Below are 45,202 nucleotides of genomic sequence, written 5' to 3' on the forward strand. Positions count from 1 at the left end.
CGCGGCACCCGCCCCCCGGGTCTCGTACCCGGCGCGGGCGGGGGGGGCCGGCGGCGGCGCCGGTAAGGGGGGCCGGTCCGCGCTGCCGCGGGCGGCCGCCCCCCGGGGGGGGCGCCCCCCCGGCTCACCGGTCGCGCGCGGTGCGCGACCGGACACAGCACGACGCCGGCTGCTGGTTTTGGCGCCCGGGATCAGCGCTCGTCGTCTGCGGCCGTGGCGACGGTCGTGGTCAGACGGCCACTCTCGTCCTGTATCTCCACGGCGATCTTCTTGAGCTCGGGCTCGAACTTCCGGCCGTGGTGGGCACAGAAGAGCAGCTCTCCGCCGCTGGCGAGTACGACGCGCAGGTAGGCCTGGGCGCCGCAGCGGTCGCAGCGGTCAGCCGCGGTGAGCGGGCTCGCAGGGGTCAGAACAGTAGTCACGTCGCCTCTTCTCTAGCTCGACGAGCTGTCGTACCAGGGTCAACATCCAACCAGGCCGAAAACGTTCCCGCTCGTGGCTTTTCTTCTCTGAGGATTCTGCTGTGTTGATGAGGACGTGCCCCGGGCGTCGGTGGTTCATGCGTGCCGAAATCCCGGGATCCGCCCGCCGCTCGAACGCCCGATCGGGATCGGGTGCGGCGTCCGCGTAGCATAATCCTCTGCCGGGTTGGAGCATAAGCCCCGCCCCGGGCCCCGGTAGCCTGCATAACGGCAGTTCCGGAGCCTGCGCCGGGCCCCACGATCCGCCAGGACCGGTGGTACCGGGAGGAGATGGCGCCCCCGGGGCCCGCGTCCGGGTGCGGTGCTTGTTCGCGCAGCGCGTACAAGCTGCGCGGGGCCGGCCCGCCGTGCTGCGCACCCGGTGCAGGGGATCGGGCACGCAGGGCGACGGGTGTCGGTGCGGCGTGCTGCACTGGCGTTTGGTCCGGATGCGTCCGGATGTGACCGATGAGACAGAACTTCACCGAGGAGAGTGCCGCGTGAGTGCCGAAACGACCGTGCCGTCCGCGCTGCTGGCCGGCGACGACGGTTCCAACTACACCGCGCGGCACCTGCTCGTCCTGGAGGGCCTGGAGGCGGTCCGCAAGCGCCCGGGCATGTACATCGGCTCGACCGACAGCCGTGGCCTGATGCACTGTCTCTGGGAGATCATCGACAACTCCGTCGACGAGGCGCTCGGCGGCTACTGCGACCGCATCGACGTCGTGCTGCACCCCGACTCCTCGGTCGAGGTCCGGGACAACGGGCGCGGTATCCCGGTCGACGTCGAGCCCAAGACCGGGCTGTCCGGCGTCGAGGTCGTGATGACCAAGCTGCACGCCGGCGGCAAGTTCGGCGGCGGCTCCTACGCGGCCTCCGGCGGTCTGCACGGTGTCGGCGCCTCGGTCGTCAACGCGCTCTCCGCCCGCCTCGACGTCGAGGTCGACCGCGGTGGGCACACCCACGCGATCAGCTTCCGCCGCGGCACCCCCGGCATCTTCACCGAGACCAGCCCGGACGCGCCCTTCGAGCCCGGCAACGGCCTGACCAGGGCCCGCAAGGTGCCCAAGACCCGCACCGGCACCCGGATCCGCTACTGGGCCGACCGGCAGATCTTCCTCAAGGACGCCAAGCTCTCCCTGGAGACGCTGCACAGCCGCGCCCGGCAGACCGCCTTCCTGGTCCCCGGCCTGACCATCGTGGTGCGTGACGAACGCCTCACCGAGAGCGAGCAGATCGAGGAGTCGGTCTTCCGCTACGACGGCGGCATCGCCGAGTTCTGCGAGTTCCTGGCCCCCGACAAGCCGGTCTGCGACGTGCTGCGGCTGCGCGGCGAGGGCACCTTCAAGGAGACCGTGCCGGTCCTGGACGACCTCGGCCACATGACCCCCACCGAGGTCACCCGCACCCTCGGCGTGGACATCGCGCTGCGCTGGGGCGCCGGTTACGACACCACCCTGCGCTCCTTCGTCAACATCATCGCCACCCCCAAGGGCGGCACCCACGTCACCGGTTTCGAGCGCTCGCTGGCCAAGACGGTCAACGAGGCGCTGCGCGCGAGCAAGCTGCTGCGCGTGGCCGAGGACGACATCACCAAGGACGACGCCACCGAGGGCCTCACCGCGGTGGTCACGGTCCGGCTCGCCGAGCCGCAGTTCGAGGGCCAGACCAAGGAGGTGCTCGGCACCTCGGCGGCCAACCGGATCGTCGCCGCCGTCGTCGCCAAGGAGCTCAAGGCCTTCCTCACCTCGGCCAAGAAGGACCAGAAGCTCCAGGCCAGGGCCGTGCTGGACAAGGTCGTCGCGGCCGCCCGCACCCGGGTCGCCGCCCGGCAGCACAAGGAGGCCCAGCGCCGGAAGACCGCGCTGGAGACCAGCTCGCTGCCCGCCAAGCTGGCCGACTGCCGCAGCGACGACGTCGACCGCAGCGAACTGTTCATCGTCGAGGGGGACTCCGCGCTCGGCACCGCCAAGCTCGCCCGCAACTCCGAGTTCCAGGCGCTGCTGCCGATCCGCGGCAAGATCCTCAACGTCCAGAAGGCCTCGGTGAGCGACATGCTCAAGAACGCCGAGTGCGCCGCGATCATCCAGGTGATAGGGGCCGGTTCCGGCCGCACCTTCGACATCGACCAGGCCCGCTACGGCCGGGTCATCTTCATGGCCGACGCCGACGTCGACGGCTCGCACATCCGCACCCTGCTGCTCACCCTCTTCCACCGCTACATGCGGCCGATGGTCGAGCAGGGCCGGGTCTTCGCCGCCGTGCCGCCGCTGCACCGGATCGAGCTCACCAACCCCAAGCGCGGCCAGGAGAAGTACCACTACACCTACTCCGACGCCGAACTGCGCTCCACGCTGCTGGAGTTCCAGCGCAAGGGGCAGCGCTGGAAGGAGCCGGTGCAGCGCTACAAGGGTCTGGGCGAGATGGACGCCGACCAGCTGGCCGAGACCACCATGGACCCGCGCCACCGCACGCTGCGCCGGATCAACCTGGGCGACCTGGAGCAGGCCGAGCGGATCTTCGACCTGCTGATGGGCAACGACGTCGCCCCGCGCAAGGAGTTCATCGTGGACTCGGCGGCCACCCTGGACCGCTCGCGCATCGACGCCTGACGCGGGCGCCCCGCGCGCGCCCGCGCGTCCCGTCCGGCCGGGCCTCCACCCGTGGGTGGAGGCCCGGCCGTTCGCGTTCCACCCGGGGTCCACCCCGGCTCCGATCAGCGGGAACGGGCGAATCCGTAGCGTCGGAGAGGTCAGCAACAAGCCTCTCCACGGGACGGAGTCGTCCGATGACCACCCTCACCAACCTGCTCGTGATCGCCGCGGTGCTGGTCCTGGTCGTCCGGCGCCAGATGCGCGTGCAGCGCCTGGACTCCGAGCGCCGCTTCTGGATCCTTCCGCTGATCCTGGGCGCGCTCGCGCTGCGGGACCCGCAGATCATCGACCACCAGCACGCCGTGCTGTCCGGGGGCCTGCTGGCCGCCGGGCTGGTCGCCGTGCTCGCGATGGGCTCCGTCTGGGGCTGGACCGTACGGCTCTGGCGGGCCGCGGACGGCTCGGTCATGCTCAAGGGCACCAAGGCCACGGTCGCCGCCTGGATCGGGATGCTCGCCATCCGGCTCGGCCTGTACGGGATCGGCGGGGCGCTGCACGTCCACCAGTCCGGCAGCTCCCTGATGCTCGGCATGGCGGTCCTGCTGCTGGTCCGCTCGCTCGTGGTGAACTGGAGGGCCCGGGCGCTGGAGCCCACGCCCCCCACCGCCCTCCTGCACTGAACCGCACCGATCCCGCCGCACCGACCCATCGCCGTGAGCACCGCCCTGAGCACCGAGGAGGCAGCCGTGGCCGGCTGGTACTGGACCCGCTGGCCGTCCCGCGAGGGGATGGACCGCGAGGCCGAGAGCCGGCCGCGGCGGGCCCTGACCGTGCTGGGCCGCATCGTGCTGGTGGCCACCGTCACCTGGGGGACCCTCGCCGACGGCAGGTACGCCGGCTGGGCGGCGGTGGCCGCGACGGCCGGACTGGTCGCGGCCTTCGGGCTCTGCGCGGCCTGGCTGCGCGCCACCCGGGAGCAGCGTGCGCTGCCCGCGTACCTGCTGACCGGGGCGCTGGTCGGCGCCGCTTGGCTGGCCAACACCGGTGGGGCGACCCTGCTCGCCGACGTGCTCTGGTACGGCCTGGCGGTGATGGCACTGGTCCGGATGCCGCCCGCGCCCGGGCTGATCACCGCGGCGGCCTCGCTGGCCTCGTACGCGGCGGTGACCACGTCGAGCTGGCTCAGCATCGCGGCCACCGTCGGCGGGATCACCCTGCTCGGCTACCTGTTGCGGCTGGACATCGAGGCGCGCGGCACCTCCCGCCGGCTGCTCGCCCAGGAGCGGGCCGCCCGGGCCGCCGAGGCGGAGAGCGCGGCGCTCGCCGAACGGGCCAGGATCGCCCGGGAGATCCACGACGTGCTCGCCCACAGCCTGTCCGCGCAGCTCGTCCACCTGGAGGCGGCCCGGCTGATGCTGGACGCCGGGACGGACCGCGAGCAGATCCGCGAACGGGTCGTCGCCGCACGGCGGATGGCGCAGGACGGGTTGGCCGAGACCCGGCAGGCGCTGTCCGCGCTGCGCGGGGAGTTCACCCCGGTCGGGGAGTTCCTGGTCGAGCTGGCAGGGCGGGAGCGCGCCGAGCTCACCGTCACCGGCACGCCCCGGCCGCTCGCCGCCGAGGCCGCCCTCGCGGTGCGGCGCACCGCGCAGGAGGCGGTGACCAACGTCCGCAAGCACGCGGCCGGCGCCCGCTGCTCCGTCCGACTGCGCTACCTGGAGGGGGTGGTGGAGCTGGAGGTGCGCAACGCCCGGCCGCCGCGCGGCCCGTCCGAGGACCGGCCGCAGCCGGGGGAGCTGGCCGACAGCGGCAGCGGGTACGGTCTGCTGGGAATGCGCGAACGCGCGGAACTGCTCGGCGGCACGCTGCTGGCGGGCCCGGAGGACGGAGGGTGGCGCGTGCTGCTGCGGGTGCCGGCATGACGGCGGCGGGGGCGACCAGGGTGCTGGTCGCGGACGACCAGACGGTGGTGCGCGAGGGCATCGTGATGCTGCTGGGGCTGCTGCCCGGCATCGAGGTGGTCGGTGCGGCGGGGGACGGGGAGGAGGCGGTCGCCCTGGTGGAGCGTCATCACCCGGACGTGGTGCTGATGGATCTGCGGATGCCGCGCTGCGACGGCGTCGAGGCGACCCGGCGGATCCGCGCCGCGCACCCCGAGACCGAGGTGGTGGTGCTCACCACCTACGCCGACGACGACTCGCTGTTCCCGGCGCTCCAGGCGGGGGCCCGCGGCTACCTCACCAAGGACGCCGGCGCCGAGGAGATCGCGAGGGCCATCGCGGACGTCCGCTCGGGCGCGGCCGGGCTCTCCCCGCAGGTCCAACTCCGCCTGCTGGAAAGGCTTTCGGAGCAGCCGACCGGCTCCGGGAAGACCGCCGAGCGGCCCGCGGCGCGGCCGGGGGAGCTGCCCGACGGGCTGACCGTCCGGGAGGCCGAGGTGCTGGCGCTGATCGCCGAGGGGCTGTCCAACGCCGAGATCGCCCGGCGGCTGTTCGTCAGCCCGGCGACCGTGAAGACCCACATCAACAACCTGTTCGCCAAGACGGCGGTGCGGGACCGGGCGCAGGCGGTCGCCTACGCCTTCCGACACGGAATCACCGGGACGCAGCAGTAGTCGGATGAGTGTCTGTCGGATGATCGATCACCTCATCGAGTGAACGTATCTGCGATGGTCAGGGGCGCTGTCCAGGGGCCGCCATCATGGTTCGGGTCAGAACATCCGGCCGTCCAGGAGCAGCAGTGCCACAGCAGCAGACGAGCAGTCCCGGACCGGGACAGCAATTCGACTGGTGGGCCGCTCCGGCCGCCGGCACCCCCGTTGAGTCCGCCGAGCCATCGGCCGCGCACCGCCGGACGGCGGTACCGGCGCAGTCGGGCCCCGACCGTACGGACCACGCCCGTACGGCCCAGTCGGCGGAGGCCGTCGTCGGGTCAGTGGCCGTCGGCGCACCGGTCCACGGGGCCGCCGACGAGCCGTTCGCCCAGACCACCCCCGACGACCGGGAGTCACCGGCCGTACCGCACCCGCCACTTGACGAGGAGCCGGTCGCCGACCGCACCGAGGTCTACCGGGCGGTCCAGGCCAGCGACACGTTCCGGCAGATCCGCCGCAGCTACCGGACCTTCGTCTTCCCGATCACCAGCGCCTTCCTCGCCTGGTACCTGCTGTTCGTCGCCGCCCAGGCCGGAGCCCCCGACCTGATGCGCAGGACGGTGGCCGGTCCGCTCAACGTGGCCTGGCTGCTGGGCCTGCTGCAGTTCGCCTCGACCTTCCTGCTCACCTGGCTCTACGCCCGCAACTCCCGGACCAAGCGCGACCGCGCCGCCCTGGGCCTGCGCTGGGACACCCAGGACCAACTGCGATGACGACCGTGATGCCCACCATGCCCACCGACGCCGCCGTGGCCGCCGTACGGACCGCGGTACGCACCGCGGTGACGACCGCCACCCCGCCGCCCGTCGCCCCCACCGGCGACCACCACTCGCTCGCGATCGCGCTGTTCGCCGTCGTCGTCCTGGTCACCCTGGGGGTCACCCTCTGGGTCGGCCGCCAGGGCAACGCCGCCGAGGACTTCTTCGCCGGCGGCCGCGACTTCACCCCGCTGCAGAACGGCTTCGCGCTCTCCGGGGACTACCTCTCCGCCGCCTCCTTCCTGGGCGTCGCCGGGCTGATCGCGCTGTACGGCTACGACGGCGTGCTCTACAGCATCGGCTTCCTGGTCGCCTGGCTGGTGGTGCTGATGCTGGTCGCCGAACTCGTCCGCAACGCCGGCCGGTACACCCTCGCCGACGTGCTCGCGCTGAGGCTGCGCCGCCGCAGGGTGCGCGCCGCGGCCGGCGGTGCCAGCGTCGTGGTCACCCTGCTCTACCTGGTGGCCCAGATGGTCGGCGCCGGCTCGCTGGTCGCCCTGCTGCTCGGCACCGGCAGCCCGCACGCCCGCACCTGGACCATCATCGCCGTCGGCGCCCTGATGATCGTCTACGTCACCATCGGCGGGATGCGGGCCACCACCTGGATCCAGATCATCAAGGCCTTCCTGTTGACCGGCGGTTCGGTCCTGCTCACCGTGCTGCTGGTGGTCCGCTTCCACGGGGACCTCGGCGAGCTGATGCGCCAGGCCGCCCAGCACAGCGGTGCCGGGCACCGCTACCTGGAGCCCGGGCTCAAGTACGGCGGCAGCCTCACCAGCCGGCTGGACTTCGTCAGCCTCGGCCTCGGCCTGGTGCTCGGCACCGCCGGCCTCCCGCACATCCTGTCCCGCTTCTACACGGTGCCCACCGCGCGGGCCGCCCGCCGCTCCACGATGTGGGCGATCGGCCTGGTCGGCAGCTTCTACCTGATGGCGATCGTGCTCGGCCTCGGCGCCACCGCGCTGATCGGCTCGGCCGAGGTGCGGCACGCCAACTCGGCCGGGAACACCGCCGTTCCGCTGCTCGCCCTGACGCTCGGCGGCGGCAACGGCAGCACCGGTGGGGTGGTGCTGTTCGCGCTGATCTCGGCGATCGCCTTCGCCACCATCCTCGCGGTGGTCGCCGGGCTGACCCTGGCCTCCTCGGCCGCGTTCGCCCACGACATCTGGGCCGGCGCCTGGCGCGCCCGGCCGGGGCGCGAGCAGACGCAGGACGGCCACGGGCGGCGCCGCCGCGGCGAGGCCGTCCCGTCCTCCCGGGCGGCGAAGGAGTCGGTGTCCGAGGTCAGCGAGCAGCAGGAGGTGGTGGTCGCCCGGATCGCCGCCGCCGGGATCGGTGCGACGGCGATCGTGATCAGCCTCTTCGCCCAGCAGCTGAACGTCGCCTTCCTGGTCGGCCTGGCCTTCGCCGTCGCCGCCTCGTCCAACCTGCCGGTGCTGCTGTACAGCCTGTTCTGGTCGCGGTTCACCGCTCGTGGCGCGGTCTGGGCGGTGTACGGCGGGCTGATCCCGGCGATCGCGCTGGTGATCTTCTCGCCGGTGGTGTCCGGTTCCGCCGAGGCGCTGTTCCCGGGCGTCGACTTCCACTGGTTCCCGCTGGAGAACCCGGGCATCGTCTCCATCCCGCTCGGCTTCCTGGCCGGCTGGATCGGGACGGTCACCTCGTCCGAGCCCGCCGACCCGGACCGGTTCGCCGAGCTGGAGGTACGTGCCCTCACCGGTGCGGGCGCGGCCTGAGCCGTCGCGCCCGGGGAACCCCGGCGGGCCTGGGGCCGCCGGGGTTCCCCCCTGTCCGGCCCCCTGTCCGGCCCCCTGTCCGGCCCCGGGCCGGAACCGGGGGCGCCTCAGGCCCGGGCCGCCGGCGCGTAGCGGTGCTCCGGGCGGCCGGTGTCGCCGTACCGCAGGGTCAGCCGCAGCCGGCTGTCCCGCTCCAGCTGCTTGAGGTAGCGCTGCGCGGTGGACCGGCTCAGCCCGGTGGCCTCGGCGACCTCGTGGGCGGAGAGCGGCTGGCCGGCCCGGCGCAGCACGCCCATCACCAGGTCGGTGGTGGGCGCCGAGTGGCCCTTGGGGAGCGTTCCGGCCGGGGCGGCGGCGCTGCGCAGGGTCGCGAACAGCCGGTCCACCTCGTCCTGGCCGGCCTCCCTGGCCGGGGCGGCGAGCGCGTGCCGCAGCTGTGCGTACGCCACCAGCTTCTCCCGCAGTCCGGCGAAGGTGAACGGCTTGACCAGGTACTGGAGCGCGCCGTGCTGCATCGCGGCGTGCACCGTCGAGACGTCCCGGGCGGCCGTCACCATCATCACGTCGCAGGCCACCTGGCGGTCCCGCAGGCGGCGTACCAGGGCCAGGCCGGTCTCGTCGGGCAGGTGGTGGTCGAGCAGCAGCAGGTCCACCGGGCGGCGCTCCACGGCGGCCAGTGCCTCCCCGGCCGAGTGCGCGGTGCCGGTCACCCGGAAGCCCGGGACCTTCGCCACGTACGCGGCGTGCACGTCCGCGACCCGGAAGTCGTCGTCCACCACGAGTACGTCGATCATCATGCCTCCACGAGCCGAGTGGTGAGCAGGGCCTCGGGCAGCTCGACGGTGAAGCGGGCGCCGCCGAGCGGCCCGCCGTCGAGCACGATCCGGCCGCCGGTCCGTTCGACCAGCCGCCGCACCATCGCCAGCCCCAGCCCGCGCGGACGGTGCGCGGGCGCGTCCTTGCTGGTCCACCCCTCTTCGAAGACCTGCTCGCGCAGTTCCTCCGGCACCCCCGGGCCGCTGTCCGCGACCTGCAGCAGCAGGGTCGGGCCGGCCGCGGCCAGGCTCACCTCCACCCGGCCCCCGCCGCCCGCGGCCAGCGCGTCCACCGCGTTGTCGATCAGGTTGCCGAGCACCGTGACCAGTGCCCGGGCGTCCACCACGGCGTCCGGCAGGTGCGCCGCCGGGGCCAGCGCCAGCCGTACCCCGCGCTCGCCCGCCACCGCGGTCTTGCCCGCCAGCAGTGCGGCCACGTGCGGGTCCTGCACCTGCTCGGCGATCCGCGCGGCGACCACCGCGTGCGAGCCGGACTGCTCCGAGATGAACGCCACCGCCTGCTCGTGGCGGCCCAGCTCAAGCAGGCCCAGCAGGGTGTGCATCCGGTTGGCGTGCTCGTGGTCCTGGGCCCGCAGGGCCTCGGTGAGGCTGCGGGTGGTGTCCAACTCGCGGACCAGCGACTCCAGTTCGGTGCGGTCGCGGAGGGTCACCACCGCGCCTCCCTCGGGCGTGGCCATCCGGTTCACCACCAGGACGCGGTCGTCCCGGACGGCCGGCAGGTCGGTGCCGGGGATCCGTCCGGCGAGCACGTCCGCCAGCCGGCCGGGCGGCAGCACCGCGCCGATCGGGCGGCCGGCGCAGTCCTCGGGCAGGCCGAGCAGCCGCAGGGCCTCGTCGTTGGCCAGCCGGATCCGGCCGCGCTCGTCCAGCGCGAGCATGCCCTCGCGGATGCCGTGCAGCATCGCCTCCCGCTCCACCAGCAGCGCGGAGATGTCGGCCAACGCGATGTTGTGGGTGCGGCGCTTGAGGCGGCGGGCCAGGAGCAGGGTGGCGATCGTTCCGGCGGTCAGGCCGGCGGCCGCGCACAGCAGGATCCCGGTGAGCATCGTCAGCAGCCGGCGGCGGATCGAGTCGTCGCTGATGCCGACCGACACCTCGCCGACGATCCGGCCGTCCGCCATCCGCAGCGGCACCTTGCCGCGGGCGGTGCGGCCCAGGGTGCCCTCCTGGATGGCGGTGACGCTGCGGCCGCTGAGGGCCGGCTCCGGGTCGGTGCTGACCCGCTGGCCGATCCGGCCCGGGTCGGTGTGCGAGAGCCGGATGCCGTCCAGGTCGGTGACCACCACGAAGCTGGCGCCGGTGGCCAGCCGGATCTGCTCGGCGTTGCGCTGCGCGGCCACCACGTCGCGGGCGGCGGCGGCCCGGGCGATGCTCTCGTCGGTGGCGGTGGCCTGGGCGATCGACAGCGCCCGCTGCATCGCGTCGTGGTCCAGCTCGCTGCTGACCGGGGCCAGGAACAGCCCGGCGGTCACGGCGGTGACCCCGACGGTGACGACGGTCTGGCTCAGCAGCAGCTGGGCGAAGACCCGGCGGGGTCCGCGGGGGAGCTTCATCCGGGCCTCCTCTCGGCGGCTGCGGGGGATCGGGCGTCCTCGGAGGGCGGTCGGGGGCGCCGGTGGGTGGGTCGGGACACCCTATGTTTCCGGGGCGTTTCTGTCAGCCGCGTCCCCGCAGTTGTAGCGGAAGCAAAACGAGCAGAACACCCCTCTATGCGGAGAAGTCGCACTACGCGAAGAAGGCTCCCGCCGGGGCCGGGTCCGCTCCTACCTTTCCGGGGCAGGCACAGACCCCGGAGGATGGACATGAGCAACACCCCGGCGATCGAGCTGACCGGCGCGACCAAACGGTTCCGCACCCCGTCCGGGGCGCTGCACACCGCCGTCCGCGATCTCGATCTGACCGTCGCCCAAGGAGAGTTCGTCGCCGTCGTCGGCCCCACCGGCTGCGGCAAGTCCACCACGCTGACCCTGGTCAGCGGCTTGGAGGAGCCCACCGAGGGCGAGGTCAGGGTGTACGGCGAGCCCGTGCGCGGGATCGACCCCAAGGTCGGCTTCGTCTTCCAGCAGGACGCCGTCTTCCCCTGGCGCACCGTCCTGTCCAACGTGACGGCCGGCCCGCGCTTCCGCGGCGTGCCCGCCGCCGAGGCCAGGGAGCGGGCCCGGGACTGGCTCGGCCGGGTCGGCCTGGCCGCGTTCGAGGACCGCTACCCGCACCAGCTGTCCGGCGGCATGCGCAAGCGCGTCGCGCTCGCCCAGACCTTCGTCAACGACCCGGCGATCCTGCTGATGGACGAGCCGTTCTCGGCGCTGGACGTGCAGACCAGGGCGCTGATGTCGGACCAGCTGCTGGAGCTGTGGGCCGGTACGGGCTCGTCCGTCGTCTTCGTCACCCACGACCTGGACGAGGCCATCGCGCTCGCCGACCGGGTCGTCGTCATGACGGCCGGCCCCGCCACCGTCAAGGAGGTCTTCACCGTCGACCTGCCGCGCCCGCGCACCGTGGAGGCCGTCCGGCTGGAGCCGAGGTTCGTCGAGCTGTACCGCGAGATCTGGGCCTCGCTCGGCGAAGAGGTGCGCATCACCAGGGAGAGAGGAGCGGGTCGTGCCGCTTGAGACCGAGTCCGCGTCCGCATCCGAGTCCGTGCCGGCCGGCGCCGGGAAACCCGCGGCCGTCACGACGAGAACCGAGGCCCGCGAACGGGCCGCCCGCCAACGGAAGTCGCTCGTCCACGGCGCCCGGGCCGCGGTGCTGCTCGCCTTCCTCGGACTGTGGGAGGTCTGCGCCCGTACGGACGTCATCGACCCGTTCAACTTCTCCCAGCCGTCGAGGATCTGGGACCAGATATGGCAGTGGATCACCCACGGCACCGCCCAGGGCTCGCTCGGCGAGCAGATCGGCTACACCCTCTACGAGGCCCTCACCGGCTGGGTGATCGGCGTCGTCGGCGGTGTGCTGCTGGGCATCGCGCTCGGCCGGATCCGCTTCCTGGCCGACGTGTTCGGGCCGTACATCAAGGTGCTCAACGCCATCCCGCGGATCGTGCTCGCGCCGATCTTCCTGATCTGGTTCGGCCTGGGCCCGGCCTCCAAGGTCGCCTCCGCGGTGGTGCTGGTGTTCTTCCCGGTGTTCTTCAACGCCTTCCAGGGCGCCCGCGAGGTGGACCGCAACCTCGTCGCCAACGCCCGCATCCTCGGCGCCGACAACCGCAGGGTCACCCTCCAGGTGGTCATCCCCGCCGCCACCACCTGGATCTTCACCAGCCTGCACGTCAGCTTCGGCTTCGCGCTGATCGGCGCCATCGTCGGCGAGTACATCGGCGCCACCAAGGGCCTCGGCCTGCTCGTCGCGGCCGCCCAGGGCACCTTCAACGCCGCGGGCGTGTACGCGGCCATGACCATCCTCGCCGTCGTCGCGCTGCTCACCGAGGGGCTGCTGACCTTCGCCGAGAAGAAGCTGTTCCGCTGGAAGCCCGCCGACGCGGGCGACGGCCGCTGAACTCCCCCTGCCAGAACCGAGAAAGAGGCCCCCACCCATGCGCCCCAACCCGACCGGCAGAGCAGCCGCGGCCGCCCTCGCCGCCGTCCTGCTCGTCCCGCTCTCCGCCTGCGCCAACGACGCCGCCACCGCCGGCCACGGAGCCGTCGCCGCCCCCGCCGGGCAGCAGGTCGACGGGCCCAAGGTCAAGATCATGGTCGGTGGCCTGGACAAGGTCATCTACCTGCCCGCGATGCTCACCCAGCGGCTCGGCTTCTTCGCCGAGGCCGGCGTCAACGTCGAGCTGATGACCGAGCCCGCCGGCGTCAACGCCACCACCGCGCTGCTCGCCGGGGACGTCCAGGGCGCCGTCGGCTTCTACGACCACACCATCGACCTCCAGGCCAAGGGCAAGAAGGTCGAGTCCGTGGTGCAGTTCGCCCAGGCGCCCGGCGAGGTCGAGGTCGTCTCCGCCAAGCAGGCCGACGCGATCAGGTCCGGCGCCGACTTCAAGGGCAGGAAGCTCGGTGTCACCAGCATCGGCTCCTCGACCGACTTCCTCACCAAGTACCTCGCGGTCAAGAACGGCACCGCCGTCAGCGAGTTCAGCCCGATCGCGGTCGGCGCCGGCCAGACCTTCATCGCCGCGCTCCAGCAGGGCAGCATCGACGCCGGGATGACCACCGACCCGACCGTCGCCGCCGTCCTGGACAAGGGCCTCGGCAAGGTCCTCTACGACATGCGCACCCCCGAGGGCTCGCGCGAGGCGCTCGGCGGCCTCTACCCGTCCTCGTCGCTGTACATGAACACCGACTGGGTGGAGAAGAACAGGGACACCACCCAGAAGCTCGCCGACGCCTTCGTGAAGACCCTGAAGTGGATGGCCACCCACAGCCCCGAGGAGATCGCCGCGAAGATGCCCGCCGACTACGCGCAGGGCGGCGCCGAACAGTACGCGGCGGCGATCAAGGCGACGCTGCCGATGTTCACCACGGACGGCGTGATGCCGGCCGACGGGCCGAAGACCGTGCTCGCGGTGCTCGCCGCGTTCCACCCGGACGTCAAGGGCAAGGAGGGGTCGATCGACCTGGCGAAGACGTACACCACGGAGTTCGTCGCCAAGGCCGCGGGCTGACACCCCGGCGGCCACGGCTCCGGCCGCAGCGGTCCCGCGCTCACCCCCACGGGCGCGGGGCCGCTCGGTCACAGGCCCCGGACCGACAGCACCTCCATCCGGGAGGGCGTCCCCGCCGCCTTGCCGCAACTCTCCGGACGCGCCGGCTCGCTGACCGTCTCGATCACGTCCACCTCCCAGGACCGCCCGTCCCGGTGCAGCACCGTCACCAGCCAGCGGCCCTCGCCGTCCGGCCGCTGGGTGAGCGTCAGCACGTCCATCCCCGTCTCGCCGGTGGCCAGCCGCACCGCGTGCTCGGCCGCCTGGCCCGGACGCTCCCAGCCCGAGCAGCCGCGCGACCACTCCGGCACCGTGTGCCCGGCCGCCGTCGCCGCCAGCACCTCCTTGGCGGTCTCCGGCGTCAGCCGCCCGTACGCGTAGCCGTACGGCAGCACCAGCATGGTGGGGGAGAAGCGGTGCCCGCCCAGGTGGGTGACCTCCCACACCTCGCTGTGCCCGGCCGCGGCCAGCTCCGCCGCGAGCGGACGGCCCAGCAGCGCGCAGCAGCGGTCCCGGCGCCCGTTGGTGCACACCAGGGCCACCGGGCCGCCGACGTGCTCCGCCCCGAAACCGGTGTGGTCACCGGCGCCCAGCGCCGCGAAATCCAGCTCCAGCAGCTCCGCCGGATCCGTCACCCCCGCCCGGCGCACCCAGCCGCGGCCGGGCACGGTGTGTGCCACCAGCACCTCGTGGCGCGCGGTCGGCAGGCAGTCGGCGTGCCGCCCGGGCCGGCGGATCAGCGCCACCCGCACGCCCGTCCCGGCCGCTGCCGCCTCCAGCGCCCGCCCGACCGCGGCGTCCAGGTGGCTCTCGCCCAGCGCCTTCGCGCCCCACGGTCCGTTCTGCTCCACCAGCAGCCAGGTGGTGGCCACCGCCGCCGTCGCGGCCAGCGGCTCCGAAAGTTCACGCGACACGGTCGCACAGGTGCTCACTTGGGCAAGGCTACCCTCACCTGATCACCCCCACGTGAACACCCGAAGGCGGCCCTCACCCGCCGCGCCACCGCCTCCTGGCGGAGCACGGAGAGGGCCGGGAGGCCGCCGGGACTCGTCCGGCAGCGGCAGGTGGACCCGGTCGGTGCCGAGCACCGCGACCTCGCGGAAGACGGGTCCGCACTCCCGGCCGGACGGGCACGACAAAGCGGAGGGGTACCGGACGACTTCCGGTACCCCTCCGCCCAAGCGAGGGCGAGAGCCGCTACGCCGGACCGGCGACCACCGCGATCGGGGTGGTGACCGGAGTGCCGGAGCCGTCGCGGCGCGGGTCACGCTCGGGCAGCTCGACCGGGGCGCCCTTGGCGGTGGCGGCACGGGCCGGGGCTGCACCGGCCCAGGCGAAGGCCAGGCCGTCCTCACCGCGCAGGAAGCGCTGGCAGCGCACACCACCGGTGGCACGGCCCTTGCGCGGGTACTGCTCGAACGGGGTGACCTTCCAGGTCGTCTGCTCGCCGTCGGACAGCGTGCCCGTGGCCGTGGCCACCGAGACCACCACCGCGTCCGCCGCCGGATCCACCGCCGTGAAGGACAGCACCCGGGCGCCGTCCGACAGCTTGATGCCCGCCATGCCACCCGCCGGACGGCCCTGCGGACGCACCTGGCCCGCCGGGTAGCGCAGCAGCTGGGCGTCCGAGGCGATGAAGACCAGGTCCTCCTCGCCGGTGCGCAGTTCGACCGCGCCCACCAGCTCGTCACCCTCCTTGAGGGCGATCACCTCGAACTCGTCCTTGTTCGCCGGCCACTCCGGCACCACCCGCTTCACCACGCCCTGCAGGGTGCCCAGCGCCAGCCCCGGCGAGGACTCGTCCAGCGTGGTCAGCGCCAGCACCCGCTCCCCGGCCTCCAGCCGCAGGAACTCGCCCACTGCGGCCCCGCCCGCCAGCGTCGGCGACGGCGTCGGAGGCAGCGCCGGCAGGTCGATCACCGGCAGCCGCAGCACCCGGCCCGCGGACGTCACCACACCCACGTCCGCCCGCGCCGTCGCGTGCACCGCCGACACGATCACGTCGTGCTTCGCCCGCTTCTCCGACACCTCGAACGGCTCGCCGTCCGTCGTCCGCGCCAGCAGCCCGGTCGACGACAGCAGCACCCGGCACGGGTCGTCCGCGACCTCCAGCGGCACCGCCAGCGCCGCCGACGGCGCCGCCCCCGCCTCCAGCAGCACCGTGCGCCGCTCCGTGCCGAACTGCTTCGCCACCGCGCCCAGTTCGGACGACACCACACTGCGCAGCTTGGTGTCCGACTCCAGGATCTCGGTCAGCTCCGCGATCTCCGTGGTCAGCTTCGCCTTCTCCTGCTCCAGCTCCACCCGGTCGAAGCGGGTCAGCCTCCGCAGCGGGGTGTCCAGGATGTACGCCGTCTGCGTCTCCGACAGCGAGAAGCGCTCCATCAGGCGCTCCTTCGCCTGCTGCGCGTTGTCACTCGACCGGATGATCGCGATGACCTCGTCGATGTCGAGCAGCGCCACCAGCAGGCCCTCGACCAGGTGCAGCCGCTCCTCGCGCTTGCGGCGGCGGAAGTCACTGCGCCGGCGCACCACGGTGAAGCGGTGGTCGACGTAGACCTCCAGCAGCTCCTTCAGCCCCAGCGTCAGCGGCTGCCCGTCCACCAGCGCCACGTTGTTGATGCCGAAGGTCTCCTCCATCGGCGTCAGCTTGTACAGCTGCTCCAGCAGCGCCTCCGGCACGAAGCCGTTCTTCACCTCGATGACCAGCCGCAGCCCGTGCTCGCGGTCGGTCAGGTCCTTGACGTCCGCGATGCCCTGGAGCTTCTTCGCGTTGACCAGGTCCTTGATCTTCGAGATGACCTTCTCCGGGCCGACGTTGTACGGCAGCTCGGTGACCACGATGCCCTTGCGGCGGGCCGTCACCGCCTCCACCGACGTCGTCGCCCGGATCTTGAAGGTGCCGCGGCCCGACTCGTACGCGTCCCGGATGCCCGACAGGCCCACGACCCGTCCACCGGTCGGCAGGTCCGGACCGGGCACGAACCGCATCAGCGTGTCCAGGTCCGCGTTCGGGTGCTTGATCAGGTGCCGGGCCGCGGCCACCACCTCGGACAGGTTGTGCGGCGGCATGTTCGTCGCCATGCCCACCGCGATGCCCGTGGCGCCGTTCACCAGCAGGTTCGGGAACGCGGCCGGCAGCGCCAGCGGCTCCTGCTCGCTGCCGTCGTAGTTCGGACCGAAGTCGACGGTGTCCTCGTGGATCGACTCCACCATCGCCATCGACGCGGCCGTCAGCCGCGACTCGGTGTAGCGCATCGCGGCCGGCGGGTCGTCGTTGCCCAGCGAACCGAAGTTGCCGTGCCCGTCGATCAGCGGCAGCCGCATCGAGAACGGCTGCGCCATGCGCACCACCGAGTCGTAGATGGACGCGTCACCGTGCGGGTGCAGCCGGCCCATCACCTCGCCCACCACGCGGGCGCACTTCACGTGCGCGCGGTCCGGGCGCAGGCCCATCTCGTTGGCCTGGTACAGGATGCGGCGGTGCACCGGCTTCAGGCCGTCCCGCGCGTCGGGCAGCGCACGCGAGTAGATCACCGAGTAGGCGTACTCCAGGAAGGAGCCCTGCATCTCGTCCACGACGTCGACGTCGAGGATCCGCTCCTCGAAGTCTCCGGGCGGCGGGGTCTGCGAACTGCGGCGGGCCATCGCGGCGGGGCTCCCTTACGTGTCGCTGGCTGTGTCTCGGTCCGTCTCGGCCGGCCGCCGCGCGCCGTGGGGCGAACGTCGGCCGTCTCCTCGCCGCCCCAGCCGCCGGACCCGTCAACCGGGCACCGTCGACAGGGCGCGGCGCCCCCATTGTGGACCCTCGGGCCGACACTCCCGGTCAGCGGCCCTCTTCCGCCCCTGGCGAACGCCCCCCTCCGCGCGGACACGAACACGGCTCTCGCGCGTTGCACCACAATGGGGGACGCCACATGAACCCCCGACATCGACGACGGGAAGGACCCGAGCGCATGGCCAACCCGGCCCCCGCCTCCAGCCGAGGCATCGCCATCACCGAGCACCGCCTGGCCAACGGCCTGCGCGTCGTCCTCTCCGAGGACCACCTCACCCCGGTCGCCGCCGTCTGCCTCTGGTACGACGTGGGCTCCCGCCACGAGGTCAAGGGCCGCACCGGCCTCGCCCACCTCTTCGAGCACCTGATGTTCCAGGGCTCGGCCAACGTCTCCAACAACGGGCACTTCGAGCTCGTCCAGGGCGCCGGCGGCTCGCTCAACGGCACCACCAGCTTCGAGCGCACCAACTACTTCGAGACCATGCCCGCCCACCAGCTGGAGCTCGCCCTCTGGCTGGAGGCCGACCGGATGGGCTCGCTGCTCGCCGCGCTCGACGAGACGTCCATGGAGAACCAGCGCGACGTCGTCAAGAACGAGCGCCGCCAGCGCTACGACAACGTCCCGTACGGCACCGCCTTCGAGAAGCTCACCGCGCTCTCCTTCCCCGACGGCCACCCGTACCACCACACCCCGATCGGCTCCATGGCCGACCTCGACGCGGCCACCCTGGAAGACGCCCGTACGTTCTTCCGGACGTACTACGCGCCCAACAACGCCGTCCTGTCCATCGTCGGCGACATCGACCCCGAGCAGACCGTCGCCTGGGTCGAGAAGTACTTCGGCTCCATCCCCGCACACGACGGCAAGCAGCCGCCGCGCTCCGGCGAACTCCCCGAGACCATCGGCCGCGAGATCCGCGAGGAGATCCACGAGGACGTCCCCTCGCGCGCCCTGATGGCCGCCTACCGGCTCCCGCACGACGGCACCCGCGAGGCCGACGCCGCCGACCTCGCCCTCACCATCCTCGGCAGCGGCGAGTCCAGCCGCCTCTACAACCGGCTGGTCCGCCGCGACCGCACCGCCGTCGCCGCCGGCTTCGGCCTGCTGCGCCTGGCCGGCGCCCCCAGCCTCGGCTGGCTCGACGTCAAGACCTCCGGCGACGCCACCGTCGAGCAGATCGGCGCCGCCGTCGACGAGGAGCTCGCCCGCTTCGCCGCCGAGGGCCCCACCGCCGAGGAACTCGAACGCGCCCAGGCCCAGATCGAGCGCGAGTGGCTCGACCGGCTCACCACCGTCGCCGGCCGTGCCGACGAACTGTGCCGCTTCGCCGTCCTGTTCGGCGACCCCAAGCTGCTCAACGACGCCCTCCCCAAGGTCCTCGACGTCACCGCCGAGGAGGTCCAGGCCATCGCCAAGGCCCGGCTCCACCCCGACAACCGGGCCGTCCTCGTCTACGAGCCCACCGCCGCCGAGACCGACGCCGCTTCCGAAGAGGAGGGTGCCGCCGTATGAGCACCGACTACGTCCCCGCCATGACCTTCCACCCGCAGCCCCAGCCGGGCACGCCCAGCCCCTGGGACTTCCCCGCCCCCGAGCGGGCCGCCCTCGGCAACGGCATCACCGTCCTGCACTGCCACCGGCCCGGCCAGCAGCTGGTCGCCGTCGAGGTGCTGCTCGACGCCCCGCTCGCCGCCGAGCCCGACGGTCTCGACGGCATCGCCGGCATCCTCGCCCGCGCCTTCAGCGAGGGCACCGACACCCTCAGCGCCGAGGAGTTCGCCGCCGAGCTGGAGCGCGCCGGCGCCACCCTCGACGCCCACGCCGACCACCCGTGCATCCGGATCTCCCTGGAGGTCCCCGCCTCCCGGCTCCAGCGCGGTCTGTCCCTGCTGGCGGACGCCCTGCGCGCCCCCGCCCTGCCCGAGGCGGAGATCGAGCGGCTGGTCGCCAACCGCCTGGACGAGATCGTCCACGAGCAGGCCAACCCCGCCCGGCGCGCCGCCAAGGCCCTGTACGCCGAGCTGTTCGACGCCGCCGACCGGCTCTCCCGGCCCCGCGCCGGCACCGCCGACACCGTCAAGTCGATCGACCGCGCGGCCGTCAAGGCCTTCTACGACGCCCACGTGCGCCCCGCGACCAGCACCGTCGTGGTCGTCGGCGACCTCACCGGCGTCGACCTGCCCGCGCTGCTGGAGAGCACCCTCGGCACCTGGACCGCGGCGGCCGCCGAGCCGTCCGCCCACGCCCCGGTCACCGGCGTCGACCGCGGCCGCGTCGTCATCGTGGACCGCCCCGGCTCCGTCCAGACCCAGCTGCTCATCGGCCGGATCGGGCCCGACCGCCACGACCCGCTCTGGGCCGCCCAGATCCTCGGCACCTACTGCCTGGGCGGCACCCTCACCTCCCGCCTCGACCGCGTCCTGCGCGAGGAGAAGGGCTACACCTACGGCGTGCGGGCCTTCGCCCAGCCGCTGCGCTCGGCCGCCGACGGCAGCGGGCGCGCGATGCTCGCCATCAGCGGCTCGGTGGACACCGCCTCCACCGCCCCCGCGCTGGCCGACACCTGGACCATCCTGCGCACCCTCGCCGCCGAGGGCCTCACCGACGCCGAGCGCGACGAGGCCGTGCAGTTCCTGGTCGGCGTCGCCCCGCTGAAGTACGAGACCGCGGGCTCGGTCGCCGGCACCCTGGCCGACCAGGTCGAGCAGCACCTGCCGGACGACTACCAGGCCGAGGTCTACCGGCAGCTCGCCGAACTGCCCACCGCCGCCGCCACCGAGGCGGTCGTCGCGGCCTTCCCGCCGGACCGCCTCGTCACCGTCCTGGTCGGCGACGCCGCCGTGATCGCCGACGACGTGCGGGCGCTCGGCATCGGCGAGGTCACCGTCGTCAGCTGATCCGTCCGTCGGATCCCCGTCCGGCCCGGTGGAGCACCCGCTCCGCCGGGCCGGACGCGTTGTTAAATCCGTTGCGGGCCGCCCCCGTTCCGTGGATAGATGTTCCCCGGCGCACAGCACGTGCGAACCGGCGACGAAGGAAGGGAGGCGGTCACCATGCGGGTCGAGCGAGTCATACGACGCTCCCCACGGCCGTATTCCCCCTGTCCCGTCGCCCTGGGCCGCTGAGCCCCACCCCCTGAACTTCCCCGAGCCGCGCCGGGATTCCACGCGCGGCAGCATCCTCACGTGAACTTCCCGACCTCTGGAGGTCGTTCGACCATGACGTATACCGAGGTGCCCGGCGTCCGGGTGCCGATCCGGATGTGGACCGACCCGGCGACGGTCGAGGGCCAGGCCCTGCAGCAGCTGCGCAACATCAGTTCCCTGCCCTGGCTGCACGGCCTCGCCGTGATGCCCGACGTCCACCTGGGCAAGGGCGCCACCGTCGGCTCCGTCATCGCCATGAAGGACGCGGTCTGCCCGGCGGCCGTCGGCGTCGACATCGGCTGCGGCATGAGCGCGGTGAAGACCTCGCTCACCGCCAAGGACCTCCCGGACGACCTCTCCGGCCTGCGCCGCGAGATCGAGCGGGCCATCCCGGTCGGCCGCGGCCTGCACACCGACCCGGTCGACCCGGCGAAGCTGCAGGGTTTCCGCGCGGCGGGCTGGGACGACTTCTGGCGGCGTTTCGACGGCATCGCGGAGGACGTCAGGTGGCGCCGCGAGCGGGCGATGCAGCAGATGGCCACGCTCGGCGGAGGAAATCACTTCATAGAACTGTGCGTCGATACGACTGATGTGGTCTGGCTGATGCTCCACTCCGGTTCCCGCAACATCGGCAAGGAGCTGGCCGAGCACCACATGAGCACCGCCCGCGCGCTGCCGCACAACCAGGGCCTGATCGACCAGGACCTGGCCGTCTTCCTCGCGAAGACCCCGGAGATGGCGGCCTACCGCCAGGACCTCTTCTGGGCGCAGGAGTACGCGAAGCACAACCGCGCGGTGATGATGGCGCTGTTCCAGGACGTCGTCCGGCGGGAGTTCACCAAGGCGGAGGTCGCCTTCGACGAGGTGATCAGCTGCCACCACAACTACGTGTCGGAGGAGCGGTACGACGGCGTCGACCTGCTGGTGACCCGCAAGGGCGCGATCCGGGCCGGCTCCGGGGACCTCGGGATCATCCCGGGTTCCATGGGGACGGGTTCCTACATCGTCCGCGGCCTGGGCAACGCGGCGTCGTTCAACTCCGCCTCGCACGGCGCCGGCCGCAAGATGAGCCGCAACGCGGCGAAGAAGCGGTTCACCACCCAGGACCTGGTCGAGCAGACCAAGGGCGTGGAGTGCCGCAAGGACGGCGGCGTGGTGGACGAGATCCCGGGTGCCTACAAGAACATCGAGAAGGTCATCGAGCAGCAGAAGGACCTCGTCGAGGTGGTCGCGCACCTCAAGCAGGTCGTCTGCGTGAAGGGCTGACCGAAAGCCGATCGGGGTGCCGCCACAGTGTGGCGGCACCCCGATCGGGTGGGTGTTGCGAGCTCAGACCGCGGCGGGGAGCTCGTCGAGGCCCTCGGAGACCAGCTTGGCGAGGCGGTCGAGGGCGTCGTCGGCGTTCTCGGCGTCGGAGGCGAGGATGACCTCGTCGCCGCCCTGGGCGCCCAGGCCGAGGAGGCCGAGCATGGAGGCGGCGTTGACCGGGTTGCCGCCCGGCTTGGCGATGGTGATCGGCACGCCGGTGGCCGTGACGGCCCGGACGAAGACGGAGGCGGGACGGGCGTGCAGGCCCTCGGCCCAACCGATGGTGACGCGGCGCTCAGCCATGAGACGTGCCTTTCCGGTGAAGCTGGTCACGGCCGTGCTCGGGGGAGCGGGGGAAGCGGCCATGTTGTCTAGACCAGTGTTGCACGCAGGTGGCCCCTGGGAACCGCTGCGTTCAGGAGTTGTGATTGTTTCTTTTCGGGGCATAAAACCCGGTCGATGGTCCTGTCCACCCTGCCGTGGGCACGCGTCCGGCGCCATCCGGCTCATTGCCGGATAACCTGACGAATGTGGAAGACCCCGCGGTGGCGAACCCCGAGCAACCCGACTACCCGCAGCACTGGGAAGCCGACATTCTGCTGCGCGACGGAGGCACGGCCCGGATTCGTCCGATCACGCCCGACGACGCCGGACGGCTCGTGGAGTTCTACGAGCAGGTGTCGGACCAGTCCAAGTACTTCCGTTTCTTCGCCCCCTACCCGCGGCTCTCCGACAAGGACGTCCGCCGCTTCACCCACCACGACTTCGTGAATCGGGTCGGCCTCGCGGTGGTGGTTCGGGACCGCTTCATCGCCACCGTCCGCTACGACCGGATCGACGCCGAGGGCCGCCCCTCCGACACCGGCACCGACGCCGAGGTGGCCTTCCTGGTGCAGGACGCCCACCAGGGCCGCGGCGTGGCCTCCGCCCTGCTGGAGCACATCGCGGCGGTCGCGCAGGAGCGCGGCATCCGCCGCTTCCAGGCCGAAGTGCTGCCGGAGAACCGGAAGATGGTGAAGGTCTTCACCGACGCCGGCTACACCCAGCACCGCAGCTTCGCCGACGGCGTGGTGCACCTGGAGTTCGACCTCGAACAGACCGACCGCTCGCTCGCCGTGATGCGCGCCCGTGAGCACCGCGCCGAGGCACGTTCGGTGCAGCGGCTGCTCACCCCGCGCTCGGTGGCGGTGATCGGGGTCTCCCGCACCCCGCAGACCGTCGGCCGCGCCATCCTGCGCGACCTGCTGGGCGACGACGCCCAGGCCGACCGCCCGGTGTACGCGGTGAACCGCAACGCCGTACCCGGCACCGAGCTGGACGGCGTCCCGGTCCACCGTTCGATTCTGGACATTCCCGGGCCGGTGGACCTCGCGGTGATCGCCGTCCCCGAGGGCGCCGTCCCGGCCGCCGTCGCCGACTGCGGCGCCCACGGAGTGCAGGGCCTGGTGGTGGTCACCGCCGGCTACGCGGAGACCGGCCCGGAGGGCAGGGACCGGCAGCGCGCGCTGGTCCGCCAGGCCCGCGCGGCCGGCATGCGGGTGATCGGCCCGAACGCCTTCGGCCTGATCAACACCGACCCGCAGCGCCCGCTGAACGCCTCGCTCGCCCCACGGCTGCCCGGCCGCGGCGGCTTCGGGATCTTCTGCCAGTCCGGCGCGATCGGTGTGGCCCTGCTGGAGGCCGCCCACAAGCGCGGCCTCGGCGTCTCCTCCTTCGCGTCGGTCGGCAACCGCGCCGACGTCTCCGGCAACGACTTCCTCCAGTACTGGGCCGAGGACGAGGCCACCCAGGTGGTGCTGCTGTACCTGGAGTCCTTCGGCAACCCGCGCAAGTTCACCCGGATCGCCCGCCGCCTCGCCGCCGTCAAGCCGGTCGTGGTGGTCAAGGGCGCCCGGCACACCGGCAGCCTGCCGCCCGGCCACGCCGTCCCCGCCACCGCCACCGGTCTGCGCGACGCCACCGTGGACGCGCTGTTCGAACAGGCCGGCGTCACCCGGGTGTCGACCATCACCGAGCTGTACGACACCGGCGAGCTGCTGGCCCAGCAGCCGCTGCCGCCGGGCAACCGGGTCGCGGTGGTCGGCAATTCCGACTCGCTCGGCCTGCTCACCTACGACGCCCTGCTGAGCGCCGGCCTGCGCCCGTGCACGCCCGTCGACCTCACCACCGCCGCGACCGGCGAGAACTTCCGGATCGCCCTGGACGTCGCCCTCGCCGACCCGGCCGTGGACGCGGTGATCGCCGTCGCCATCCCGCCGATCGGCACCTCCGCCCACGCCTTCATGGGTGGCCGGCTGACCGGAGAGGACGACCCCGCGATGGGCTCGGACGACCCGGAGATCGCCGCCGCCCTCCTCGACGCCGGCCACCGCGCCCGGGAGCTGGGCAAGCCGCTGCTGCTCACCCACCTGGCGCTGACCGACCTGCCGGCCCGGTTGCGCCCCGGCGGCATCCCCGCGTACGCGGCGCCCGAACGGGCCGTGCACGCCCTCGCCCACGCCGTGCACTACGCGCAGTGGCGCCGCCGTACGGCCGAGGCGGAGGAGACGGCGCGCGTCCCGGAGCTGGACCGGATCGACGAGCCCGGCGCCCGCCGGCTGGTGGAGGCGGCGCTGAGCACCCGGGCCGCCGCCCGCCCGTCGCCCACCACCACCCTTGCCCGAGGCGCTACGCGCCGCACCGTCTTGCTGCGCACCCAGCCCGGCGGCGCCCGGATCACCCTGTCCGAGGCCGAGGCGCAGGAGCTGCTGGCCCGCTACGGGATCGACGTCTCGCCGGTGCTGCCGGCCCCGGACGAGGAGGCCGCCGTCAGGGCCGCCGGGACGCTCGGCTACCCGGTGGCGCTGAAGGCGACCGCCCCGCATCTGCGCCACCGCCCCGACCTGGGCAGCGTCCGGCTGGACCTGACCGGCGAGGCGGGCCTGCGCCGCGCCCACCGCGAGCTGGACGCGCTGCTCGGCGGCGCCGCGCCGGCCGACCTGGTGGTCCAGCGGATGGCACCGCGCGGGGTGGACACCGTGATCGCCGCCACGGTGGACCCGGCGGTCGGTGCGATCCTGTCCTTCGGTCTGGCGGGCGCCCCGGCCGAACTGCTGGGCGACACCGCGCACCGGCTGGTTCCGGCCACCGACCAGGACGTCGCCGGGCTGATCCGGGAGGTCCGGGCCGCGCCGCTGCTGTTCGGCTGGCGCGGCGCCGAGGCGGTGGACACCGACGCGCTGGAGGAGCTGCTGCTGCGGGTGTCGCAGCTGGTGGACGACGTGCCGGAGATCGCCTCGGTGGATCTCGAACCGGTGGTCGTGGCCCCGCACGGACTGGCGATCCTGGGGGCGCGGGTGCGGGTCGCACCCCTGCCGGTCCGCAGCGATCTGGGTCCGCGCGCCATGAGCACGCTGTAACCTTCCTTGGTTGCGCCCTGCCCGGGCGCTGTTGTCCGAAGCTCGGCGCCGTGCCGCCCGCTTCGTCGGCGGACCATGCCAGGATGGAGATATGGCGAAGACCGGTACCACCACCACTCAGGACCTGCGCTCGGCGATCGAGCGCAGCGGCTACTACCCGGCCCTGGTGTCCGAGGCGGTCGAGTCCGCGGTGGGCCCGGAGCCGATCAGCTCCTACCTGGTGCACCAGGAGACGACCTTCGACGCCAACGAGGTGCGCCGGCACGTGACGGTGCTGGTGCTCACCCCGACCCGGTTCGTGGTGAGCCACACCGACGAGCAGTCCGGCGCCGAGGGCAGCCCGGCGGTGCCGTTCGCGACGACGTCGACGGAGAGCGTCCGACTGGACCGGATCGGCTCGGTCGTGGTGAGCCGGATGGTGGCCAACCCGGAGACGTACACCCCGGGCACCCTGCCGCGCGAGGTGGTGCTGACGATCGGCTGGGGCGCGGTGCAGCGCCTGGACCTGGAGCCGGCCGGCTGCTCGGACCCGAACTGCGAGGCGGACCACGGCTACACCGGTTCCGCCACGGCCGACGACCTCTCGCTGCGGGTGAGCGAGGCCGGTGACGGCCCGGAGACGGTGGCCCAGGCGCTGGTGTTCGCCCGGGCGCTGTCCGACGCGACGATCAACAACGGCCCGCGGGTCTGATCGCCGCCGTCTGATCGCCGCCGTTTCCGCCCGCTACGAATCCGGTTCCATGTCCTTCGTTCCTGCCGACGGCTTCGACGCCTTCGAGATCCTCGACCCGGCCACGGCCCCCGCGCCCCCGTACGGCAGCGGCTCGCTCTGCGACCTGCTGCCCTCGGTGGCGGCGGGGCTCGGCGTTCCCGGGTTCACCGCGACGCTCCCGATCGCCCCGGCGGACCGGGTGGTGGTGTTCCTGGTGGACGGCCTGGGCTGGGAGCTGCTGCTGCGCCACCCCGAGTACGCGCCGTTCCTGTCCTCGCTCGCCGGGAGTTCGCTGGGGGGCAGCGGCCGTCCGCTGACCGCGGGCTTCCCGTCCACCACGGCGACCTCGCTGGCCTCGGTCGGCACCGGTACGCCGCCGGGCCTGCACGGCCTGGCCGGGTACACCGTGGCGGTGCCGGGCGCCGGCTACCTGATGAACCAGCTCCGCTGGCAGCCGCCGACCGACCCGCACGCCTGGCAGCCGTACCCGACGGTCTTCGAGCGCACCCACGAGGCCGGGGTGGCGACGGCGCAGGTCTCGTCCCCGCTGTTCGCGCAGACCCCGCTGACCAGGGTGGCGCTGTCCGGTGGCACCTTCATGGGCCGCACCACGGGCGAGGAGCGGATGGACCGGGCGGCCGCCTGGCTGGCCGAGCACGACCGGGCGCTGGTGTACACCTACGTCAGCGAGCTGGACGGTGCGGGCCACCGCTTCGGGGTGGACTCGGACGAGTGGCGGATGACGCTGGACGCGGTGGACCGGCTGGCCCGCCGGCTGGCCGAGCAGCTGCCGCCGCGCTCGGCGATGTACGTGACGGCCGACCACGGCATGATCGACATCGCGCCGGAGGACCGGATCGACTTCGACGAGGACTGGGAGCTGGGCGCCGGTGTCGCCTTGCTCGGCGGCGAGGGCCGGGCCCGGCACGTGTACGCGGTGCCGGGGGCGGCGGCCGACGTGCACACGGTCTGGAGCGAGGTGCTGGGCGACCGGATGTGGGTGGCCACCCGGGACCAGGCGATCGCGGCGGGCTGGTTCGGCCCGGCGGTGGACGACCGGGTGTACGCCCGGATCGGCGACGTGGTCGCCGCGGCGCGCGACGACATCGCGATCGTCGCCTCCCGCAACGAGCCCGGCGAGTCCGCGATGATCGGTTTGCACGGTTCGATGACTCCGGTCGAGCAGTTCGTGCCGCTGCTCGAAATCCGCGGCTGATCAGCCCACTTGACTCTTCTGTGCCCGAACTCCCCTGATTTGAAAGGCCCTTGCTCCACCCATGGCTGAACTGGTGTTCTTCTCGGGCACGATGGACTGCGGCAAGTCGACGCTGGCGCTGCAGATGGACCACAACCACACCGCGCGCGGCCGGCAGGGCGTGATCCTCACCCGCAACGACCGGGCGGGCGCGGCGACGATCTCCAGCCGGCTGGGCCTGCGCGCGGACGCGGTCGAGGTGACGGACGACTTCGACTTCCACGCCCACGTGGTGCACCGGCTCTCGGCCGGCGGCCGGGTGGACTACCTGATCTGCGACGAGGCCCAGTTCTTCGCCGCCGAGCAGGTCGACCAGCTGGCCCGGGTGGTGGACGAACTGGACATCGACGTCTACACCTTCGGCATCACCACGGACTTCCGCACCCGGCTGTTCCCCGGCTCGCAGCGGCTGATCGAGCTGGCCGACCGGGTGGAGGTGCTCCAGGTCGAGGCGCTGTGCTGGTGCGGCGCGCGGGCCACCCACAACGCCCGGACGGTCGGCGGGGTGATGGTGGTCGAGGGCGCCCAGGTGGTGATCGGCGACATCTCGGTGGCCCGGGACGAGGTCGGTTACGAGGTGCTGTGCCGCCGCCACCACCGCCGCCGGCTGACCGCCGCGACGGCGCGCGCCTCGGTGCTCTCCCCGGACGTGCTGCCCTTCGAGGAGCAGCAGGCCTGAGCCCACCGCGGGCCTGAGATCCGAAGCCGCCCCGGAATCCAGCCGGAGCCGCCCCCGGCCCTAGGGGAGCACCTCCAGTACGGAGAAGTGCCCGCCCTGCGGGTCGGCCAGCCGGGCGGCGCGGCCGCGGGCGGTGTCCTGCGGTTCGACCAGGACCCGGCCGCCGAGCTCGACGGTGCGCCGGGCGGTCAGCGCGGCGTCGCGGACCGCGAAGTGGGTGCGCCAGCGCGGCGGGTGGCCGCGCAGCTCGGCGCGGTGCCGGATGCCGGCGACCGGCTGCCCGTGTACCAGCAGCGCGCTTTCCTCCGGGGTGGAGCGGACCGGGCGGTCGAGCACGGTGGAGTAGAAGGTGGCCGCGCCCGGCGCGTCGGGGGTGAGCAGTTCGGCCCAGGCCGGGGCGCCCGGTTCGCGCCCGGCCTCCCGGCCGAGGTGCTCCTCGCCCTGCCAGAGGCCGAAGACCGCGCCGGAGACGTCGGAGGCGATGGCCATCCGCCCGGCACGCTCGGCCTGGAGCGGCCCGACGGCGACGGTGCCGCCGCACGCGCGGACCAGTTGGGCGGTGCGGTCGGCGTCGTCGACGGCGAAGTAGGTGGTCCACTGCACCGGGAAGCCGGTGGCGGTGGAGACGCCGAGGCCGGCCACCGGCGCCCCGTCGAGCTCGGCCCGGACGTAGTCGCCGAGTTGGCCCGGCCCGGGGGTGTACGTCCAGCCGAGCAGGGCGCCGTAGAAGGCGCGGGCGCCGGGCAGGTCATCGGTCAGCAGGCTGACCCAGCAGGGCGTGCCCTGGGCCAGTCGGAGTTCCACCGCGGGCAATGCGGGCCTCCTCGTGGGTGGTTGGCGCACGGAAATCCTCGGGCGCGAGGGTGATGCTTCCACCCTGGCGGGCGCCCAACCCTCGGGCCGCGCGGAAAGTCCGGCAAAGACCCCACAAAGAGCGGCGGTTCGGGCGTGTCGCTGCGGATTCCGTCGGATTCCGGCGGTCGGACCACGGCGGGGAGCCGGATGGCCCGCTTCCGGCGGTCGGACCACGGCGAGGAGCCGGAGTCCCGCCGCCGGACACCCGCGCTGCGCGACAATGGCCGCCATGACCACCACCTACAACGACGGTTCCCCGCTGATCTCCGCGGCCGGGCTGCGGGAGGCGCTGGCCTCCGCGCTGCCGCCGGTGCTGCTGGACGTGCGCTACCAGCTGGTCGGCGCCGCACCGGGCGGCCCGACCGCGGCCGAGGAGTACCGGGCCGGTCACCTGCCGGGCGCCCACTTCGTCGAGCTGGACCGGGACCTGGCGGCCCCGCCCGGTGCCCCCGGCCGGGGTGGGCGCCACCCGCTGCCGGACCCGGAGGAGTTCGGCGCGGCGATGCGCCGCTTCGGGGTGAGCGCGCGGCGCCCGGTCGTGGTGTACGACGGCGCGGCCTCGATGGCGGCGGCCCGGGCCTGGTGGCTGCTGCGCTGGGCCGGGCACCGGGACGTGCGGGTGCTGGACGGCGGCTTCGCGGCCTGGCGGGAGGCCGGGCTGCCGGTGACGGCCGAGCTGCCGGAGCCCGCGGAGGGCGACTTCACGCCGGTGCCGGGGCAGCTGCCGACGGTGGACGGGGACGGTGCCGCGGCCTGGGCGCGCGGCGGCCTGCTGCTGGACGCCCGGTCCGGGGAGCGCTACCGGGGCGAGGCCGAGCCGGTGGACCCGCGGGCCGGGCACATCCCGGGCGCGGTCTCGGCGCCGACGGCCGGCAACGTGGGCCCGGACGGCCGGTTCCTGCCGGCGCCCGAGCTGGCCGCCCGCTTCCGGGCGCTGGGCGCGGGGGAGCGGGAGACCGCGGTGTACTGCGGTTCGGGCGTGACGGCGGCGCACCAGATCCTGGCGCTGGAGGTGGCGGGTCTGCCGGCCACGCTGTACCCGGGCTCGTGGAGCGAGTGGTCGAGCGACGAGGCGCGCCCGGTGGCGGTCACCGGGCAGCCGGGCTGATCCCCGGGTACGCCGAAGGGGCGGGAGGCCCGGCCTCCCGCCCCTTCGGCGCCCTGCTACTCCTGCTTCTTGCGCCGGCTGCCGAAGACGATCTCGTCCCAGCTGGGCACGGTGGCCCGGCGCCCGGGCCGGACGCCGTCCGCCTCGGCCTGCCGGTCGGTGGTGCCGACCAGGCGCTCGCGGTGCGGGGCGACGGCGCGCGGCATCAGGATGTCGGCGTAGGCCGAGCCCGCGCCGACCGCCGGGGCGGCCGCCGCAGCCGGCTCCTCGCCGTCCTCGGCGACCTCGGCGGGCACCGGTTCGATCGAGGCGGGGGCTCCGACGGCGAGGTCGCCGCGGAAGGCGGGGACCACGTCGAGCAGGCTGGTCAGCGAGTCCCGGGACTCGGCGGTGGCCTCCCGCGACTCGCGGACCTCGCGGGCCGACATGATGCGGTCGGCCGAGGGCCGGTCGATCATCGGGCGGGGCGGCCGGTCCTGGGGGAGCCGGGCGATCCGCGGGATGAACGGGAAGACCGACTCCTCCTCGCGCTCGACGTTCTCGCCGATCAGCGCGCGGGCCTCGTCGTCGTTGGGCTGGACCAGGCGCCGGGGCGGGTCGTACGTCCACGACGCGCTGCGGCCCTCGCCGTCGGCCCGGTAGGAGAGGATGACCTCCCAGGTGCCGTCGTCGCGCCGCCAGGAGTCCCAGCGCTCGGTGTCCTTCTCGGCGCCGCGCAGCGCGAGCCGCTCGGCCACGGCCTCGCCGAGCTGCGGTCCGGGGGACTCGCCGTTGCGGCGGATGGCGGTCTTGCGGGCGCGCTCGGCCATGAAGGCGCGCTCGGCGAGCACCGGGCCCTCGAAGCGGCGGACGCGGTCGACGGAGATCCCGGCGGCCTGGGCGACCTCCTCGGCGGAGGCACCGGCTCGTATCCGGGCCTGGATGTCCCGGGGGCGCAGATGGCTCTCGACCTCGATCTCGATCTGGCCGAGGCGCGGCCGGTCGCCGCGGATGGCGGCGCGCAGCCGCTCGTCGATGGGAAGGGTGTACTCCGTGCTGTCGGCAGCCTTGAGCACCAGCCGTGTGCCGTCGTTGCTGACGGCCACAACCCGCAGTTCGGGCACGGTTACCTCCCGGGTGGTGCCTGCCGACGTCACCTGCGTCGCTGCTCCCGTACTGAGTGTGGCCTGCCCACTCGCGACTGGCCACAACCTTGCTGAGTTCCCCGGCGTGTCGGGCTTACGCCCGCGCACGCCGCTGTGGCACGGTTGCCTTTTTGCCACGCCATCCGTCGACGTCGCGCCTGGGTGTCCCGGCCGTCCTCGCACGCGCAGTGAACGCGACGATCCGGGACGGGCGTCGCCGTGCGTGCCCGTTCCGTGGCTCCTCGTCAAGCTACCGGTGTAGACGTAGTCGACAAGTCGACCCAAGGCTCGGGCTTTACGAACAGTACTCCATTCGTGGCATCCAGAGGGGCGGCTCGCCGCTCAAGTCTCCCGCGATTCACGGGAATCTCAAGAGCGCGCTCCCCCAATGGCGGACCACCGCCGGATGAACGGTGATCATCTTCACACAATCCGGGTGCGAAGAACCGCATTTTCGCCCCTTGTGTCCTTCTTTGGGCAAGATGGAGAGTCTTGTTCGAAGAACAGTCGTACGGACCGAGGGATGTTGATGCCGGAGCGGAGCCCCGCCGAGGAGGGCGGCAAGGCCAAGGAGGAGCGCAGGCGCATCGATCTGAGTGTGGCTCAGGTCGCGGCGAGTGCGCTGGCCACGGTGGTGGGTGCGCTGCTGGCCTCCGAACTGGGGGTGTACGGCACGATCCTGGGCGCCGCCGTGGTGAGTGTCGGCGCGACCACCGGCGGTGCCGTGTTCCAGCACATCTTCAAGCGGACCGGCGAGCAGCTGCGCGAGGCGGTGGACCGGGGGCCGAACCAGGCCGCCAACACCCTGCGCCAGGTGCCGGTGGAGGCCGAGCGGCCCGGGACGCGGGCGCAGCCGCCGGTGATCACCTCGGAGTGGAACGAGCCGCAGGTGGTCCGGGCGCGTCGGCGGTGGGGCTGGAAGACGTACGCGGCGGTGTCCGGGCTGGTCTTCGTGCTGGCGATGACGCCGATCCTGGCGTTCGAACTCGCCACCGGGCAGCCGGTGTCGGCGACGGTCAAGGGCGGATCCGGCAGCGGCACGTCCTTCGGCGGCTCGGTGGCGCCCAAGTCCTCCCGGCCGCAGGACGCCCCGGCGGACCGACCCTCCCCGAGCGGCCGGCCCGGCCAGGGCGGCGCGCCGTCCGGCGGCGCCTCGGCCCCGGCGACCACCGGGCCGAGCCGGGAGCCGGGCGACACGCCGAGCACCGGCGCGGGGACGGCCTCGCCCTCGGCGGGCCCGAGCGCGACCCCGTCGGCCGGCGCCTCCCCGTCGGCGGGCGGCGGCAGACCCACCGGCGGGGCGAGCCCGCAGCCGCCGGCGTCGGGCGACGCGCCGGCGAAGGACCCGGCGAGGGATCCGGTGAAGGAGCCCGCGAACGAACCCGCGAAGGCCCCGCCGGCCGCCGACACGCCGTAGGCGCTAGGCGCCCAGCACCCGGCGCAGGTAGTCGTTGCCGAACACCCGCTGCGGGTCGACCTCGTCGCGCAGCGTGGTGAAGTCGGCGAAGTGCGGGTAGACACCGGCCAGGTACGCGGCGTCGCGGGTGTGCAGCTTGCCCCAGTGCGGCCGTCCCTGATGGGCGGTCATCAGCTGTTCGACGCCGGTGAAGTAGCCCTGGTCGGCGGTGCCCTGGTAGAGGTGGACGGCGATGTAGGCGCTGTCCCGGCCGGAGGCGGTGGAGAGCCAGAGGTCGTCGGCGGGGGCGAAGCGCACCTCGACCGGGAAGCCGACCTTCCAGTCGGAGCGCTCGACCAGGGCCTTCAGTTCGCGCAGCACCTCGCCGACGGCCGCGCGCGGCACGGCGTACTCCATCTCCACGAAGCGGACCTTGCGCGGGCTGGTGAACACCTTGTACGCGGTGTCGGTGAAGCTGCGTTCGGACCAGGCCCGGCTGGCCAGCGAGGCGATCGAGGGGATCGAGCCGGGGAAGCGCCGGCCGACCCGGCAGGCGCCCTCCCAGACCGTGTTGGAGAGGAAGTCGTCCTCCAGCCACTCCTTGAACCGGGGCAGCGGGGCGGCCGGCCCCTGGCTGCGGTTGTTGCGCTTGGTGGAGCAGCGGTCGGTGTGCGGGAACCAGTAGAACTCGAAGTGCTCGTTGACGGCGGTGAGGTCGTCCAGGCGTTCCAGCACCTCGTCGAAGTCCATCGGCTGCTCGTGCGCGGTGAGCAGGAAGGCGGGCTCGACGCCGAAGGTGAGCGCGGTGATCACGCCGAGGGCGCCGAGTCCGAGCCGGGCGCCCTGGAAGAGCCGGGGGTTCTCGGTCGGGGAGCAGCGCCGGACGGTGCCGTCGGCGAGGACGATCTCCAGGGAGCGGATCTGGGCGGCCAGCGAGCCGGAGTCGCGGCCGGTGCCGTGGGTGCCGGTGCTGGTGGCGCCGGCCACGGTCTGGACCTCGATGTCGCCCATGTTGGTCAGCGAGAGACCCTCGGCGGCGAGGACCCGGTTGAGCCGGTGCAGCGGGAGGCCGGACTCGACGGTGATGGTGCCGGCCTCGCGGTCGATCCCGCGGACGGCGGTGAGCGCGTGCGGCCGGATCTGGACGCCGTCACCGGCGGAGGCGATCGAGGTGAAGGAGTGGCCGGAGCCGACGGCCTTGACGGTGCGGCCCTGTTCGGCGGCCCGCAGGATCTCCTTGGCCAGCTCCTCCACGGTGCCGGGGGCGGCGGCCCGGGCGGGCCGGGCGCTCTGGTTGCCGGCCCAGTTGGTCCACCGGGTGGGGGTCGCGGTGCTGGCCTGGGGCATTGCGCTGCCTCCTGCTCCGTGGCCGAACGGGTCGGCGCGGTCGGGGGCGGCGCGGCCGCCCTACCCACAGGTAGCCCCGTGGGTAGGGCGAGAGACTAGTCAGTTCACCGTTCGGCGTCTACGGTCCGTTCGGCCCCCTGGACGGCCGTCTCGGCGCCGGGTGCGGCGGCCAGTCCGGCGCGCAGCCGGCCGAGGCCGGCGAGGGCGGCGACCACCCCGAGCAGGCCGGCGGCCAGCGGCACCCAGTAGCCCGCGGCGGCGCCGGAGGCGTCGATCACCCAGCCGGCGGCCGAGGAGCCGACCGCGACGCCGAGGGCCAGGCCGGTGGTGGTCCAGGTCATGCCCTCGGTCAGCTGGGAGGCCGGGACGAGCCGTTCGACCAGGGCCATCGCGGTGATCAGGGTGGGGGAGATGGCGATGCCGGCGATCAGCAGCGCCGCGCCGACCGCGACCAGTCCGCCGATGCCGTGCACCGCGTGGGCGACCAGCAGCAGCGGGACCATGCTGACGGCCATGAACAGGACACCGCCGAGGAAGCGCACCGCCATCGAGCCGGTGAGCTTGAGGGTCCCGAAGACCACCCCGGCCAGGCAGGAGCCGAGCGCCCACAGGGCGAGGATCACGCTGGAGATCGACTTGTGGCCCTGGGCCTCGGCGTACGCGACGGTGACCACCTCGACCGAGCCGAAGATCGCACCGGTGGCGACGAAGGTCACGATCAGCACCTGGAGGCCGCGGTTGAGGATCACCGAGCCGCCCTCGTGCCGGGCGGCCGGGTGGATCGGGGGCTCGGTGGAGCGCTGCCCGGCGAACAGCAGGACGCCGACGGCGAGGAAGATCCCGGCCAGCAGCACGCCGGCCTCGGGGAAGACGGACGTGGCCAGGCCGATGGAGAGGATCGGGCCGACGATGAAGCAGACCTCGTCGACCACGGCCTCGAAGGAGTAGGCGGTGTGCAGCTTGCCGGTGTCCTCGCGGTAGAGGTGGGCCCAGCGGGCGCGGACCATCGCGCCGGTGCTCGGCATCACGCCCATGCCGGCGGCGAAGACGAACAGCGTCCAGTCCGGGGCCTCCAGCCGGGCGCAGAGCAGCAGGCCGGTGACCGCGACGACGGTGATCGCCATGGCGGGGACGATGATCCTGCGCTGGCCGTGCCGGTCCACCAGGCGGGAGACCTGCGGGCCGAGGACCGCGGCGGAGATCGCGAGGCAGGCCGAGACCAGGCCCGCCACCCCGTAGGAGCCTCGGAGCTGGGACAGCATGGTCACGATGCCGATCCCGGTCATGGAGATCGGCAGGCGGGAGACGAAGCCGGTGGAGGAGAAGGCCAGAGTGCCGGGGGAGGCGAATATCTGGCGGTAGCTGGACAGCACGGGAGCTCCGGGCAGGGGGAGTAAGGAACAAGGCTGGTAAACACAGCTTACGTACGTTGGCAAACGTTATTTTCCGGACGCCCGTGCGGCCCCGGCGACGGCGCCCGACCCCTCAGTGGCAGGATCGGTGCCATGTCCGACGCGCGCAAACCCTCACCGTCCGGCGCCGCCCCGTACGACGCCCTGCTGCTGCTGTCCTTCGGCGGGCCCGAGGGCCCCGAGGACGTCGTCCCGTTCCTGGAGAACGTCACCCGCGGCCGCGGCATCCCCAAGGAACGGCTGAAGGAGGTGGGCAAGCACTACTTCATTTTCGGCGGGGTCAGTCCGATCAACGGGCAGAACCGCGAGCTGCTCGCCGCGCTGCGCAAGGACTTCGCCGAGCACGGGCTGGACCTGCCGATCTACTGGGGCAACCGGAACTGGGCGCCCTACCTGGTCGACACCCTGCGGGAGCTGGCCGCCGACGGCCACCGCCGGATCGCCGTGCTCGCCACCAGCGCCTACGCCGGCTACTCGGGCTGCCGCCAGTACCGGGAGAACCTGGCCGACGCGCTGGCCACGCTGGCCGAGGAGGGCGTGCCCGCCCTGCGGGTCGACAAGCTGCGGCACTTCTACAACCACACCGGCTTCGTCCAGCCCATGATCGACGCCACCCTGGCCGCCCTAGACGGGCTGCCCGAGGCCGTCCGCCCCGGCGCCCGGCTGGCGTTCACCACCCACTCCATCCCGGAGACCATGGCCGAGAGCTCCGGCGCACCGGACGACCCGGCCCGCGGCGAGCCCGGCGGCGCGTACGTCGCCCAGCACCTGGACGTGGCCCGGCTGATCGCCGCCGCGGTGGCCGAGCGCACCGGAGTGGCCGACCGGCCGTGGGAGCTGGTGTACCAGAGCCGCAGCGGGGCCCCGCACATCCCGTGGCTGGAGCCCGACATCTGCGACCACCTGGAGGCCCAGCGGGCCGACGGGGCGCCCGCCGTGGTGATGGTCCCGATCGGCTTCGTCTCCGACCACATGGAGGTCAGGTACGACCTCGACACCGAGGCCGTCGCCAAGGCCGCCGAACTCGGCCTGCCGGTGGCCCGCGCCGGCACCGTCGGCGCCGACCCCCGGTTCGCCGCCGCGGTGCGCGAGCTCGTCCTGGAGCGGGCCGCCACCGAGCGCGGCGAGCCGGTGACCCGCTGCGCCCTCGGCACCCTCGGCCCCAGCCACGACGTGTGCGCGGTGGCCTGCTGCCCCAACCCGCGCGCCCCGCGTCCGGCCGTCGCCGAGCGCTGAGCGCCGAGCGCTGAGCGCCGAGCGCCGAGCGCTGAGCGCCGGCTCCGCCCGTCCCGTCCGTCCCGCCCGGCCTGCCGGCCCCGTCCGTCCCGCTGTCCCGTCGCCCCGTCGCCCCGGAGGAGAACCCGTGCCCACCCCCGCCCTGCCCGACGACCGGCTCCTCGATGACCTGCTGGAGGTCGCCCTGGACGCGGCCCGGCAGGCCGGCGCCCTGCTGCGCGACGGCCGGCCCGCCGACCTCGGTGTGGCCGGCACCAAGTCCAGCCCGGTCGACGTGGTCACCGAGATGGACCTCGCCTCCGAGAAGCTCGTCCTGGAGCTGATCACCGACCGCCGCCCGGAGGACGGCTACCTCGGCGAGGAGGGCGCCGAGCGGCCGGGCACCAGCGGGGTCCGCTGGGTCGTGGACCCGCTCGACGGAACGGTCAACTACCTTTACGGGCTGCCCTCCTGGGCGGTCAGCGTGGCCGCCGAGGTGGACGGCCGGGCGGTCGTCGGCGTGGTGTACGCCCCGGCCCGCGGCGAGCTGTTCCACGCCGTCCTGGGCCGCGGTGCCCGCCTCGGCGGCCGCCCGCTCTCGGTCCGCCCGGCCCCGCCGTGGGGCCAGGCGCTGATCGCCACCGGCTTCAACTACGTCCAGTCGGTGCGGGTCCGGCAGGCCGAGGTGCTGCTGGCGCTCATGCCGGAGGTGCGGGACGTCCGCCGGGGCGGGGCGGCCGCGGTGGACCTGTGCGACGTCGCCGCCGGGCGGCTGGACGGCTACTACGAGCGCGGCCTGGCCCCCTGGGACCGGGCGGCCGGCTGCCTGATCGCCACCGAGGCCGGTGCCCTGGTCGGCGGCCGCCCCGGGCACGGCCCGGACGGCGAGCTGACCGTGGCCGCCGCCCCCGGGGTGTACGAGCCGCTCCAGGAGCGGCTGGCCGCGCTGCGCGCCTGGGCGGACTGACCGGTTCCGCCGCGCCCGCCCGCGGAGCCACGGGCGCGGCGCGGCGGCCCCGGACATGCGAAGAGCCCTGACATACGGGGGATGCCAGGGCCTGGGTTTCGCACGGCCCCCGCAGGGCCGCTGGTGCCGGAGATCCGGCGACGGGTCGGTGTGCCGGACGGGTCAGGCAGCGGTGCGGTGGCGCTCCAGCACCGTGTCCACGCCGTGCTCGGCGGCGAGTCGGCGGAGGTCGTCCAGCTCGGACTGCTCCACCTCGGCGAGGAACTCGTCCCCGGCCTCGATCGCTCGGTGCAGGTCCTGCTCGGCGTTGGCTATGCGCTGCAGGATTCCGGCCTTGAAGGCGTCCATACGGGCCCCCTTACTGTGTCGGACGTGCACGGTCGTGCGCTCTCCGCCCTGAGGAGGTCCAGCCGGTGAAAGCACCCAAGCCGGAAGGTGGTGAATCTCCGGACGGGGTGCGGAGCGGCCACGGACCGCTCCCGGTGATGTCCCAGCCCCAGGGCCGGCGCGGATGAACGCACGGCGGGTGGGTGCGACCGGCCGTCAGCCAGATCGCGGGTGTGCAGCTGTACTCCCCGCCCCGGAGGCCGGGAAACCTCCCGGCGGAAGAAAGTTGCCTGTGTCACAGTCCAAGCGGAGTGGTGCGGATGCGAACGGTCACCACCGGGGATCCGGGGGCCGTGCCCGTGGGGCAGCTTATCGCTGCTTTACCGCCGGACCAGGCAGGATGGAGACACCGTCGGAGCCGTGCGTCCGCTTCCGGGGCCGGCCTGGAGAAGGGACAACGACCGTGCGGGTTCTCGTCGTCGAGGACGAGCAGCTGCTTGCCGAGGCCGTCGCGACCGGCCTGCGCCGCGAGGCGATGGCCGTCGACGTGGTGTACGACGGGGAGGCCGCGCTCCAGCGCATCGCGGTCAACGACTACGACGTCGTCGTCCTGGACCGGGACCTTCCGCTGGTCCACGGGGACGACGTCTGCCGCAAGGTGGTCGAGCAGGGCCTGGCCACCCGGGTGATCATGCTGACCGCCTCCGGCGACATCAGCGACCGGGTCGAGGGCCTGGAGATCGGCGCGGACGACTACCTTCCGAAGCCGTTCGCCTTCAGCGAACTCGTCGCCCGGGTAAGGGCGCTGGGCCGCCGCGCGACCATCCCGCTGCCCCCGGTGCTGGAGCGCGCCGGCATCTCGCTCGACCCCGGCCGGCGCGAGGTGATCCGCGACGGACGCACCGTCCAGCTCGCCCCCAAGGAGTTCGCCGTCCTGGAGGTGCTGATGCGGGCCGGCGGCGCCGTCGTCTCGGCCGAACAGCTCCTGGAGAAGGCCTGGGACGAGCACACCGACCCGTTCACCAACGTCGTGCGCGTCACCGTGATGACGCTGCGCCGCAAGCTCGGCGACCCGCCGGTGATCATCACCGTGCCGGGCTCCGGCTACCGGATCTGACGACCGGAGTCCGCCCACCCCGCGACTCCCCGCCGCGAGCGCCCGCCCCGGCGGACGCCCCGAGAGGACCATCATGACCACCCCGCCCCCGGCCGGCGGGCCCTCCGGCGCGCCCGCCGGCGGCCCGCGTGCCGTCCCGCCGAAGCCCCTGGCCCCGCCGAGCGTCCACCGCCCGGGGCACTACGTCCCCGGCGACGGCATGCTCGCCTGGCTGCCCTTCCGCCCCACCATCCGGATGCGGCTCACCCTGCTGTACGGCGGGATGTTCCTGATGGCCGGCGTCGTGCTGCTGCTCCTGATGTACGTGTTCTTCCAGGACGCCGTCTCGTACCTGGCCCCGCGCCAGCTGCGCTTCGACAACTACATCCAGGTCACCAGCCCCGACGGGGCCGTCCGCAACATGAACAGCGCGGACTTCAACCAGTGGCAGGCCGCCGACTACCTGGCGCGCTCCGACTCCGCGCTCAACACCCTGCTGCGCAAGTCGCTGACCATGCTGGTCTGCCTCGCCGTGATCGCCTTCGCGGCGGGCTACGCGATGGCAGGACGGGTGCTGCGCCCGCTCGGCCGGATCACCCGCACCGCCCGCGACGTCGCCTCCTCCGACCTGCACCGCCGGATCGAGCTGGACGGCCCGGACGACGAGCTCAAGGAGCTCGCCGACACCTTCGACGACATGCTGGACCGGCTGGACCGCTCGTTCGACTCCCAGCGCCGCTTCGTCGCCAACGCCTCGCACGAGCTGCGCACCCCGCTGGCGATCAACCGCACCCTGCTGGAGGTCCAGCTCTCCGACCCGGCGGCCTCAACCGACCTCCAGCAGCTGGGCAAGACCCTGCTGGCCACCAACGAGCGCAGCGAGCAGCTGGTCGAGGGCCTGCTGCTCCTTGCCCGCAGCGAGAACGCGCTGACCGACCGGCGCCCGGTGGAGCTGTCCGAGGTGGCCACCCGGGCGCTGGAGCAGACCCGGGGCGAGGCCGAGAAGCGCGAGGTCGAGCTGCGCTCGAAGCTCGATCCGGCCGTGGCCGCCGGCAACGGCGTGCTGCTGGAGCGGCTCGCGCTCAACCTGCTGCAGAACGCCGTCCGCTACAACGCCCCGGGCGGCTGGGTCGAGCTGGCCACCACCGCGGTGCCCGGCGGCGGCGAGCTGGTGGTCTCCAACACCGGCCCGGTGGTGCCCGGGTACGAGCTGGAGCACATCTTCGAGCCGTTCCGCCGGGTCAAGGGCGCCGACCGCACCCGCAGCGACAAGGGGGTCGGGCTCGGCCTGTCCATCGTCCGGTCGGTGGTGCGCGCCCACGGCGGCACCATCGAGGCCACGGCGCGCGCCGGCGGCGGCCTCACCATGAGGGTCCGCATCCCCTCTCCGTAAGGGTCCAACGCCCCTTCCGCAGGCGACCGTTTCCAGCCGCCCCCGTCAGGTCCGTCAAGAAGACATAAGGCCTGGCGGGGGCGGCTTGTCATTTCCGGCCCGATCAACTTACGGTGTCGTAACCTACGCAACCGTAGGTGAATCCGTCGGCAGCCCGCCGTCGGGTGCGAAAAGACGTGTCCCCGTTCAGCGCGCCGCGCCCGTCCCAGCGCGTGCCGTCCCCTCAGGAGCAAGACCGTGACCATCGCCCCTGTGCAGAGCAGCTCCCCGCTCGTCGCGAGCGGCTGGACCGACGCGCGGCTGATCCTCGCCCTCGAAGAGGTCGTCGAGAAGGAGCTCAACCGCCACCTGGGCGTGGCCAGGGAGTGGATGCCGCACGAGTTCGTCCCGTGGAGCCAGGGCCGCGACTTCGACGGCGTGCTGGGCGGCGAGGCCTGGTCGCTCGAGCAGTCCCAGGTGACGGCCGTGGGCCGGGTGTCGCTGGTGGTGAACCTGCTGACCGAGGACAACCTGCCCAGCTACCACCACGAGATCGCGACCATGTTCGGCCGCGAGGGCGCCTGGGGCACCTGGGTGCACCGCTGGACGGCCGAGGAGGGGCGCCACGGGATAGCGATCCGCGACTACCTGCTCGCCACCCGGGCCGTCGACCCGGTGGAGCTGGAGCGGGCCCGGATGAACCACATGTCGGAGGGCTTCGAGTCCGACAACTCGCACAGCATGCTGCACTCGGTCGCGTACGTGGCCTTCCAGGAGCTCGCGACCCGCATCGCGCACCGCAACACCGGCAAGTACGCCGGCGACCCGCTCTGCGAGCAGCTGCTGGCGAAGATCGCCAACGACGAGAACCTGCACATGGTCTTCTACCGGAACCTCCTGAAGGCCGCCCTGGAGATCGCCCCGGACCAGGCCATGCGGGCCGTCGCCGACGTGGTCACCGACTTCCGGATGCCCGGCCACGGAATCCCCGGCTTCGAGCGCGCCGCCGCGCAGATCGCCCTCGGCGGGGTGTACAACCTGCGCATCCACCACGACGACGTGCTCCAGCCGGTGCTGCGCCACCTCAAGGTGATGGAGATCGGCGGGCTCGGCCCGGAGGGCCTGCTGGCGCAGAACGAGCTGGGCGTCTTCCTGGACGGGCTGGACGGCCAGGCCCGGAAGTTCGAGGAGCGCCAGGCCGCCCTGCTGGCGCGTCGCGCAGCCCGGAAGAACGCCGGCTGAGGCGCCACACCGAACGGTCGGACTGGGTGGATTTTCCGCGGTTTGCCCTGGAAGATTCTTAACGTGACCAAGCTCACACTGTGTCGCTCCACGATTTCGGGCGACCTCGGAGAGTTATCACCCCATCAGGGGTGCCGATCGCCGTCCGTGACCGGATTCCGACCCCCGGCCGGTCCACGGGATCGGTCGGCGTCCCTGATGGGCAAGGGATTTCACAGACGCACGCGGCTGTCGCGCTCACTGTGCGTGGTCGGTTCGCCGGGCGCGGGAAGGGCTGACGATGGCCCAGCGTGAGGCCTTCCGCAGCCCCGGGGATCACCCCGATGGAGCCCGGGCTGAGTGTCGATTGAGTAACAGGGCTTGAAGTAAGGCAAAATCTCCGCCTCGGGTCGGGCACAAGACCGGCCCCCCATGCGTTACGTGCGCTGGAGATACCGCACACACCGCACAACCCGGAGGGGGAGAGCGAAAAATGGCAACCGACTACGACACCCCACGCAAGACCGACGACGAGCTCAACGAGGACTCCATCGAGGAGCTCAAGGCTCGGCGGAACGACAAGGGCGGCGGCTCTGTCGACGTCGACGAGTTCGACGCCGCCGAGGGCATGGAGCTTCCCGGCGCCGACCTCTCGAACGAGGAACTCGCCGTCCGCGTCCTGCCGAAGCAGGCCGACGAGTTCACCTGCATGAGCTGCTTCCTGGTGCACCACCGCAGCCAGCTCTACAGCGAGAAGAACGGCAACCCGATCTGCCGGGACTGCGGCGCCTGAGCACCGCGGCGGACAGGGCCCGGTGCCCGCGGCTGCGCCCGCGGGACCGGCACACCGCTCCTTCCGGCCCCGGGCAGCGGGGCCGGACGGCAGATCCGGGAACCGTCCGATCGGACGGGCCCGGGAGGACGGAGTCGGCCGGCGCGCCGGTCAGGACAAAGTCGTAGGGACGGTCCCGCAGCAGCGGAACCGTCCCTCTCCGTTTGCCCGGCCCCTTCCGGCCGGCTCGTGTCGGGGCCCGGCCGGCTCTCGTCCGGCCCGGGCCCGCCTCAGGTGCGGGCGCCGCGCCGGGCGTCCTCCAGCGCCTCCGCCAGCTTCATCGGCGAGCGGGTCGACAGATAGAGGTACGGCGTCGGGTCGGCCGGGTCGGTCACCTCGATCCGCAGCGCCGTCGGGACGTAGCTGCGCAGCAGCATGAAGGCGCGCGGATCGGCCTTCGGGCCGCGCCAGGCCGCCGCCTCGGCGGGGCTCAGCGCCTGCGCGTCGCCGAGCGCGTCCACCGGGATCCGGGCCGGACCGGCCACCAGTGAGCCCTGGACCACGCGGATGCGGGCCGAGCCGTAGCTGCTGATCGCGACCGCGCCGGCGGCGATGCCCACCACCAGCCCGATCAGCGCGGCCGGACCACTGACCCGGATCAGGATCAGCGCGAGCGTGAGACCCACCGCGACCGGGAGCAGCCACCAGGAACGCGGCACCGTGAGGCGTTCGTCGTACATGCCCTCCATTGTGGTCGCCCTGACGTCCGGCCCGGGACGCCACCCCCACCGGAGGGCCCGCTACCCCTGGGTAGGGTTGGACCCCGTGACCGGTACGACAGCCCCCAGCACCCCCACCGACCGGCCGGCGCCCGCCATACCGCCGACCCCGACCACCCCGCCGCCGGACGCCGTCCTGCCGGAGCGCCACCCCCAGGCGCCCGCCCCCGGCACCCGGCTCGGCTCCCACTACGAGCACTGCTTCGGCTGCGGCCCGCAGCACCCCGGCGGCCTGCGGATCGACGCGGTCGCCGGCGAGGGACTCGACGTGACCGCCGAGTTCCCCATCCGCGACGCCCACCAGGGCGGCCCCGGCCTGGCCCACGGCGGGCTGCTGACCACCGCCATGGACGAGACCCTCGGCACGCTCAACTGGCTGCTGCACGCCCCCGCCGTGACCGGCCGGCTGGAGACCGACTTCCTCTCCCCGGTGCCCGTCGACTCGGTGCTGCACCTGCGCGCCTGGATCACCGGCGTGCACGGACGGAAGATCTACAGCGCCGCCGAGGCGCGGATCGGCGGCCCGGACGGGCCCGTCGCGGTGCGCGCCCAGGCCCTCTTCGTCCAGGTGAAACTGGAACACTTCACCACGCACGGTCGTCCCGAGGACATCGAGAAGGTCCTCGACGACCCGGATCTGATGAAGCGCGCACGAGCCTTTGAGGTGAACCCTTGAGCGACACCCCCCGCCCGCAGCTGGACGTCCTGATCAAGCGCATCGACCCCGAGCTGCCGCTGCCCGCGTACGCGCAGCCCGGGGACGCCGGTGCCGATCTGCGCACCACCGTCGACGCCGAGCTGGCCCCCGGCGAGCGGGCCGTGTTGCCCACCGGCGTCGCGATCGCCCTGCCGGACGGCTACGCGGCCTTCGTCCACCCCCGGTCCGGGTTGGCAGCTCGTTGCGGCGTTGCCCTCGTGAACGCCCCGGGGACGGTCGATGCCGGGTACCGTGGAGAGATCAAGGTGATCGTCGTCAATCTGGACCCGCACGAGGGGGTCAGCTTCCGCCGAGGGGACCGGATCGCCCAGCTGGTCATCCAGCAGGTCGAGAAGGCCCGCTTCCACGAGGTGGAGGAGCTGCCTGGGTCGGCACGCGCCGAGGGCGGGTTCGGGTCGACCGGCGGCCACGCCGCGGTCTAGCATGCCCGCGGCCTCGCAGGAAGCCGAGCAGGTATTCGCATCGGTCTTGGACCGGGAAGGACAGTGACCGTGTTCCGTCGTCGCCAGAAGAGCGAGGACGCTGTCGAGCAGCTCGCCGACGACGCCATCAGCGCCGACGAGACGGCCGATGACGTCGAAGGTTCCGCCGAGAGCGAGAACGTGACCGAGCTGGACCCGGCCGACAAGGTCGGCCTGCCGCCGGCCCCGCGGCCGGACGGTCCGTGGGACCACACCGAGCTGGAGAACCCCGAGGAGGGGCGGGTCGACCTCGGGGGTCTGCTGGTCCCCGGTGTCGAGGGCATGGAGCTGCGCGTCGAGGTCGCCGGTGACGCGATCGTGGCCGCCACCCTCGTGCTCGGCAACAGCGCCATCCAGCTCCAGGCCTTCGCGGCCCCGAAGTCGGAGGGCATCTGGGGGGAGGTCCGGGAGGAGATCGCCAACGGCATTACCTCGCAGGGCGGCCTCATCGAGGAGGAGGAGGGCCCGCTCGGCTGGCACCTCCGCGCCCAGGTCCCCGTGCAGCTGCCGGACGGCACCCAGGGTGTGCAGCTGGTGCGGTTCGTCGGCTGCGACGGTCCGCGCTGGTTCCTGCGTGGTGTGATCTCGGGCCAGGCCGCGGTGCAGCCGGAGATGGCCGGGATCCTGGAGCAGGTCTTCCGCCAGACGGTCGTCGTGCGCGGCGAGTCCCCGATGGCCCCGCGCGACCCGATCGTGCTGAAGCTTCCCGAGGACGCCCAGATGGTCGCCGACGGTGGCGGGGCGGCCGCTGCCGCCGGTGAGGGCGACAGCCGCTTCGGCGGCGCCTCGCTCGACCCGTTCGCGCGCGGCCCGGAGATCACCGAGGTCCGCTGACCGACTCCGGCCGGCCCTGATCCGGCCGGCTCCGATCGGCACCGATCAGCACAGATCGCCCCTGCCCGGGAGTTCGGGCAGGGGCGATTTGCATGTGGCGGGTCCGTCCCCGTACAGTTCCGGAGTCGCCGCGGGAGACCGGGGCGACAAAGCGGAAAGCGAATCCGATGAATGAAACTCCGGAAAACGGAGCGGAAAACATCTGATAAGCTGGAAACACGAAAGAACGAAGCCC

Annotated in this window: 38 protein-coding genes and 1 pseudogene; 27 read left to right on the forward strand and 12 right to left on the reverse strand. The window is 73.1% G+C overall.

The window, feature by feature from the left end:
- Positions 1-191: 191 nt before the first annotated feature.
- Complete coding sequence (locus tag ACGF13_RS36850) at positions 192-422, reverse strand: hypothetical protein (RefSeq protein WP_392883697.1); 231 nt, start codon at positions 420-422, stop codon at positions 192-194.
- A 539-nt stretch (positions 423-961) separates the two neighbouring features.
- Between ACGF13_RS36850 and ACGF13_RS36855 the strand changes: the two genes are divergently transcribed.
- The 6 genes from ACGF13_RS36855 (at position 962) to ACGF13_RS36880 (ending at position 8,202) form a co-directional block, all read left to right on the forward strand.
- Positions 962-3,073, forward strand: coding sequence for a type IIA DNA topoisomerase subunit B (locus ACGF13_RS36855; protein ID WP_392883698.1), 2,112 nt, complete (start codon positions 962-964; stop codon positions 3,071-3,073).
- Positions 3,074-3,249: 176 nt separating this feature from the next.
- Positions 3,250-3,735, forward strand: a complete 486-nt coding sequence (locus ACGF13_RS36860; RefSeq protein WP_392883700.1) for a DUF1453 domain-containing protein — start codon at positions 3,250-3,252, stop codon at positions 3,733-3,735.
- A 108-nt stretch (positions 3,736-3,843) separates the two neighbouring features.
- Positions 3,844-4,977, forward strand: a complete 1,134-nt coding sequence (locus ACGF13_RS36865) for a sensor histidine kinase (protein ID WP_392883754.1) — start codon at positions 3,844-3,846, stop codon at positions 4,975-4,977.
- Positions 4,974-5,669, forward strand: a complete 696-nt coding sequence (locus tag ACGF13_RS36870; RefSeq protein WP_392883701.1) for a response regulator — start codon at positions 4,974-4,976, stop codon at positions 5,667-5,669. Before ACGF13_RS36865 ends, ACGF13_RS36870 begins: the two co-directional genes overlap by 4 nt.
- A 125-nt stretch (positions 5,670-5,794) precedes the next feature.
- Positions 5,795-6,421 (forward strand): DUF485 domain-containing protein, encoded by a 627-nt coding sequence (locus ACGF13_RS36875; RefSeq protein WP_392883702.1) that lies wholly within the window; start codon positions 5,795-5,797, stop codon positions 6,419-6,421.
- Positions 6,418-8,202, forward strand: coding sequence for a cation acetate symporter (locus ACGF13_RS36880; RefSeq protein WP_392883704.1), 1,785 nt, complete (start codon positions 6,418-6,420; stop codon positions 8,200-8,202). Before ACGF13_RS36875 ends, ACGF13_RS36880 begins: the two co-directional genes overlap by 4 nt.
- A 107-nt stretch (positions 8,203-8,309) precedes the next feature.
- On the opposite strand, the gene ACGF13_RS36885 is transcribed toward ACGF13_RS36880, so the two are convergent.
- Both ACGF13_RS36885 and ACGF13_RS36890 read right to left on the reverse strand, forming a co-directional pair.
- Entirely contained in the window at positions 8,310-8,996 is a 687-nt protein-coding gene (locus ACGF13_RS36885) for a response regulator (RefSeq protein ID WP_392883705.1), read from the reverse strand.
- Positions 8,996-10,591 (reverse strand): ATP-binding protein, encoded by a 1,596-nt coding sequence (locus ACGF13_RS36890; RefSeq protein WP_392883707.1) that lies wholly within the window; start codon positions 10,589-10,591, stop codon positions 8,996-8,998. The genes ACGF13_RS36885 and ACGF13_RS36890 overlap by 1 nt, the downstream gene beginning before the upstream one ends.
- Before the next feature lie 249 nt (positions 10,592-10,840).
- Between ACGF13_RS36890 and ACGF13_RS36895 the strand changes: the two genes are divergently transcribed.
- Genes ACGF13_RS36895 through ACGF13_RS36905 form a run of 3 tightly spaced genes read left to right on the forward strand, consistent with a single transcriptional unit; the run spans position 10,841 to position 13,647 of the window.
- Complete coding sequence (locus ACGF13_RS36895; RefSeq protein ID WP_392883708.1) at positions 10,841-11,650, forward strand: ABC transporter ATP-binding protein; 810 nt, start codon at positions 10,841-10,843, stop codon at positions 11,648-11,650.
- A 28-nt stretch (positions 11,651-11,678) separates the two neighbouring features.
- Positions 11,679-12,533: an ABC transporter permease gene (locus ACGF13_RS36900; protein ID WP_392883756.1), complete on the forward strand. Its 855-nt coding sequence runs from the start codon at positions 11,679-11,681 to the stop codon at positions 12,531-12,533.
- A 37-nt stretch (positions 12,534-12,570) separates the two neighbouring features.
- A complete protein-coding gene (locus ACGF13_RS36905) occupies positions 12,571-13,647 on the forward strand; it encodes an ABC transporter substrate-binding protein (RefSeq protein WP_392883710.1) in 1,077 nt (358 codons plus the stop codon).
- A 68-nt stretch (positions 13,648-13,715) separates the two neighbouring features.
- Here ACGF13_RS36905 and ACGF13_RS36910 read toward each other — a convergent pair whose 3' ends face one another.
- Together ACGF13_RS36910 and ACGF13_RS36915 are read right to left on the reverse strand one after the other, a co-directional pair.
- Entirely contained in the window at positions 13,716-14,618 is a 903-nt protein-coding gene (locus ACGF13_RS36910; protein ID WP_392883712.1) for a sucrase ferredoxin, read from the reverse strand.
- 265 nt (positions 14,619-14,883) lie between these two features.
- Positions 14,884-17,334 carry a DNA topoisomerase (ATP-hydrolyzing) subunit A gene (locus tag ACGF13_RS36915; RefSeq protein ID WP_392883713.1) on the reverse strand — a complete coding sequence of 817 codons (2,451 nt, stop codon included), beginning with the start codon at positions 17,332-17,334 and terminating at the stop codon, positions 14,884-14,886.
- A gap of 308 nt (positions 17,335-17,642) precedes the next feature.
- Here ACGF13_RS36915 and ACGF13_RS36920 point away from each other — a divergent pair, with 308 nt between their 5' ends.
- The 3 genes from ACGF13_RS36920 to ACGF13_RS36930 all read left to right on the forward strand — a co-directional run bounded on the left by ACGF13_RS36920 (position 17,643) and on the right by ACGF13_RS36930 (position 21,877).
- Positions 17,643-18,977: a M16 family metallopeptidase gene (locus ACGF13_RS36920; RefSeq protein WP_392883715.1), complete on the forward strand. Its 1,335-nt coding sequence runs from the start codon at positions 17,643-17,645 to the stop codon at positions 18,975-18,977.
- A gap of 20 nt (positions 18,978-18,997) precedes the next feature.
- The gene (locus ACGF13_RS36925; RefSeq protein WP_392883758.1) at positions 18,998-20,362 is read left to right on the forward strand and encodes a M16 family metallopeptidase; all 1,365 of its coding nucleotides are present in this window, start codon (positions 18,998-19,000) and stop codon (positions 20,360-20,362) included.
- 321 nt (positions 20,363-20,683) lie between these two features.
- Positions 20,684-21,877 (forward strand): RtcB family protein, encoded by a 1,194-nt coding sequence (locus ACGF13_RS36930; protein ID WP_392883716.1) that lies wholly within the window; start codon positions 20,684-20,686, stop codon positions 21,875-21,877.
- Between the two features lie 63 nt (positions 21,878-21,940).
- Here the strand turns inward: ACGF13_RS36930 and ACGF13_RS36935 are convergent, their stop codons facing one another.
- Positions 21,941-22,222, reverse strand: coding sequence for an HPr family phosphocarrier protein (locus tag ACGF13_RS36935; protein WP_359817494.1), 282 nt, complete (start codon positions 22,220-22,222; stop codon positions 21,941-21,943).
- A gap of 227 nt (positions 22,223-22,449) precedes the next feature.
- On the opposite strand from ACGF13_RS36935, the gene ACGF13_RS36940 reads away from it, so the two are divergent.
- The 4 genes from ACGF13_RS36940 to ACGF13_RS36955 all read left to right on the forward strand — a co-directional run bounded on the left by ACGF13_RS36940 (position 22,450) and on the right by ACGF13_RS36955 (position 27,963).
- A complete protein-coding gene (locus ACGF13_RS36940) occupies positions 22,450-25,317 on the forward strand; it encodes a GNAT family N-acetyltransferase (RefSeq protein ID WP_392883719.1) in 2,868 nt (955 codons plus the stop codon).
- A gap of 91 nt (positions 25,318-25,408) precedes the next feature.
- Positions 25,409-26,008 (forward strand): DUF5998 family protein, encoded by a 600-nt coding sequence (locus tag ACGF13_RS36945; RefSeq protein WP_392883721.1) that lies wholly within the window; start codon positions 25,409-25,411, stop codon positions 26,006-26,008.
- A gap of 49 nt (positions 26,009-26,057) precedes the next feature.
- Complete coding sequence (locus tag ACGF13_RS36950; protein ID WP_392883723.1) at positions 26,058-27,245, forward strand: alkaline phosphatase family protein; 1,188 nt, start codon at positions 26,058-26,060, stop codon at positions 27,243-27,245.
- A 61-nt stretch (positions 27,246-27,306) separates the two neighbouring features.
- Positions 27,307-27,963, forward strand: coding sequence for a thymidine kinase (locus tag ACGF13_RS36955; RefSeq protein ID WP_392883724.1), 657 nt, complete (start codon positions 27,307-27,309; stop codon positions 27,961-27,963).
- A gap of 60 nt (positions 27,964-28,023) precedes the next feature.
- On the opposite strand, the gene ACGF13_RS36960 is transcribed toward ACGF13_RS36955, so the two are convergent.
- Positions 28,024-28,767 carry a VOC family protein gene (locus ACGF13_RS36960; protein WP_392883760.1) on the reverse strand — a complete coding sequence of 248 codons (744 nt, stop codon included), beginning with the start codon at positions 28,765-28,767 and terminating at the stop codon, positions 28,024-28,026.
- A gap of 280 nt (positions 28,768-29,047) precedes the next feature.
- Here ACGF13_RS36960 and ACGF13_RS36965 point away from each other — a divergent pair, with 280 nt between their 5' ends.
- Positions 29,048-29,926 (forward strand): sulfurtransferase, encoded by an 879-nt coding sequence (locus ACGF13_RS36965; protein ID WP_392883726.1) that lies wholly within the window; start codon positions 29,048-29,050, stop codon positions 29,924-29,926.
- A gap of 56 nt (positions 29,927-29,982) precedes the next feature.
- Here the strand turns inward: ACGF13_RS36965 and sepH are convergent, their stop codons facing one another.
- Positions 29,983-31,062: a septation protein SepH gene (gene sepH / locus ACGF13_RS36970; RefSeq protein ID WP_392883727.1), complete on the reverse strand. Its 1,080-nt coding sequence runs from the start codon at positions 31,060-31,062 to the stop codon at positions 29,983-29,985.
- A gap of 517 nt (positions 31,063-31,579) precedes the next feature.
- Between sepH and ACGF13_RS36975 the strand changes: the two genes are divergently transcribed.
- Positions 31,580-32,467 (forward strand): hypothetical protein, encoded by an 888-nt coding sequence (locus tag ACGF13_RS36975; protein WP_392883729.1) that lies wholly within the window; start codon positions 31,580-31,582, stop codon positions 32,465-32,467.
- 3 nt (positions 32,468-32,470) lie between these two features.
- On the opposite strand, the gene ACGF13_RS36980 is transcribed toward ACGF13_RS36975, so the two are convergent.
- Positions 32,471-33,793: a D-arabinono-1,4-lactone oxidase gene (locus ACGF13_RS36980; protein WP_392883730.1), complete on the reverse strand. Its 1,323-nt coding sequence runs from the start codon at positions 33,791-33,793 to the stop codon at positions 32,471-32,473.
- A gap of 104 nt (positions 33,794-33,897) precedes the next feature.
- Positions 33,898-35,166, reverse strand: a complete 1,269-nt coding sequence (locus ACGF13_RS36985; protein ID WP_392883732.1) for an MFS transporter — start codon at positions 35,164-35,166, stop codon at positions 33,898-33,900.
- Positions 35,167-35,298: 132 nt separating this feature from the next.
- Between ACGF13_RS36985 and ACGF13_RS36990 the strand changes: the two genes are divergently transcribed.
- Entirely contained in the window at positions 35,299-36,441 is a 1,143-nt protein-coding gene (locus ACGF13_RS36990; protein ID WP_392883734.1) for a ferrochelatase, read from the forward strand.
- Positions 36,442-36,568: 127 nt separating this feature from the next.
- Complete coding sequence (locus ACGF13_RS36995; protein ID WP_392883736.1) at positions 36,569-37,387, forward strand: inositol monophosphatase family protein; 819 nt, start codon at positions 36,569-36,571, stop codon at positions 37,385-37,387.
- Between the two features lie 162 nt (positions 37,388-37,549).
- On the opposite strand, the gene ACGF13_RS37000 is transcribed toward ACGF13_RS36995, so the two are convergent.
- Positions 37,550-37,735, reverse strand: a complete 186-nt coding sequence (locus ACGF13_RS37000; protein ID WP_030057688.1) for a hypothetical protein — start codon at positions 37,733-37,735, stop codon at positions 37,550-37,552.
- 442 nt (positions 37,736-38,177) lie between these two features.
- Here ACGF13_RS37000 and ACGF13_RS37005 point away from each other — a divergent pair, with 442 nt between their 5' ends.
- From ACGF13_RS37005 to ACGF13_RS37020, 4 genes are all read left to right on the forward strand, one after another.
- Complete coding sequence (locus tag ACGF13_RS37005) at positions 38,178-38,831, forward strand: response regulator transcription factor (protein ID WP_355265487.1); 654 nt, start codon at positions 38,178-38,180, stop codon at positions 38,829-38,831.
- A gap of 73 nt (positions 38,832-38,904) precedes the next feature.
- Complete coding sequence (locus tag ACGF13_RS37010; RefSeq protein ID WP_392883738.1) at positions 38,905-40,203, forward strand: sensor histidine kinase; 1,299 nt, start codon at positions 38,905-38,907, stop codon at positions 40,201-40,203.
- 237 nt (positions 40,204-40,440) lie between these two features.
- The gene (locus ACGF13_RS37015; RefSeq protein ID WP_392883739.1) at positions 40,441-41,424 is read left to right on the forward strand and encodes an acyl-ACP desaturase; all 984 of its coding nucleotides are present in this window, start codon (positions 40,441-40,443) and stop codon (positions 41,422-41,424) included.
- Positions 41,425-41,896: 472 nt separating this feature from the next.
- The gene (locus ACGF13_RS37020; RefSeq protein WP_030057692.1) at positions 41,897-42,196 is read left to right on the forward strand and encodes a DUF4193 domain-containing protein; all 300 of its coding nucleotides are present in this window, start codon (positions 41,897-41,899) and stop codon (positions 42,194-42,196) included.
- 269 nt (positions 42,197-42,465) lie between these two features.
- Here ACGF13_RS37020 and ACGF13_RS37025 read toward each other — a convergent pair whose 3' ends face one another.
- Positions 42,466-42,915 (reverse strand): DUF3093 domain-containing protein, encoded by a 450-nt coding sequence (locus ACGF13_RS37025; RefSeq protein ID WP_392883740.1) that lies wholly within the window; start codon positions 42,913-42,915, stop codon positions 42,466-42,468.
- A 136-nt stretch (positions 42,916-43,051) separates the two neighbouring features.
- Between ACGF13_RS37025 and ACGF13_RS37030 the strand changes: the two genes are divergently transcribed.
- The 3 genes and pseudogenes from ACGF13_RS37030 to ACGF13_RS37040 all read left to right on the forward strand — a co-directional run bounded on the left by ACGF13_RS37030 (position 43,052) and on the right by ACGF13_RS37040 (position 44,967).
- Positions 43,052-43,630 carry a PaaI family thioesterase gene (locus ACGF13_RS37030; RefSeq protein ID WP_392883762.1) on the forward strand — a complete coding sequence of 193 codons (579 nt, stop codon included), beginning with the start codon at positions 43,052-43,054 and terminating at the stop codon, positions 43,628-43,630.
- Positions 43,627-44,161 (forward strand): annotated as a pseudogene (dut, locus tag ACGF13_RS37035) (dUTP diphosphatase). The gene ACGF13_RS37030 and the pseudogene dut overlap by 4 nt, the downstream one beginning before the upstream one ends.
- 2 nt (positions 44,162-44,163) lie before the next feature.
- Positions 44,164-44,967, forward strand: a complete 804-nt coding sequence (locus ACGF13_RS37040) for a DUF3710 domain-containing protein (protein ID WP_392883741.1) — start codon at positions 44,164-44,166, stop codon at positions 44,965-44,967.
- The last annotated feature ends 235 nt before the right edge of the window (positions 44,968-45,202 follow it).

This window comes from Kitasatospora sp. NPDC048286 (genome assembly GCF_043201735.1).
Classification (GTDB): Bacteria; Actinomycetota; Actinomycetes; order Streptomycetales; family Streptomycetaceae; genus Kitasatospora.

Coding starts and splice junctions, on each gene's coding strand:
- ACGF13_RS36860 (WP_392883700.1), top strand. CDS start 3,250: ATGACCACCCTCACCAACCTGCTCGTGATCGCCGCGGTGCTGGTCCTG.
- ACGF13_RS36865 (WP_392883754.1), top strand. CDS start 3,844: ATGGACCGCGAGGCCGAGAGCCGGCCGCGGCGGGCCCTGACCGTGCTG.
- ACGF13_RS36870 (WP_392883701.1), top strand. CDS start 4,974: ATGACGGCGGCGGGGGCGACCAGGGTGCTGGTCGCGGACGACCAGACG.
- ACGF13_RS36880 (WP_392883704.1), top strand. CDS start 6,418: ATGACGACCGTGATGCCCACCATGCCCACCGACGCCGCCGTGGCCGCC.
- ACGF13_RS36885 (WP_392883705.1), bottom strand. CDS start 8,996: ATGATCGACGTACTCGTGGTGGACGACGACTTCCGGGTCGCGGACGTG.
- ACGF13_RS36890 (WP_392883707.1), bottom strand. CDS start 10,591: ATGAAGCTCCCCCGCGGACCCCGCCGGGTCTTCGCCCAGCTGCTGCTG.
- ACGF13_RS36895 (WP_392883708.1), top strand. CDS start 10,841: ATGAGCAACACCCCGGCGATCGAGCTGACCGGCGCGACCAAACGGTTC.
- ACGF13_RS36905 (WP_392883710.1), top strand. CDS start 12,571: ATGCGCCCCAACCCGACCGGCAGAGCAGCCGCGGCCGCCCTCGCCGCC.
- ACGF13_RS36915 (WP_392883713.1), bottom strand. CDS start 17,334: ATGGCCCGCCGCAGTTCGCAGACCCCGCCGCCCGGAGACTTCGAGGAG.
- ACGF13_RS36920 (WP_392883715.1), top strand. CDS start 17,643: ATGGCCAACCCGGCCCCCGCCTCCAGCCGAGGCATCGCCATCACCGAG.
- ACGF13_RS36925 (WP_392883758.1), top strand. CDS start 18,998: ATGACCTTCCACCCGCAGCCCCAGCCGGGCACGCCCAGCCCCTGGGAC.
- ACGF13_RS36930 (WP_392883716.1), top strand. CDS start 20,684: ATGACGTATACCGAGGTGCCCGGCGTCCGGGTGCCGATCCGGATGTGG.
- ACGF13_RS36935 (WP_359817494.1), bottom strand. CDS start 22,222: ATGGCTGAGCGCCGCGTCACCATCGGTTGGGCCGAGGGCCTGCACGCC.
- ACGF13_RS36945 (WP_392883721.1), top strand. CDS start 25,409: ATGGCGAAGACCGGTACCACCACCACTCAGGACCTGCGCTCGGCGATC.
- ACGF13_RS36950 (WP_392883723.1), top strand. CDS start 26,058: ATGTCCTTCGTTCCTGCCGACGGCTTCGACGCCTTCGAGATCCTCGAC.
- ACGF13_RS36955 (WP_392883724.1), top strand. CDS start 27,307: ATGGCTGAACTGGTGTTCTTCTCGGGCACGATGGACTGCGGCAAGTCG.
- ACGF13_RS36965 (WP_392883726.1), top strand. CDS start 29,048: ATGACCACCACCTACAACGACGGTTCCCCGCTGATCTCCGCGGCCGGG.
- ACGF13_RS36975 (WP_392883729.1), top strand. CDS start 31,580: ATGCCGGAGCGGAGCCCCGCCGAGGAGGGCGGCAAGGCCAAGGAGGAG.
- ACGF13_RS36980 (WP_392883730.1), bottom strand. CDS start 33,793: ATGCCCCAGGCCAGCACCGCGACCCCCACCCGGTGGACCAACTGGGCC.
- ACGF13_RS36990 (WP_392883734.1), top strand. CDS start 35,299: ATGTCCGACGCGCGCAAACCCTCACCGTCCGGCGCCGCCCCGTACGAC.
- ACGF13_RS37000 (WP_030057688.1), bottom strand. CDS start 37,735: ATGGACGCCTTCAAGGCCGGAATCCTGCAGCGCATAGCCAACGCCGAG.
- ACGF13_RS37010 (WP_392883738.1), top strand. CDS start 38,905: ATGACCACCCCGCCCCCGGCCGGCGGGCCCTCCGGCGCGCCCGCCGGC.
- ACGF13_RS37020 (WP_030057692.1), top strand. CDS start 41,897: ATGGCAACCGACTACGACACCCCACGCAAGACCGACGACGAGCTCAAC.
- ACGF13_RS37025 (WP_392883740.1), bottom strand. CDS start 42,915: ATGTACGACGAACGCCTCACGGTGCCGCGTTCCTGGTGGCTGCTCCCG.